Annotated in this window: 39 protein-coding genes and 2 pseudogenes (1 of these 41 running past the window's edge); 21 read left to right on the top strand and 20 right to left on the bottom strand. The window is 55.3% G+C overall.

Annotated elements, in window-relative coordinates; all coding sequences use genetic code 11:
- From pqqD to AB8B75_RS13090, 15 genes are all read left to right on the top strand, one after another.
- Positions 1–64 carry the final stretch of a pyrroloquinoline quinone biosynthesis peptide chaperone PqqD gene (gene pqqD / locus AB8B75_RS13160; protein ID WP_405362880.1) on the top strand. It extends 212 nt beyond the left edge of the window, so the window shows 64 of its 276 coding nt (coding positions 213–276); the start codon falls outside the window, past its left edge; it ends in the stop codon at positions 62–64.
- The gene (pqqE, locus tag AB8B75_RS13155) at positions 61–1,167 is read left to right on the top strand and encodes a pyrroloquinoline quinone biosynthesis protein PqqE (protein ID WP_405362878.1); all 1,107 of its coding nucleotides are present in this window, start codon (positions 61–63) and stop codon (positions 1,165–1,167) included. Before pqqD ends, pqqE begins: the two co-directional genes overlap by 4 nt.
- A gap of 372 nt (positions 1,168–1,539) precedes the next feature.
- Positions 1,540–1,902: a MarR family EPS-associated transcriptional regulator gene (locus tag AB8B75_RS13150; RefSeq protein ID WP_405362876.1), complete on the top strand. Its 363-nt coding sequence runs from the start codon at positions 1,540–1,542 to the stop codon at positions 1,900–1,902.
- A 171-nt stretch (positions 1,903–2,073) separates the two neighbouring features.
- Complete coding sequence (locus AB8B75_RS13145; protein ID WP_405362875.1) at positions 2,074–3,366, top strand: MATE family efflux transporter; 1,293 nt, start codon at positions 2,074–2,076, stop codon at positions 3,364–3,366.
- Positions 3,363–4,307: a sulfotransferase family protein gene (locus AB8B75_RS13140; protein WP_405362874.1), complete on the top strand. Its 945-nt coding sequence runs from the start codon at positions 3,363–3,365 to the stop codon at positions 4,305–4,307. Before AB8B75_RS13145 ends, AB8B75_RS13140 begins: the two co-directional genes overlap by 4 nt.
- Positions 4,308–4,513: 206 nt before the next feature.
- Positions 4,514–5,770: an O-antigen ligase family protein gene (locus AB8B75_RS13135; protein ID WP_405362873.1), complete on the top strand. Its 1,257-nt coding sequence runs from the start codon at positions 4,514–4,516 to the stop codon at positions 5,768–5,770.
- A complete protein-coding gene (locus AB8B75_RS13130) occupies positions 5,767–6,612 on the top strand; it encodes a glycosyltransferase family 2 protein (RefSeq protein ID WP_405362871.1) in 846 nt (281 codons plus the stop codon). The genes AB8B75_RS13135 and AB8B75_RS13130 overlap by 4 nt, the downstream gene beginning before the upstream one ends.
- A 101-nt stretch (positions 6,613–6,713) precedes the next feature.
- Entirely contained in the window at positions 6,714–7,901 is a 1,188-nt protein-coding gene (locus AB8B75_RS13125) for a glycosyltransferase (RefSeq protein ID WP_405362870.1), read from the top strand.
- Between the two features lie 60 nt (positions 7,902–7,961).
- Complete coding sequence (locus AB8B75_RS13120; RefSeq protein ID WP_405362868.1) at positions 7,962–9,146, top strand: polysaccharide pyruvyl transferase family protein; 1,185 nt, start codon at positions 7,962–7,964, stop codon at positions 9,144–9,146.
- Entirely contained in the window at positions 9,143–10,531 is a 1,389-nt protein-coding gene (locus AB8B75_RS13115) for a Coenzyme F420 hydrogenase/dehydrogenase, beta subunit C-terminal domain (protein ID WP_405362867.1), read from the top strand. The genes AB8B75_RS13120 and AB8B75_RS13115 overlap by 4 nt, the downstream gene beginning before the upstream one ends.
- On the top strand, positions 10,528–11,079 hold the full coding sequence (locus tag AB8B75_RS13110) for an acetyltransferase (protein WP_405362865.1): 552 nt from the start codon (positions 10,528–10,530) through the stop codon (positions 11,077–11,079). The genes AB8B75_RS13115 and AB8B75_RS13110 overlap by 4 nt, the downstream gene beginning before the upstream one ends.
- A 50-nt stretch (positions 11,080–11,129) precedes the next feature.
- Positions 11,130–12,044: a glycosyltransferase family 2 protein gene (locus AB8B75_RS13105; protein ID WP_405362863.1), complete on the top strand. Its 915-nt coding sequence runs from the start codon at positions 11,130–11,132 to the stop codon at positions 12,042–12,044.
- Positions 12,045–12,056: 12 nt separating this feature from the next.
- Positions 12,057–12,800 carry a glycosyltransferase family 2 protein gene (locus AB8B75_RS13100; protein WP_405362861.1) on the top strand — a complete coding sequence of 248 codons (744 nt, stop codon included), beginning with the start codon at positions 12,057–12,059 and terminating at the stop codon, positions 12,798–12,800.
- 15 nt (positions 12,801–12,815) lie between these two features.
- A complete protein-coding gene (gene gmd, locus AB8B75_RS13095; RefSeq protein WP_405362859.1) occupies positions 12,816–13,937 on the top strand; it encodes a GDP-mannose 4,6-dehydratase in 1,122 nt (373 codons plus the stop codon).
- 10 nt (positions 13,938–13,947) lie between these two features.
- The gene (locus tag AB8B75_RS13090) at positions 13,948–14,907 is read left to right on the top strand and encodes a GDP-L-fucose synthase family protein (RefSeq protein ID WP_405362857.1); all 960 of its coding nucleotides are present in this window, start codon (positions 13,948–13,950) and stop codon (positions 14,905–14,907) included.
- Positions 14,908–15,021: 114 nt separating this feature from the next.
- On the opposite strand, the gene AB8B75_RS13085 is transcribed toward AB8B75_RS13090, so the two are convergent.
- Positions 15,022–16,176 carry a polysaccharide biosynthesis/export family protein gene (locus tag AB8B75_RS13085; protein WP_405362855.1) on the bottom strand — a complete coding sequence of 385 codons (1,155 nt, stop codon included), beginning with the start codon at positions 16,174–16,176 and terminating at the stop codon, positions 15,022–15,024.
- A 365-nt stretch (positions 16,177–16,541) separates the two neighbouring features.
- Here AB8B75_RS13085 and AB8B75_RS13080 point away from each other — a divergent pair, with 365 nt between their 5' ends.
- Positions 16,542–17,246, top strand: a complete 705-nt coding sequence (locus tag AB8B75_RS13080) for a sugar transferase (RefSeq protein ID WP_405362854.1) — start codon at positions 16,542–16,544, stop codon at positions 17,244–17,246.
- 87 nt (positions 17,247–17,333) lie between these two features.
- Entirely contained in the window at positions 17,334–17,663 is a 330-nt protein-coding gene (locus tag AB8B75_RS13075; RefSeq protein WP_405362853.1) for a hypothetical protein, read from the top strand.
- Here AB8B75_RS13075 and AB8B75_RS13070 read toward each other — a convergent pair.
- From AB8B75_RS13070 to AB8B75_RS13020, 11 genes are all read right to left on the bottom strand, one after another.
- Positions 17,650–18,267 carry a hypothetical protein gene (locus AB8B75_RS13070; RefSeq protein ID WP_405362851.1) on the bottom strand — a complete coding sequence of 206 codons (618 nt, stop codon included), beginning with the start codon at positions 18,265–18,267 and terminating at the stop codon, positions 17,650–17,652. The two genes, AB8B75_RS13075 and AB8B75_RS13070, sit on opposite strands and share 14 nt — an antisense overlap.
- 4 nt (positions 18,268–18,271) lie before the next feature.
- Positions 18,272–18,895, bottom strand: coding sequence for a PEP-CTERM sorting domain-containing protein (locus AB8B75_RS13065; protein WP_405362849.1), 624 nt, complete (start codon positions 18,893–18,895; stop codon positions 18,272–18,274).
- A gap of 172 nt (positions 18,896–19,067) precedes the next feature.
- Positions 19,068–21,365 carry a GumC family protein gene (locus AB8B75_RS13060; RefSeq protein ID WP_405362848.1) on the bottom strand — a complete coding sequence of 766 codons (2,298 nt, stop codon included), beginning with the start codon at positions 21,363–21,365 and terminating at the stop codon, positions 19,068–19,070.
- A gap of 161 nt (positions 21,366–21,526) precedes the next feature.
- Positions 21,527–22,969 (bottom strand): O-antigen ligase family protein, encoded by a 1,443-nt coding sequence (locus AB8B75_RS13055; protein WP_405362846.1) that lies wholly within the window; start codon positions 22,967–22,969, stop codon positions 21,527–21,529.
- Positions 22,966–23,766 (bottom strand): metallophosphoesterase family protein, encoded by an 801-nt coding sequence (locus tag AB8B75_RS13050; RefSeq protein WP_405362844.1) that lies wholly within the window; start codon positions 23,764–23,766, stop codon positions 22,966–22,968. The genes AB8B75_RS13055 and AB8B75_RS13050 overlap by 4 nt, the downstream gene beginning before the upstream one ends.
- 189 nt (positions 23,767–23,955) lie before the next feature.
- Entirely contained in the window at positions 23,956–41,382 is a 17,427-nt protein-coding gene (locus AB8B75_RS13045) for a malectin domain-containing carbohydrate-binding protein (protein ID WP_405362842.1), read from the bottom strand.
- Between the two features lie 705 nt (positions 41,383–42,087).
- Positions 42,088–42,387: a hypothetical protein gene (locus tag AB8B75_RS13040; protein ID WP_405362840.1), complete on the bottom strand. Its 300-nt coding sequence runs from the start codon at positions 42,385–42,387 to the stop codon at positions 42,088–42,090.
- 385 nt (positions 42,388–42,772) lie between these two features.
- Positions 42,773–44,077, bottom strand: a complete 1,305-nt coding sequence (locus AB8B75_RS13035; RefSeq protein ID WP_405362838.1) for an HlyD family type I secretion periplasmic adaptor subunit — start codon at positions 44,075–44,077, stop codon at positions 42,773–42,775.
- Positions 44,074–45,804 (bottom strand): type I secretion system permease/ATPase, encoded by a 1,731-nt coding sequence (locus tag AB8B75_RS13030; protein WP_405362837.1) that lies wholly within the window; start codon positions 45,802–45,804, stop codon positions 44,074–44,076. The genes AB8B75_RS13035 and AB8B75_RS13030 overlap by 4 nt, the downstream gene beginning before the upstream one ends.
- A 377-nt stretch (positions 45,805–46,181) precedes the next feature.
- Positions 46,182–47,279 carry a ParB/RepB/Spo0J family partition protein gene (locus AB8B75_RS13025; protein WP_405362835.1) on the bottom strand — a complete coding sequence of 366 codons (1,098 nt, stop codon included), beginning with the start codon at positions 47,277–47,279 and terminating at the stop codon, positions 46,182–46,184.
- On the bottom strand, positions 47,266–48,651 hold the full coding sequence (locus AB8B75_RS13020) for an AAA family ATPase (protein WP_405362919.1): 1,386 nt from the start codon (positions 48,649–48,651) through the stop codon (positions 47,266–47,268). Before AB8B75_RS13020 ends, AB8B75_RS13025 begins: the two co-directional genes overlap by 14 nt.
- 478 nt (positions 48,652–49,129) lie before the next feature.
- Between AB8B75_RS13020 and AB8B75_RS13015 the strand changes: the two genes are divergently transcribed.
- Positions 49,130–50,308: a replication initiation protein gene (locus AB8B75_RS13015; RefSeq protein WP_405362833.1), complete on the top strand. Its 1,179-nt coding sequence runs from the start codon at positions 49,130–49,132 to the stop codon at positions 50,306–50,308.
- 53 nt (positions 50,309–50,361) lie between these two features.
- Here the strand turns inward: AB8B75_RS13015 and AB8B75_RS13010 are convergent, their stop codons facing one another.
- The gene (locus AB8B75_RS13010; protein WP_405362831.1) at positions 50,362–50,877 is read right to left on the bottom strand and encodes a transcription termination/antitermination protein NusG; all 516 of its coding nucleotides are present in this window, start codon (positions 50,875–50,877) and stop codon (positions 50,362–50,364) included.
- Between the two features lie 46 nt (positions 50,878–50,923).
- On the bottom strand, positions 50,924–52,021 hold the full coding sequence (locus AB8B75_RS13005; RefSeq protein WP_405362829.1) for a tyrosine-type recombinase/integrase: 1,098 nt from the start codon (positions 52,019–52,021) through the stop codon (positions 50,924–50,926).
- 124 nt (positions 52,022–52,145) lie between these two features.
- On the opposite strand from AB8B75_RS13005, the gene AB8B75_RS13000 reads away from it, so the two are divergent.
- Positions 52,146–52,454, top strand: a complete 309-nt coding sequence (locus tag AB8B75_RS13000) for a DUF1403 family protein (protein ID WP_405362828.1) — start codon at positions 52,146–52,148, stop codon at positions 52,452–52,454.
- Here the strand turns inward: AB8B75_RS13000 and AB8B75_RS12995 are convergent.
- Positions 52,452–52,526 (bottom strand): annotated as a pseudogene (locus AB8B75_RS12995) (MerR family DNA-binding transcriptional regulator); the annotation flags it as partial. The gene AB8B75_RS13000 and the pseudogene AB8B75_RS12995 overlap by 3 nt on opposite strands.
- A gap of 240 nt (positions 52,527–52,766) precedes the next feature.
- Between AB8B75_RS12995 and AB8B75_RS12990 the strand changes: the two are divergent.
- The gene (locus AB8B75_RS12990; protein ID WP_405362826.1) at positions 52,767–53,324 is read left to right on the top strand and encodes a ChbG/HpnK family deacetylase; all 558 of its coding nucleotides are present in this window, start codon (positions 52,767–52,769) and stop codon (positions 53,322–53,324) included.
- Here the strand turns inward: AB8B75_RS12990 and AB8B75_RS12985 are convergent.
- The 4 genes and pseudogenes from AB8B75_RS12985 to AB8B75_RS12970 all read right to left on the bottom strand — a co-directional run bounded on the left by AB8B75_RS12985 (position 53,268) and on the right by AB8B75_RS12970 (position 56,446).
- Complete coding sequence (locus AB8B75_RS12985) at positions 53,268–53,978, bottom strand: IS6 family transposase (RefSeq protein WP_405362825.1); 711 nt, start codon at positions 53,976–53,978, stop codon at positions 53,268–53,270. The two genes, AB8B75_RS12990 and AB8B75_RS12985, sit on opposite strands and share 57 nt — an antisense overlap.
- Before the next feature lie 55 nt (positions 53,979–54,033).
- Positions 54,034–54,348 (bottom strand): annotated as a pseudogene (locus AB8B75_RS12980) (MsnO8 family LLM class oxidoreductase); the annotation flags it as partial.
- A gap of 75 nt (positions 54,349–54,423) precedes the next feature.
- Positions 54,424–54,843, bottom strand: a complete 420-nt coding sequence (locus AB8B75_RS12975) for a DUF3010 family protein (RefSeq protein WP_405362824.1) — start codon at positions 54,841–54,843, stop codon at positions 54,424–54,426.
- A gap of 316 nt (positions 54,844–55,159) precedes the next feature.
- Complete coding sequence (locus AB8B75_RS12970; protein ID WP_405362822.1) at positions 55,160–56,446, bottom strand: ATP-binding protein; 1,287 nt, start codon at positions 56,444–56,446, stop codon at positions 55,160–55,162.
- A gap of 289 nt (positions 56,447–56,735) precedes the next feature.
- Between AB8B75_RS12970 and AB8B75_RS12965 the strand changes: the two genes are divergently transcribed.
- The gene (locus tag AB8B75_RS12965; RefSeq protein WP_405362821.1) at positions 56,736–57,449 is read left to right on the top strand and encodes an IS6 family transposase; all 714 of its coding nucleotides are present in this window, start codon (positions 56,736–56,738) and stop codon (positions 57,447–57,449) included.
- On the opposite strand, the gene AB8B75_RS12960 is transcribed toward AB8B75_RS12965, so the two are convergent.
- Positions 57,424–57,671, bottom strand: a 248-nt coding sequence (locus AB8B75_RS12960) for a hypothetical protein (protein ID WP_405362820.1), incomplete at its 5' end; no start/stop codon positions are given. The two genes, AB8B75_RS12965 and AB8B75_RS12960, sit on opposite strands and share 26 nt — an antisense overlap.

Below are 57,671 nucleotides of genomic sequence, written 5' to 3'. Positions count from 1 at the left end.
AAAAGACAGCGCCGGGTTTCTTGACGCATTGCGCAATCGCAGATTTCTGGACGTGCTTGCATGACGGCACCCCGCCCTATCGCCATGTTGGCGGAACTGACACACCGGTGTCCGCTGTCCTGCCCCTATTGCTCGAACCCTGTCGAAATGACACGACAGGATCAGGAATTGGACACCGACACATGGGCGCGCGTTTTTCGTGAATCAGCGGAGTTAGGTGTACTGCAACTACACTTATCCGGCGGCGAACCCGCATCGCGCCGCGACCTCGTTGATCTCGTTGTCGCCGCCCGTGAGGCCGGTCTCTATACCAACTTGATCACCTCCGGCATCGGATTGACAGAAAAACGTCTCGCCCAACTGGATGCGGCCGGGCTTGACCATGTGCAGTTATCGCTTCAAGGCACGAATCCGGAGATGGCCGACGAAATTGGCGGCTACAACGGCGGGTTCAAACGCAAATTGCAGGTGGCCGAATGGATCGGCGCTATTGGCTTCCCATTGACGCTTAACGCCGTCTTGCATCGGCGCAATCTGCACCAACTGCCGCGCGCCTTAGAAATGGCCGAAGAAATGGGCGCGCGCCGGATTGAGGTCGCTACGGTGCAATTTCACGGGTGGGCGCTCAAAAACCGCGATGCGCTCATGCCGACCCGCGAACAGGCCAAGGAAGCCACCAGGATCGTGGCGAAGGCGCGCACCGAACTCAAAGGGCGCCTGGTAATTGACTATGTTCCTGCGGACTACCACGAAGACTATCCCAAACGGTGCATGGGAGGGTGGGGTACATCAGGGCTAAATGTCATTCCCGATGGTCAGGTGCTGCCCTGTCATGCAGCACAATCCATCCCGCATTTGACGTTCGATCGGGTACAGGAAAGGTCGCTGAGCGACATCTGGTACAACGGCGACGCCTTTAATGCCTATCGCGGCACCGATTGGATGGCGGACCCCTGCAAAAGCTGCGAGCGTAAAACCATCGACTTTGGCGGATGCCGTTGCCAGGCCATGGCCATTGTCGGAGATGCAGCCGCGACCGATCCGGTTTGCATCAAATCTCCGCACCACGGCGCGCTTCAGGCGCAGGCAGATCAGCATGCCGCACAAGACGAAGCCTCTTTAACCTACCGCGTCTCCCCGGGTAAACTATCTGAACCGGCTCAATAAAGCCGCCAAGGTTGCCCAACCTACCAACGCCTACGCAAAGACACAGCCTTTGTCGCGGCCGACATTCAGGGCACGCGCGAACAGATGCTTGAATGAAAAGACCCATGACATAGACACGCTTCTTTCGAAGTCGCATATATCTTGGATTAGACAGCTTTGGGCTTATACAATCCGTCCCTTAAACCTCTGGCCGGTTTCGCAAAGCGCAACGAAGATTCCATTAAGTATAAAATAATTGTCAGGTTTCACACAAAGGTCGTTCTGATACTGTTCAATTTCGAACAATGCTTTTGATTCGACTTGTTTTATTAGACCTTTTGTCATGGCGCGTCGCAGGCGGTCCTCATGCGGTAGCTATGTTGAAACCTAGAAATGAAACAAGACCGTAACTGCGCACATGACGATGCGCGATTTAGAGTATTGCGCTTGCTCTGGAAGAACCCCGAAATCAGCCAGCGTATGCTCGCCAATGCAATCGGCATGAGTCTTGGGCGCACCCACTATATTCTGAGCGCTCTGATAGAAGCGGATCTGATCAGAACATGCGTGCCTGCTGCGACCAAAGACAAACGCAAATGCGCTTATGTGCTGACCCCAAAAGGCATCGCTGCAAAAAATTCGCTGACAACTCGATTTCTGGAACGTCGGCGCTTGGAGTATGACGCTCTCGAAGAGGAAATCAAAACCCTTGAAGCGGAACAAGAGACCCGTTCGGAGCATTCTCCGACATGCTGAAGCTCTGCGATCTGCCGACTGTAGGTATGTCCTGTTTTAAGGGCAATCAGATGGCCAACAGCGGACAGCCCGCTTTGGCAAATTTGGTAAGAACCGTGCTATTTACAACCCACAAGTTTACGCCAGTCTGTCGATATAAAACGACGCTCGCGGAACTGCTGCCGGGGTCGTATGACCAACTATAGTAGGTTTGCAACGGCCGTCGCGCTCAGGGGGTCCGCGATTTGCTGTTCGTTCCTGATCACCATACTGCTCGCGCGCGCATTGAACACCGCAGAGTACGGGTCCTACATCTTTGCTTTGTCCGTTCTCACCATTCTGGCGATCCCCATACAATCCGGGCTGCCAGAATTGATTGTGCGGGAAGCATCGGCTGCAGACGGCGCTAGCGACCACCGGCGGGTCAAAGGTCTTCTCATTCGGGCATTCCAATTCTCTTTGGTTTTACCTATCCTTATGATGACCATTTGGCTGCTGATTGTTTTTGCTTTTCCACAAGCCTTCGACGTTTTCCCGGAAACCAGTTTGATCAGCCTTGCAATTTTTGCTTTGCCTGCGCTTGCGCTGCTTGCAGTTATCGGGGCGGCACTGCGCGCCTTTCAGGTATACTTTGCCGGTCAAGTTCTAGGCCTTCTTCTGTCCCGCTTGCTCAACCTTGTTCTTCTGGTCGCGGTTGTGTCCCTGCCCTTCTTTGGAACGCTAACGGCCACCTCTGCCATAAGTGTCTACATTTTAGCAGCGGCGGGGACTTTGATTGTGGCGACATATGTTCTCTACAAACAAAAAGGTCGAAACTGGTTTGCCTTGAAGGCACGTTTTGAGACCCGCAAATGGGCAAAAGGGATCCTGCCGCTTTCCCTGATTGCGGGCCTGCAGATCATTGTCAGTAAAACTGATATCGTCATGTTGCGTGGTTTGCTGGGCCCTTCTGATGTTGCGATCTATCATGTCGCCAGCCAATTCGGAAACCTGGTGCTCATCGCCAAATCTGGTGTTCTGATGGTGGCTGGTCCGCGCATGGCGCGGCTCTATGCGGACGCCAACATGCCACGCATGCAAGTTGAACTGTCACAAGCTGCCCGCTTCGTATTTCTATCTGGATTGCCGATTGCTGTCGTGCTGATCCTGTTCGGTCGTCCACTGCTGAACTTTGCTTTCGGGCCGGAATTTTCAGATGCCTATACAACCATGGTCATTATCGCGGTGGGCTACCTCGCGCTTTCCCTTTTTGGCACGATCGATACTTTGCTGAAAATGACAAATCGGGAAAATGTCGTGTTGAAATCCATTGCCATTGCCATTGTGTTAAACATTGCATTGAACGCAATCTTGATACCGTCCTACGGGAACGCAGGAGCGGCTGTGGCCAGTGCGGTGTCAATGTTGGCATGGCGCTGCGTCGTTGTTTGGCAAGCCTACCGAAGCCTGGGTCTTGTATCTTTTGCCATAAGCCCCAAGCCATGACGGCCCCCTTGTTCCTTATGGGTTTGCCAAAAAGCGGCACCACACTTTTGCAACGGGTTCTCGCGAGCCATCCTAAGATCAGTTCCGCGTCGGAACCATGGTTGTTACTGCCCGCATTGCACGCCTTGAAAGGATCGGGGAGCGCCAGTGAATACGGCTCACGTAGCTGTTTTCAGGCGCTCAACCGCACCATTGACGCCCTGCCGAACAATCGATCCGACTATTACAAAGCCGTCGCCACCATGGCTCAATCCATCTATGATGATCTTTCTGAAACCGGAGCCGAGTACTTTCTGGACAAAACACCGCGCTATCATCTGATTGCCGATGCGCTCGTCGATACCTTCCCACAATCAAAATTCATTTTCATCTGGCGCAATCCGCTCAGCGTCATGGCTTCCACGATACTGCACAACAATGACAAGGCGCGCGGATTGCGGTTCGCTGAATTTGACCTCACCAGTGGTTATCAGAACCTGAGCCTGGCGCATAAGCGGCTCGGCAACCGCGCGCTTTGCCTCAACTATGAGGCTTTTGTCGCCGCGCCTGATCAAGAGCTTGCGAAAATTATGCGCTTTCTTGGGCTGAACCCGGACGCAGCGCAAACCGCCAATTTTTCCAAAGTGTTTTACCCGGGAGGCGACAAAAATGGCATCGATCGCACCGGTATAGACACATCATCTCTCGACCGTTGGAAGACGGTTCTGAACGCGCCTGCGCGACGCAGGTTGGCGCAACGGATTTTGGCAAAAATTGACTCCGAAACGCTCTCCCATTGTGGATACCGAAAAGCCGATCTTTCAGTCGAGTTGCGCGCCTTAAAAACGCGCCGATCTCCGGCTCTTTACGGCGAATTCGTTGAGTTGGCCATGGCAGAACTCTATGTTCGCTTGCAAGGACAAGCTGTACGATCCGGTGATCCATCGGCTTTGCTATACTAATGAAATGCGAAACTGTCCGGACGCGTTAAAGATAGAGTGGAAACACCTAACTTAGCACCCAAGAAGGTAGACGATTAATCAACTATGTTTGTCTTATATCCACGCAAATGGAACAAATTCTAACACATATGAGATCATCGTATAAAAATATCCCCAACCTTGATGGATTCAATCACACGAGTGTTTCAAGAAATTCCGGATACCGCGTGACCTCAGTCTTGCTGTTTCTCGTACTGGCCTCTTTGCCGCTTTCCAGCTTTTTCATACCTCTTGGACCGGCTGAACTGAACCCATCAGAGATATTGCTCACCCTGCTTTTTGTCACCATCATCGCTCGCTCGGTTCTGATCGCGGGCCCGATCCGGGTGCCGCGTAAATTGCGTTCACTGGCGTCTTGTGCGGCCGCTCTGGCCCTCGCCGCTATGGTTTCAGGCATCATGTCCGGAAACCTGACCACCGCAATCCGTCTTGGGGCCAGTGTCCTGTTTGCTCTGCTTACCGCGATAGCTTGTTACAGGTTCGGGCCAGCCTTATGGACGAAGCCGGTTTTGATCGGTGTTGCGCTTGCGATCAGTATAGCCTTTGGGCACTTGGTCGGCTGGGTTCCACTTATGGAATTTGAGCGTGTGTCCGGCGGGGTCGCCACGTCCGGCATCCTCCAAACGGGCTATACCGGTTTGGTACATGCGCGCGGCGAATACGGCATCCTGTTGCTGCTTGGAATGGCCAGCGCCATGATCGGATTGCGCGGGAAATGGCGGTGGCTGTTCGTGTTGGCCGTGTTGTTTGCTGGTTTGATCACAGTTTCCCGCAGTACGTGGATCGCTCTGGCAACCACGTCTCTTGTGATGGCCGTTTTGATTTGGTTACCCGGCAAAACACTCTCTGGCAGGTTAAAAGCCCTAGCGCTCTACTTAACGGCCATCGCGGTGTTTGTCGCACCTGCTGCCTATTTTGGCCTTTTTACCTGGCTTCAAGAAAGGTTCACCTTACTGGTTGGCCTGCGCGCATCTTCCTTCGACAATCGGATTGAACAGTTTTCTTACTTTTTTACGCATTCAGACGGCTACTTTTGGTTCGGCGGCGGCAACACGCAATTTCTCCAGACCTTTGGATATGCCATTCACAACACGCAAATGAGCGTTTTTCTGGCCTTTGGGATTTTACCCGCCTTATTTTATTGTGTGTTGTTTCTGGGGGCCATCTGGCAAACGCTGAAAATGGCGGCACGGTCTCGCGACACCCGCGCGCAACGGCAAGCCAGCGTTTTATTGGCAGTGATGTGCGGGTGTTTCATTGAGGCGAGCCTCTACCCCAAATCCAGTTCCATGATCATGTGGGCTCTGATTGGCATCGCATGGGGCCACACAGCATATCTCCGCCGAGGAACGCGCCAGCCTTACATGGCATCCGTGGTGGCACATGAGCAAATTCCAAGTTTACCGCAGAGGTCGTTCTCATGAAGGTATTTGCTGTCATCCCAGTACACAATCGTAAAAATACAACCTTGAAAATGCTGTCCTCGCTCGCTCAGATTTCGCGGCCGCAAGGCGTGGATCTATCCGTATGCGTGATCGATGATGGATCAACAGACGGTACATTCGAAGCGATAAAGAAAGCGCACCCGGAAATCGAGGTGCACCGCTCCGATGGCAATTTGTTCTGGAGTGGCGCAGTTCGGCTCGGCATCGACCATTTTCTTCAAACAGATGCTACGCATCTTTGGCTGCTCAACGATGATCTGACACTCGACCCGCACTGCCTGTCACATATGGTAAAAGCAGCGACTCAACATAGCAGCTGGGTGGTTTCCGCTACCGTGTTGGATCGGGACGACAAGCTTCTTTACGGTGGAATCTTCAAACTGCCGTTCTTCAGGTTCAGAAAAGCAACAGATGACGACTTTGAGAACGGTGTCTGCCATGCTGATACGGTCAACGGGAACTGTTTACTGATCAGCCGTGAAGCGCTTTTGCAGTTTCGCCTGCCAGCGCAAGGTCTTTACCGCCAGGAAGCCTTGGACATGTACATCGGGCTTGAAGCAACGCGTCTGGGTAAGCGGCCAATGATATTGCGAAATGCCACATGTAATGGCGAAGCAAACACTACTAAATTCTGGTTCTACGCAGCGACATCGCCAGTGGGCAATCGGTTGCGGGCATTAATGGGTCCAAAAGGATTACCCCCTAAGATGTACTGGGACTTCTGCAGGAAATTTGCCGGACCGCTCGCGCCATTCTACTTCGTTCGACCCTACGCACGTGTGCTTCTGACGCCAAAATCAAAACCGCGCGCCGTATCTTGAAAGCCCATCATGAAGTTTGCCGGATGTATGATAAAACCCTTTGAAACCTGGCCTGATCGTACGCAGACGAGAAACGAAGGTGGAGTGAGCGCCCCTTGCTGATGCAAAATTCACTGATTGATCCACAAACCATGAAGAAAACGGGTTTGAAAATTTCCCATGTGGTCAGTGGCATCGCGATGGAAGCTGCTGGGCCCTCTTACACTGTCCCTGCCATGGCATTGAGCCAGGGGCAAGCGGGCCATGACGTGACATTGCACTCGCTCGGCGCACCCGTCGCGCCCACCGACGCACCATGGCATGACCTGCGGTACGAGAGGGACAAGACAGCAATTCCCGCCTTGCAAAAGCTCGGCAAGTCTCGCGCTCTTCGGGCCGCACTTGAAGCGGGTGACAGTGATGTTCTGCACGCGCACGGCTTGTGGCAAATGCCCCTTATCTACGCTGCGCAAGCGGCTCAGCGCTCTGGTAAACCCTTGACTGTAGCTCCCCGTGGCATGCTTTCCCCCACGGCCATGCAGGTATCTCGCGGGCGAAAGAAACTCTTCGCTTTGGCCTGCCAAAACAAAGCGCTTGATCGTGTGTCGATGTTCCATGCAACCGCGATTTCAGAATATGAAGAGATTAGAAACCACGGCCTGGGCCAACCAGTCACCATCATTCCAAATGGCATTGATGTCCGCCCTGCCCGCACGCTGGATCGCAACCGACAAACCCGAACTGTGCTGTCTCTCGGGCGTCTGCATCCCCATAAGGGTCTGAACCTGCTGATCCGTGCTTGGGCGCAGATAGAAAAGGCCCACCCTGAGTGGCAACTTCAAGTGATTGGCCCGGATCAAGTCGGACATAAAGCAGAGCTGCAGAAACTGGCCTACGCATTAAATCTGAAAAGGGTCAAAGTATCAGAACCAGTCTTCGGATCACAGAAATGGGACACCTATGCGCAGGCCGATCTCTTCGTCTTGCCAAGCCGCAGCGAAAACTTTGCCGTTTCAGTTACAGAAGCGCTGGCCGCCTCGGTGCCTGTCATCAGCAGCAAAGGCGCTCCCTGGGCTGGGCTACAAACCCATGGCTGCGGTTGGTGGATCGATCTAGAGGTCTCCGAACTGGCAGCAGCCCTCAACAACGCCATGTATCTCGATGATGCAGCGCGAGAGAACATGGGCGCGCGCGGGCGTGCCTGGATGATGCGTGATTTTTCATGGCCCGCGATCGCAGGCGACATGATTGCATCCTATCGCTGGCTGCTGGAAGGCGGTCCTCCCCCGCCACAGGTCAGGCTGGACTAAAATGGCGCATCAAAACGTCAACACCTTGAAAACCCGCCGCGAGACACGCGCGAACACGCCATGAAAGTTGGGCTTTTCACATATCATTTCAGCGACAACTACGGCGCCTTGTATCAGGCCTATGCTTTGCGCAAGTGGTTCCAAGACCAGAATGTGACGGCGGATTTCATCAACTATCACCCGACTTATGTCGAAGAAGGTGGCCCCTTGGACCGACCATGGAACCCAGCCTTGTGGCGCAAAAACGCGACGATCCTCTATATGAAACAGTCCCATTTGGCGCGGCGATGGTTCGGCGATCACAGTCAAAAGGCGTCTTTTGATGCATTTCGACGTGATCAACTGGGGGTCAACGGTGCGCGGAGGCTGTCCGCCACCGAACTCCAAAAGGATGTCGCGGACTGTAAGCTTTTGGTCTGTGGTTCCGATCAGATTTGGAACCCTTCGATCCAGCGGGGACTTGACCCTGTTTACTTCCTGAGTATCGCCGGTACCGACCACGCCCGGAAAGTCGCCTATGCGCCCAGTTTCGGGCGCGCCTCAATCGAAGCAAAATACCATTCGCAACTCGCCCACATGTTGGGGGAGCTGGATGCAATCGCGGTTCGCGAAGACAGTGGGCTAGACATCATCCAAACCGCATGCGGGGGTGCAAATGGCGCCTTGGTGGTCCCGGACCCCACAATATTGCTTGGGCAGTTTGATGCATTACTTGCCGACACATTGACCCGCGATGACAGCACTTTCTGCTATGCGCTACGCACAGACGAGACTATTCGCGATGTCGCGGAAACAGTGCAATCTGAACTCGGCGGCCCGTTGATCTCCTCTCGTAACAGCCGGCAACGTTGGCGCGACATCGGCGAAGGCGCCGCTCCTGGGCCGGTTGAATGGTTGCAAATGTTAGCGCGGTCCAAAATGGTGATCAGCAATTCGTTTCATGGAATTGCTCTGAGTATCGTTCTGAACCGTCCTTTCATCGCCGTGGCCTTGCCCGGCAAGCGGGGAAGCCTGAACACAAGGGCGCAAAATCTGCTGAAGCTTTCCGGTCTCGAAGACAGAATGGTGCTCAGTAGCGACGCAGGTCAAGTCAGGCGGCTTGCTGCGACCCCGATAGACTGGGAACCCGTCAATACGCGCCTTGCTGCGGTCAGACAAACGGGTGCCGAGTTCCTGCAAAAGCAACTCGCCGCATGTAGTCTTGAAGCGGGTAAGCCCCCAGCAAGTCGGAGAACTTGCGCGTGAGCAATGGTTTGCGTGCGGTATTGGACAACGATCTGTGTGTCGGGTGCGGCGCGTGCGCCTTTGCAGTTGGCAGCGAAATGAAACTTGATGATTACGGTTTCTATAAGCCTCATTTTGACGAGGGTGTTGACGCGCTCGACAGCGAAGTCGAAAAAATCTGCCCGTTTCTGGCGCCTGAGCTAAACGAAGATGTGTTAGCGGACCGTTTTCTTCAACAAACACCGCACAGAGACGAACATCTGGGCAAACACATCGATGTCTTTGCCGCTCACGTTGAAGAGCAGGGCTTTCGAGAGTCTGGCAGTTCGGGTGGTATGGGATCGTGGATCGCGGTTGAACTACTGCGCCTGGGACTGGTGGATGGGGTCATTCATGCCGGTCCCGTTGCACGAGATCATGCCGAAGACCCATTCTTCAGGTACCAAATCAGCCGCACCGTTGATGAGGTGCGCAGTGCTGCCCATTCACACTACCATGTGGTGGAAATCTCGCAGGTTTTGGCGCAGGTAAAGCAGGTTCCTGGCAAATATCTGTTTGTCGGTGTCCCCTGCATGGTCAAAGCCATAAGGCGTGCGCAACTCGCCGACAAGGTGGTCGCCGAGCGTATTGTCTTTGCCATGGCCCTTGTGTGCGGACACCTCAAAAGCACGCATTGGGCTACCTCGCTGGGATGGGCAACAGGCATTGAACCGAAGGATATTGGCGCAATTACCTTTCGGGTCAAATCTCAAAACGTCCCGGCTAAGGCATACTTCTTTGGCATAGAAAACAAGCAAACGGGTGTCACTTCCGTACATGATTCCGCCCCGATTACCGGCGGCAAATTCAATCTCGGAGCCATGATGCCGGAGGCTTGCAATTACTGTGACGATGTCGTCGGAGAAACCGCAGACCTCACAATTGGCGATGCTTGGTTGCCTCGATATGCCTTTGATTGGCAAGGCAAAAATATGGTGGTGTCACGCAACGAAACTCTAAGTACAATAATTGATAACGCATCGGCGGAGGGCCGCATCAAGATCGACCCAATGACCGCAAAAGAAGCACGACAGGCGCAAGCAGGCGGGTTTAGGCAACGACGCGAAGGGCTGGCCTATCGCTTGCATCTGGCCGAGTCCCTTGGACTGTGGGTCCCAGTAAAACGCAACTTGCCAGACATAAGCCAACCCAACGCCTTGCGCGCGCGGATATACAAGTTACGAATGGATGCCTCCCAAAAATCGCGTCACTCTTTCCGTAACGCTTTGGATAAAAAAGACTTTTATATATATGATCGCGATATGAAAAGCACATTCAAACACCTGCGCCGCCTGGAGCTTTGTGTCGCTTTTTTCCGTGTTCTGACCATCAGGCTGCAAGCTTTGATGTCCGGCGTTCGGTCATGAATGACCAACCAAAACGCCTGTATGTTGACCACTTCGGAACACGTCACAAGGCCGCGCGCGCGATCTGGGTGTTGGCGCGGGTTACACTTTTCCGGACAACTCCGGGGCCACTTTTCAAAGGGTGGCGACGCTTTTTATTGCGCTGCTTTGGGGCCACCATCGGCCGCGGGTGCAGGGTCGATGCCAGTTGCCGCATCTGGTCACCCAAGAACCTTAAGATGGGTGATTTTTCCTGCCTTGCAGATGGCGTGGATTGTTACAACGTGGCGCCCATCACCATTGGCGATTACGCGACCGTCAGTCAGCGCAGTTTTCTTTGTTCTGCCAGCCACGAAACGCATACCCTCAAGCGCGGACTTATCTTTGCCCCCATCGCGATTGGAAAACAGGCCTGGGTTTGCGCCGAGGCGTATGTCGGGCCGGGTATTTGCATTGGCGACGGGGCAATCCTCGGAGCGCGCGCGGTCGCGACCCGCGACTTGGACAAGTGGAGTATCTATGCTGGCAATCCAGCCCGGCGGCTGTCTGCCCGAGAAATCGATCAATGATATGACAAGCGCCGGGGGAAACCGCCGTTGGGCAAAGACAAGTTGATCGCATGATGTTGACGGCCATCATTCTGACCAAAAACGAAGAACGCCATATTGCGCGCGCGCTGCGCTCGCTGACGGGCATAGCCGACCGCTGCATTATCGTGGATTGTGGATCGACGGACCAGACCGTAACGCTGGCAAAAACCGCTGGCGCTACGGTGCTTGAAAACCCTTGGGTCAACTATGCAACCCAGTTCAACTGGGCCTTGGATCAGCTGCCTGCCGACACGCAATGGGTGTTGCGACTGGATGCAGATGAGGTGGTCACACCGCGGCTGGCTTCGGAAATCAAAGCGTTTTTGACGGGGCCTCCGGTAGATAAAACAGGCGTTTATGTCTCTCGGCGTATGAAATTCCTGGGCCGCCCCATTCGGTGGGGGGGTGTTTTCCCCGTCCGTGTCTTGCGGATTTTCAGATATGGCCATGGTCGGTGCGAAAACAGATGGATGGATGAGCACCTCCTTGTTGAAGGTGAAACGATGGGGTTCGCCGGGGAAATCGTTGATGACAATCTCAATTCGCTGACGTGGTGGACCGATAAACACAATTCCTATGCGGCGCGTGAAGTCGTTGATTTGCTAAACCTTGAATACGGCTTCATGACCCATGAAACGATCGCCGATTTTGGCGGCGGTCAACAGGCCGGTCTCAAGCGTTGGCTTAAGGAAAAACTCTATGTGCGTCTTCCCGGCGGCCTGCGGGCCTTTGTCTATTTTTTCTATCGCTACTTCATCCGGTTGGGCTTTTTGGATGGCAAGGAAGGTACCGCTTTTCACGTTCTTCAGGGGTTTTGGTACAGATATCTCGTGGATCTCAAGCTTTTCGAAGTGAAAGCCTACATGAAAAAACATGATGCAGATGTTACCACCGCGATCCGAAATGTTCTGGGCATTAACCTCATGGATAATCGGTCTCAGTAAATTGATGTTGAGATGAAAATATCCATTATCACAGCCGTTTACAACCGTGCGGCCACCGTGGCCGAGGCCTTGGCCTCTGTTCAAGGTCAGTCCTGGCAGAATATCGAACATGTAATACAGGACGGCGGATCTACCGATGGCACGCTGGAAATCATCCACTCTGTGCGAAACCCCAGGATCAACCTTGTCAGCATGCCGGACGATGGCATCTATGATGCAATCAACCGTGGCATAGAGCGCGCGACCGGTGATGTGATTGGCCTGATGCATTCCGATGATGTCTTTGCCAATGACACCGTGGTGCAGCAGGTGGCGGAGACCTTCGAAGATCCGCAAGTCGATTGCGTCTACGGCGACCTGCAATATGTCGCGGCCCATGATGTCGATCGGGTCATTCGGCACTGGACTTCCGGACCTTACAAACGTGATCTTTTAAGGCATGGCTGGATGCCACCCCATCCAACGTTTTACATCCGCAGCGCAATGCTGGAGCGGCTTGGCAACTATGATACGTCCTTTCAGATCGCAGCGGATTATGACGCAATGCTGCGTTGGCTCTGGACGGGACATCTGCGGGCCGCCTATATCCCGCAGGTGATGGTCAAGATGCGCGTCGGCGGAGAAAGCAATCGGTCGCTGTCGCGCATCCTTCGAAAAAGTACGGAAGATTACCGAGCCTTACGCAACAACGGCGTCGGCGGTGTGCACGCCTTGATGCGCAAGAACATTCGTAAAATCAGTCAATTCAGGTTATGAAAAGCGAGTATTCGAATGAGTAAGACGGCACTTATCACCGGGATCACCGGCCAAGACGGTTCATACCTTGCGGAACTCCTGTTGGAAAAAGGCTACGATGTCCACGGCATCAAACGTCGTGCGTCCTCGTTCAATACCCAACGGATAGATCACATTTATCAAGACCCGCATGAAAGTAATCCGCAGCTGAAACTGCATTATGGCGACCTGACGGACAGCTCCAACATGACGCGCATTCTGGAACAGGTGCGACCCGATGAAGTGTATAACCTCGGGGCTCAATCGCATGTAGCGGTGAGTTTTGAAGCGCCAGAATACACGGCCGACGTGGATGCAACCGGCACCTTGCGTCTGCTAGAGGCCATCCGGTTTTTGGGTATGGAGCGCAGCACGCGGTTTTATCAGGCTTCCACCTCCGAGCTTTACGGGCTGGTGCAAGAGGTCCCGCAGACCGAGACCACGCCCTTCCATCCGCGCAGCCCCTATGCGGTGGCCAAGATGTATGCCTATTGGATCACGGTCAACTACCGCGAGGCTTACGGGATGTATGCCTGCAATGGCATTTTGTTCAATCACGAAAGTCCACGCCGCGGCGAGACCTTTGTTACCCGAAAAATCACACGTGGGCTGACCCATATTGCACAAGGATTGGAAGACTGTCTCTACATGGGTAACATCGACGCGTTGCGCGACTGGGGGCACGCCAAAGACTACGTGCGTATGCAGTGGATGATGCTGCAACAAGACACAGCAGAGGACTTCGTGATCGCGACCGGCAAACAGTATTCGGTGCGCGACTTCATCACATGGGCCGCTCAGGACCTTGGGATCACCTTGCGTTTCGAAGGGACCGGACTGGAAGAAAAAGGCATTGTCGATGCCATCGCCGGAGTCAAATCACCTGGTGTTAAAAAAGGCGATGTCATCGTCCGCATTGACGCAAGGTACTTTCGGCCCGCAGAGGTCGAAACTCTGCTGGGTGACCCGTCCAAAGCCAAAAACCTGCTGGGTTGGGAGCCTGAGATCACAGCGCGTGAGATGTGTGCGGAAATGGTGGACGAAGACCTCAAGTCCGCAAAAAGGGTTGCGCTGCTAAAAGAACACGGTCTCGATCTGCCCGTTTCTTTGGAAAGCTGAGGATCATATCATGAGCACTTACGTTGCAGGACATCGGGGCATGGTGGGCAGCGCCATCCTGCGAAAACTGCAGGTACAGGGTGTTGAGACACTGACGCGCACCCATGCAGAACTCGATCTCACCCAGCAGGCCGCCGTGCGGAGTTTCATGCAAATTGAAAAACCCGACACTGTTATCCTGGCTGCGGCCAAGGTTGGTGGTATCCACGCCAATAACACATACCCTGCCGAATTTATCTACGAAAACATCATGATAGAATCGAATGTCATCCATCAGGCCTTCGAGGCTGGCGTTCAGAACCTGCTGTTTTTAGGGTCATCCTGCATTTATCCAAAGTTGGCCGACCAACCGATGCGGGAGGATGCACTGCTGACGGGACCTCTGGAATCTACGAATGAGCCCTATGCGATCGCTAAGATTGCAGGGATCAAGCTTTGTGAAAGCTACAATCGTCAGTATGGGGTTGATTACCGCTCGGTGATGCCAACCAACCTGTACGGGCCCGGGGATAATTTTCATCCGGAAAACAGCCACGTTCTGCCTGCATTGATCCGCCGATTTCACCAAGCGACTCAATCAGGCGCAAATACTGTATCTGTCTGGGGTTCCGGCACACCGCGGCGGGAGTTCCTTCATGTAGACGATATGGCAGATGCAACTTTGTTCGTCATGGAGCTCGACAAAGCAACCTACGACCGAGAAACAGATCCAATGATGAGCCATATCAATGTGGGCTCCGGCACCGACGTATCGATCCATGACTTGGCTGAAACAATTGCGCGCACCACCGGTTTCCAGGGCGACATTGTATTTGACGCGACCAAGCCGGACGGGACCCCGCGCAAACTGATGGATGTAAGCCGCCTTTCGCGCATGGGGTGGCAGGCGACAATTGATCTTGAGGATGGCATCCAAGAAACTTATGCTTGGTTTCTGGATCAAAGCGAGCGCGCGCTCCGGCAATCATAATAACGACTTCAGTGAAATAATTGATCTTATAGCATCGCCGCCAAGTCAGAAAACGCCCCAAAACCAAAACCCGGTTTTGGGGCGTTTTCTTTTTTAAATCGGGCAGTTCAACAATTAGTTTGACGTACCGATCGTTGCATCCCTGACATATTCCGCTGGCGTTGGTGTGAAGTTCGTCAAGACCCCAAACACTGCCGAGATTTCCTCGTTCACACTGTCGGATATATAGATCAGGTCATTTCTTCCCATTTTGAATTCTTTAGCAGCGAACAAGGCTTGCGGCTTCGATAGATCGATATTGAATATCGCCGGCACTGGGCCGGACCCAAAAACAGTGACATCAATACCCAGATCTGCTGCGGCGGCAGACGATATCTCACGGTATACAAATACGCCCTTTTTGTCGGCGCGACGGTTGAGAAGCCCGCCCGCACGGCTGAGTGCTTCCGCGAGACTGATAACGGGCTGGTCGTATGTAATTGTATTGTTCACACCACCGGCGCCTAAAACGGTCAAACGGCGGTTTGGAGGCTCAACCGAAATGACATCTCCCGCACGCATATGAATGTTCAGACTTGGGTTTTCGTACACCCGATTCAATGTGGCTCGGCCTGTAACACCTTGGCGGCTCAACGAAATTTCCAAATCTTCGGAACGACCATCAGGGCCGCCCGCTTCAGCCAACACTTCAACCAAGAACATGTTGTTCTGGTTAAGCGAAAATGTGCCCGGGTTGACAACAGCACCCAAGATGGAGACCCGCGCGCTTCGACGTTCGGAAATGCGCACGATCACCGAAGGATCAACAAGAACCTCTCCGAGACGGCTTTCTAGCAATTGTTCAAAGTCTTGCGCAGTTTGGCCTTGGGCACTGACGCGACCAAGCGGCGGCACACTGATCATGCCATCCGACCCGACCTCTTGAGAAGGCAATGTAGTTGTGGAAATCGGCGACAAGGTCGAATTTGTCAGATCGATGAAGCCACTTTCGCTGGTCGATACAATCGAGACTTCCAAAATATCGCTGGGGCCAATCACTACGGGAGCAGATCCGGTGTCCGGGATGAAACTTGCGGATTGCGAGCGATCAAGCCAGTCAGATGACGCCTTTGCAGAACGCGAACTAATCGCAACCACGGCAAAGGGTATATCCTGTTCGCTCTCAGCAATAACGGCTTGCTCGTCGGTAAAAATACTTTCTGTGCGGGGGCCACTTCCAGCGCACCCAAACAAGAGGGCCGTGGCCATTAGTCCGGCTATATATCGCATTGAAACCACTCGCTCGAATATTTTTGACCACATGAACACATCATCAGGGTTCAAGGCAATTACGACAGATTTGCTTTATCCCGCTTGTGGGATGCGTGCCACAGATCGAAGGCAACCTGACGCGTGAGAATCAGGTAGTGCACCTCAAACTGCAGAGGATGATGCGTATTTTTTGCACAGCGTGGTTAACATTTTCTTGCCATGGTTGAAGGGAAAATACCCTGTGGTTGTTTTTACCCATACATAACAGAATTATGAGCAAAAATAATAAGTTATCGTTTTTCCGCGACACGCTCCATGCTAACTTTGAAAAGTTATTGATGAACGGTAATCGAGTGTTTTCTTAGTTGGATGGTTCCTTTGCAATGCGACGATATTTTAACATCGACCACTACACAGAGTTTTGCTCCGGCAGCCCTGTTCTGTGCCCAAGCACCTATCAAATTGAGGATTTGCTGACAAAGGACGTCCCCAATTGGTCTTTCAAATACCGTGCCTTCAGATTCGTTCTGGACTTGGTGTGCGCTGTTTCAGCGCTACCGCTGATCGCATTAATGGCGATGGTCTTGTGGGTGGTGAACCCGTTTCTGAACCCAGGACCCGTATTTTTCAGGCAATTCCGCGTTGGTCAGTTTGGACAGCCTTTCCGCATGTGGAAATTCCGTACGATGATGCCCTCAGAAATTGAAAGCCGCGACCCAAACGTGGCGCTTGAAGAAGAACGGATTACGATTTTGGGGGGTATGCTGCGGAGATCCCGTCTGGATGAGATCCCCAACCTCATAAATGTCCTGCGCGGTGAAATGAGCGTGGTTGGGCCACGGCCTGACGCGGCAAGCCATGTTGAATACTACTCTGGTAAAATTCACGGGTATTCTGAGCGCCATCGCGTCAAACCGGGAATAACCGGCTTGGCTCAGGTCGAACAAGGATATGTAGAAGACGAGACTGCGACGAAAGTAAAAACCAAATACGACAATCTCTACGTGGAACGCAGTTGTGGACGCATGGATTTATACATCCTCTACCGCACAATTGGTGTTGTCACGAGCGGGATCGGGGCAAAGTAACGCCACGATCAATAGAACGACTACGGAATTGAATTTGAACCAATCTTTGAGCTATAACTTTGAAGCCAAGGCCAACGGAGTTGAACGATGAATAGAGTAAGAACGAGCTTAATGGCAGCAGCTTTGTTGACGATGGCATCTGTGCCTGCGTCAGCCATGGCAAATGAAGAATTGGTGGCGTCTCTGAATATGCGCATTGATGAAATTTCAGTACAGATTTCTGACCTTCAAACACTCATCGACGCCGGTGGTCCCGCGCGCCAACTGGCGGTCTTTAGAAGTCAGCAGCAGTCTTTGAACGTCCGTCGTGGACAACTCGTGGCGTTACTTCGCGTCATTCCAAGCGTCCCCGTGGAAAACGAGCAGCTTCAGGAAGACATCGTCACCTTTCAGGATGAAGACGTCAGTCCGACCTGATGCCAGCCAACTCTTTTAGGTAAGGTGCCGCGTCGGTATAAAATTCAAATGTTTCATGATCGAAGCGGCGCAGCGTGGAAAAATCACGCTTTACGGCTTGGATATCCTGTTCCGACAAACGAATGTTCGCCAGTTCAGGTGTGGTGACTATGCTGACGAGATTGACCCGGGTGGCAGCCAATACTCTGTTGTAAGGTGCCAATTCCCACGAGTTCCTGAGTGATGTCAAAGCAATCTCATCGGCACCCAGACGGGCATGCCCCCAGGCAAGCGATGCCCAGGCGTGAGCGTTGCCTGGGTCAGAGTCGATAGATTCCTCCAAAGCATCTACTGCAGCCCGCGCGCGCTTCTCAGCCATCTCAATTGTGGCAATCTCATCGCCGGCTTCAGTTTCCGAAGAAACCAGCGCATCTGCTGCCAGAAAACCATAGCCCCGTTGAAACGCATAAGTCGCCTTGTCGTACATTGCGGAATTTGTCGCGACCCGCCAATCGCCGAAAATGGTTGGTTTGCGCAAATCGGCGTCAAACGCCGGCACATTGGAGAGTGTCAAAAAAATAGACGCCCCTGACAGGATCAGGAGCGCCCCGTAAAAAACCCGCATCCGGTCAGGACTTTTTGTTTCTTCTGCGCAATGCAACAACTGCAAAAGCGCCAGTTAACAGCAATGGCAAGGAACCGGGTACTGGCACAGGAGTGGGTAGATCGTCCAGTGGTTCAATGCTGCTGATTTCCAGGTTAATGCCGACCGCAGCACCAAACTCATCAAAGCGCATGAATTCACCGCCGAACGAGAACAGGTCAGGCGCGATGCCGATGATGTTGGGATCAGCCAGCGATGCGCTTGCGTCCGAGGTGGCCAGAAAGAACCCTGCCTCTTCAAGCTCAGTTCCCGTTGCTTCATCCGCGATTGCAAAAGCGAAAAGAAATTCCGGTTGGCTCCAAGTCTGCGACACGCCTCCAAGCGTGAGGCTAAGGTCAAAAGACGTTGGGTTTAAATTCAACCCATCAAAAAAAACGAACGAGAAGAAGACATCGTCGGTATCGTAGGACAAGCTCAATGTGCCGGCCGGGTTGTCCGGGTCTACAAAATTAGTTTCTTGCAGACCTGTAGACGCATTGAAGTTCGACGTCACGAAGGCGTCAAGAGTGAACGAAACCGGAGCAGCAATCGCCGCGCCTGCCATTGTAATCGCAGTCGCCGTGACCGCTAGAAAACGTTTAACCATCATATCAATAACCCAACTTTTTTCCGACTGCGCTCAATTGCGCTTAAACAAAACTATCGTTGAAAATACACGGAAATTTCTGGTCGATCCAGTAAAAATTGGGTTTATCGGGGCATTTCAACTTACGGTAAGCAAGCCCTCCGGTACACAACTCCAATTAGAGAAATAATAGCCTCTAACTGCCGTAATAGTCCTTATATTGGCCTTTGTAGTAACTGTAGCCTTCGTAAGAATAACGACTCGCTTTGTCTTCGTTGATCATTGTCATCACAACGCCGGCAATAGGGGCATCAATGGACTTCAACTCCTTCAACCCTTCCATCACCGCACCGCGCGGCGTGGAGTCCCACCGAACGGCGTAGACTACCGCATCCACCAGCTTTGAAATGATGCGTGCATCGGTCACGACCAACGTTGGTGGCGTATCGAGAATGACAAGGTCGTAAATCTTCGACAGCTCTTGGATGAGATCCTGAAACTTCTTGGAGGACAAAGCATCGGCGGCATTGATCTTGCTGGCACGCTGACTACTGCGCGTCATGAGAACATGCAGCCCTGTGTCAGGATCCTTGAAGATCGCCTCATTGACAGGGCTCGTACCTTCCAGAACAGAAATGAGCCCTGGCTTCCCGTCTGCGGCATTCAAAAGACGGGCAAGCACAGGCAAGCGTAAATCGCAGTCCACGATGATGGCCGATTTTCCCATCTGGCGGCTGGTCATTGCAACCAGCATCGACGATGTGGATTTTCCTTCGCGTGGGATCGACGACGTGAACATCACTACCTTTGGGGTCTTGTCGATGTTGGAAAACAGGATGCTTGTGCGCAGATTGCGGATGGATTCCGCCAATGAAGAAGACGGCTTTTCGCGCAGATGTTTGATGATGTCGCTGCGTTTTGTCCGGTTGCCGAGGGCCGGTAGAACGCCAAGGACATTCTCCCCGCTCAAGTCTTCCAATTGGTTTGGTGTGCGGAATGTGTTGTTCAGCCTGTCGAGCAGAAACACGATTCCGATCCCGACGATTCCGCCCAAGATCGTCGCAAGCATCAGAACGCGGGTCTTGGCCTGACCTTCTGGCAACAAAGGCTGTTCTGCCGGTGACAGCACGCGCGCATCCGCTTCCTGCAGGTCTTCCTGCTCAGATGTTTCCTGTAAACGCCCCAGAAAATTCTCATAAAGCACGCGACTGGCTTCTGCCTCACGATCCAATTGCCGCAATTGCACCTCATTGCGCGACTGCTGCAGCGCTTTTTGCTCAAGCCGGCGAACCTCACTCTCCAGTGATGTCTCTTGCGCCTGAGCGCCACGCAGATCAAGTTCAGCTGCCGAAACGATGCGACGTGCCTCATCACTGATGTTACGCTCTACCTCAGAAATCTGCTGCATCAGGCGTACAAGAGCGGGGTGACCTTCACGTACCGAGCTTTCCAGAACAACTTTCTGACCCAGCAGCTCATTTCGTTCTTCCCGATAGGTCTGTATCAAATTGGACGCGCGGAACTCGGATATCGCACCCAGGTCCCGGTTTTCTTCCACGGCGGATGTCAACCGATTATAAAGCGATGCAAGACGGGAAGCCTCCGCCCGAAAGCTTGCCAGAGACCCGTTGAGTGCTTCAAGCTGTTGACGGGTAACTGCCAGCGTTTGCCCAGTTTCATCAGACAACTCGACACGCGCCGCTTCAACCTTGTCTTCGGCCAACTGGACCCGTTCCTGCAATTCGTCAACGCGGGCGCTTAACCAGGAGGTCGCTGCACGCGTGGCCTCCAGCTTGGCCTCGAGCTGATCCACGATGTATTGCTCAGCGATGGTATTCACGACGCGGGCTGCCGTGCGCGGGTGATCCGATACAAAAGATATTTCAATCACGCGACTGCGGCCAACAGGGGTCAGTTCAATCCCTTCGAGCACGTTGTTGATGACTTGCAAGCGTTCTTGCCGTGCCAACTCCGATGCTTCCGGCGTGGGCGGCGGCGGCGCGATCAACCCGACGTTCATGGCGAAATCGGTCAACTCCGGCGGCATCGCCACACTCAAGCCAATGCGTTCCAGAATCGTCGGCTCATGGACACGCAAACTGGGATTGAACTCCGGATCCTCATCCAGCGCCAATTCCTCGATCACCCTTTCGATGAGCTTGGTCGATCGCAAAACTTCGATCTGATCTTCGAGTTTGCTGGCATCAAACTGCTGATCAACCAGAACTTCCTGAATATTCACCACATTGGTTTGCTGAATGTCGAACATCACTTTGGCAGAGGCGCGATAGGTCGGTTCCATCTGCGACACAACCAACACCCCAAGCACAATCGCGATCAGTGTGGTGATCATCACGATCCACTTGCCACGCCAGAGCGTGGTGAATAGCGTGCGCAGATCGATCCGATCATCGTCGTCACTTGCTGCAATGCCTGGTGCTTGCATCATGGTCACCGGATAGGACGCGGCTTGATCCGTTTTATTCAATTTCACAAACCGTCCTTTCAGACTTTGCGCTGCACTGGAGTATCACAGACGTTAAACAGGACACGAACTCTCACAAAACTGCCTTGAATGGCATACCATGCTGCTGGCTAATCTCATAATGAATCGACTGCGTTATAGGGTTGATTGTCTTATGTTTTCGCTAATTTTCAATCGTCGGATTCACTACCCGCAGGTCCTTGGGGCAGTTTTTCCCGACTTCGAGAACCTGCATTCTCGCTTTCAAAACTCAGACGCGCCGATGGGGTGTCTGTCCGCATCTTACGGTCCATCGCCTCACGGCCAAAACTCTGTGCAAACCCAAGAGCAAGGATCACGGAAAAAAGGCCCGCCGTCGCTGGCATCTGCAAACTGAAGTCAAAGACAGAATGAAAGGCCGCCGTGGCAACGCACCCCAGGGCAAAACAAGCGAAAACCCGGTTGCTTCGGCGTTCGACCGAACCCCGCCAGATGCGCCAGATCAGCAGCCCCTGCCCCAGAAAAAAAACCAACGCCGCGGGAATACCAAGACCGAATGCCACTTCCAGGTAGGTGCTATGCGCCCGCACCCATTCACCCACTGCGCCCTCGAGCGGAATATAGGGTCGGAAGGCCTCGTGAAACGCACCAAGACCGTGCCCCAAAAAAGGCCGATCCAGGATGCCTTCGATCATTCCGGGATAGACAACAAACCGCCCGCCGGATGCATCCGTCGCCAGAAGACGTTCCATCAAACCCGTCGCGCTGGTGGCACCAATGAAAATCAACACCGCACCGATCAGCCCCAACATGACCGGATCCCAACGGGTTTTGCCGCCGCGCCACGCCACGAGAAAAACCGCAAGGCCCGCAAGTGCCGCACCGCCCCCCGCCCGCGATTGGGTCAGCGACAATGCACCAAGGCAGAGCAAAACCCCCAGGCCAAATATCCAACCACCGCCGAAAAACGCCTCCAAGCGCGAACGAAGGCCTGTGTTGCTGTTTTCGGTCACAAAAAGATAGGCGGCAATATTGGCCAGCACCCCGAAGGCCGCGTAAGTGGCATAGCTGTTACGATTGACAAAACTGGCCTGCACCACGCCGCGCTGCGCCCAATCATCCAGAATGACATTGCTGCCAGTCAGAAAAGCGTAAAGGCCATAAGCCGCCAAGGCACTGGAAAACAGTGCGATGATCTTGAGCACAAGACCCGCGCGCGTTGAGCTGGTGCAGGTCCAGACCATCATCACGAAAATACAGGCATAGCACAAAAGCCGCATGACCGCATGACGCCCCTGCCCCGGATCCGCCGAAATCGCTGGCGCCACTTCCGGCACCAGATCCCAAACCGGATGCGCCAAACCAGTCAACACGCCCGGAGTGGACTGCACCCACCCCCAAAGCACGGCCGACACAAACAGAACCCCCGGCAAAAACGCCTCTCGCAGCGCCAAGGGCAGCGGATTTGCAAAGATCACAGCGACCTGAAGCGCAAAGGCAAAAAGGACAAAAAGGCTCAGAAAGGACCACGACACCGGCCGGTTCGCCCCGAGCGCAAGCGCAAACAGCAAGACAATCACCAACACGAACATCCCGATAACACCCTGAAGCCCGGTCAGCCGCTGCCGTCTCACGACAAAAGATCCAGCACATCCACTTGCAGAAATTGCGCGCCCTCATCCAGGCGGACCGCAGTCAAACGGCCGGAATAACAAGCCCCGGTATCCACGCAAATCCGTTCCGGGCGCACAACGGGCTCATATTCCGCAAAATGGCCATGAATCAACCGACGCCCGGGCATGCCGGACTTTTGACCTGACGGCCGACGACCCCACAACAAGGCCATATCAGGTTGTGCAGTCAGTACGAGTGTCGGATCAAGGCTGGCATGGGCGCAGATCACATCGCCCGAGACAATATAGCGTTTAAGCGATTTCAAAAACGGCAGATGGATGCTGGCTTTTTCCTGCAGTTTTTCGCGTATGTCGCACAGTTCCGTCTCATCCGGCTCCCGTGATACCGGATCCAACCCGTAACTCAGCACCGTTTGACGCCCACCCCAGCCCAGCCAAGCGGAACCTGCCACGGGATCTTCCAGAAAGGCCAGCATTGCGGCCTCATGGTTGCCCATCAGAAATTCACAGGCCTGCGCGGATTCGTCTTTGAGCGTGCTCAGCGTGTCAAGAACCTCTGCTGAATGATCGCCCCGATCCACATAGTCGCCCAAAAAGACAAACCGTGGGCGCCGTTCATCGCTTGCTGCTTCGGCGTCCTCGATGATTTTGTCCAACATGGCGACCAAAAGATCATTTCGCCCATGGATATCACCAACGACATAAAGACGCTCTGTCGGAGCCACGCCAACCGAAGCTTCCAACTGCTGCTTCGCAGTTGGTTTAAAAAACCACTGAAACACTTTTCCAACTACCACACTTGCTCCAACGACTTGGTATATCAATTAGCGGCGGTGACCTATCAAAACCATACAAATAAGTTAAAATTCCAAACTACACGAAAGACAGTCTTCTTTTACTGGGCGTTGACGCCTTCAAATCGGACGCCCTGCAAAGCAAAAGGGGCGCCATCAGACGCCCCTTTCGTTCTCTTTTTCAATAACTGGTCAAATCAGAAGGTCTTCGAAGACAATGATCAGTTCTGGTGCAGCGCCATCCGAGTCGAAGGAATGGGCGGCGCGTTCGCCATTTCCAGTGACGCGGAAAGCAAGTGCCCCATCTTCCACACCATCTGGCCCGACCACAGCTTCGATCAGGCTGGAAATGTCGCCCGTCCGATAGATGCCGTCGTCAACCCAATCCTGTGTGGGCACCCAATCGAAGTCTTCGGTCAGGTAAGATCTGGAATCTGGTTTGGAACCGTTGGAATAGGTTACCGCAGATTCCGTGTTTTCGATCTCGATCGTGAAGACCGCTGGCCCATAGATGCTGTCGTTGCCATCACTGCCATTGGATTGGAACTGGAAGTATGCCTCTGAGATCACCCTATCTTCAGGAATGTCGATATTGGTGAAACGCATGCCAACCGACTGCTGGGTAAGTCCATTGACACCGAACTCCAGATCACCGCTACCCGCACCGCCAATACCTTCCCAGTCATCCGAAGAGGCGTTGATAGACGAAGAAATCTGATCCACGCCGCCCCCCGGATTGTCGGTTGCGAAGCTCGAATTGGAGGCGGTAACGGCTGGTGCCGAACCTTTGTAGAAGTCGAAGAAGTCGATCGCATAGCCACCTGAGCGGCCCGCAATCGCAAGCGTGTGGAAGCCAGCCGTCAACTCGAACTGAGCAGAAAAGTTGGCTTCTTCCTCCAGGACACTATCGATTACTGCCCCGTTACCCCAGCCGCCTGTGCCGACCCCAAAGACCTTCACAAACCCTGCGTTGGAAACCGAATTGGTGTCGTTCACCTGCAGCGCTTCGGCATCATCATCGATCCGGAACCAGATATCGTTGGCCTGATCGCTTGCAATTGCCGGATCGTCGTCACGTGAACCTCGTGCCCGGAAGGTATAGACCCCCTCATCCCCTTCTGGAATGAAGATTTCATATTCGATGATACCCTGTGCCGGGTTGGTGCCGGCAACATCGCCTTCTTTCCAGATATAGTAGCCGGTTCCTTGTGGATTTGGCTGGTTTCCATCTCCATCCGGACCTGTCGCATACGTCCAGAACGACCCTGGGTTTGTGCCGCCGGTGCCGTTTGGATCTTCGACCTGGATCTTGAACCGGGCGTTGTTGGTGCCCGAGCCAATGATCTCGAAGAACCCATCGCCGGGAACAACAGGATCACCAGTTACCGGTCCGCCGGAGTTGGTCAGGTAGATCGGCGCGGTGACATCACTGATCGGCAAGTCGTTGTTCGACGTGTCGATCACGCTGGCGACGAACCCGAGCTGGGCCACATCGTCACCCGCGAAGGTGCCGTCCCCCTGATTGTTGGCGACTGGATCATCATAGTCAAAGAGCCCAGTTGCGTCGAAGGTGCCATCCGCACCGATGACCACGTCCACGGACTGGCTGTCGAAGTTGTTGTTCGCTTGGAAGTCGTAGCGATCAAGACGGTCTTCAACCAGTTGGGCAACTCCGCTGGCGTTATTCTCCACCGGGTTAAAGCCCTTGGTCATGGTAATCCGCACGGTATCTCCGACATCACCTGTGACGATGATGGTCGGCTGCGTGACCCCGTAGGTTCCGGTCCCGCCAGCGGCCACGCCATTGATCTCGAGCGTTGGCGTTGTGGCTTTTGTAAGACCCTGATCCGCCAGAGCTTGCGAACCGGAGGCGCTGCCGTCGCTGCCGAGCTGACCAGAAGCGGTCGTCCCGTCATCGAAGAGCACGGTGAAGCGCGAGCCGATCAACTCGTGACCGGATACACCACCCACGTCCCAGCCATCAACGGCACCCGTGTCCACGGAGGTCTTTGTCAGACCTGCGATAGAGTTGGGGTCCATGTCGCCGGAGAAGCCAACCGTTTCACCATTGTCGAAGTCGGTGAATTTGACGATTGCGCCTTTGAAGCCACCGTTGGACGCCTGACCGGTACCGGTCGTGTTCGCCAGCGGATCCTGACCGGGCAGGAAGTAGCCGCCCTCGCCACCGCCGATGTAGGCTCCGGTGCCACCTGCGGAATTCACCGCCCAGGCCTTGGCCACGTTGTCGCCACCGGCCCCATCCGGGTCAAAGACCACATCCTGATAGAGCGCATCCGACACATCGATAAACACCGCGGAAATCTTCTTGCCACCCGTGTTGGTGACCTGGAAGGAATTCGCCCCGAAGTTTGAAGCGTCGATACCGCTCGCGCCCACCATGATGTCGAGCACAGCCGATCCGGTGACCCCATCCGCATAGTCCGCGTTAGTGACCAGATCGGATTCGCCGGCAAAGACTTCGGCTGCATTGGTGCCATCGTTGCCAATCGGATCGCCTTCCACCGGGCCACCTTCGTTGACGAGGTAGATCGGCTTGGTGACCGGGCTTACGGCCAGATTACTCTGCGACGGATCAACGACGGAGGCGACGAACCCGATCTCGGCTACATCGTCACCTGTGAAGGTGCCGCTATAGGCCAAATTGTCGTCGTAGTCGAAGAGACCCGTTGCATCGAAGGTACCATCAGTACCGATCACCACATCAACCGACTGGGCGTCGAAGGCGTTGGAGGATTTGAAGTCATAGCGCTCCAGGCGATCCTCAACCAACGTGTCGATGCCAGCTGTGCTATTGCCGACCGGGTCGAAGCCCTTGGTCATGGTAATACGGACCGTTGAACCCGGATCCCCGGTGACCAGAATGGTCGGCTGTGTGCCGCCATAGGTCCCCAGATCACCTGCCCCGAAGCCGTTGACTGTCAGTGTCGGCGCGTCAGAGGCAAAGCCCGCTTCCGTCGCCAGACCTTGCGAGCCCGCCGCACTGCCATCGCTGGCAAGCTGACCCGTGGCCGTGCTGCCGTCATCGAAGAGCACCGTGAAGGTTGATCCGATGATCTCGTGGCCGGAGATACCGCCCACGTCCCAGCCATTGGTGGCATTGGTGTCCACGCCATTGGTGCTGCCCTTGTCGAGCCCCGCGATGGAGTTGGGGTCCATGTCACCAGAGAAGCCGACTGTCTCGCCGTTCTGGAAATCGGTGAACTTGATGATCGCACCTTTGTAACCGCCGTTGGACGCCTGGCCCGTGCCGGTTGTATTGGCCAGCGGATCCACACCGGCGATAAAGTACCCGCCGTCACCACCGCTGATGCTGGCACCCGTCTGCGCGCCACCAGAGTTAATGCCCCAGGGCTTGACCGAGTCGTCGCCGCCGGCCCCGTCAGGGTCAAAGACACTGTCAGGGTAAAGCGCCGTGCTGACGTCAATGAACACCGCAGCAATCTGCTTGTCGCCCGTGTTGGTCAACTCAAAGGAGTTCGAGCCGAAGTTCGAGCTCTGGATGTTGTTGTTTCCAGTCATGACCTCGAGAACGGCAGCGCCTACTTCATTGGTGCCGTAGGAGTTGCCGGTGAAGATATCGGTCTCTCCTTCGAACACGGCCAGCGCATTCGATGGATCAACCGACCCCCCGTCCGTCGCCGTGACCTTGAAGCTGTCCAGCTGTGCTGTGAACGGTGCACTTGACGGTGCATGGGCATGTGTGAAGCCCGTTCCGACACCGACTGCTTCGTCCGCAAGAGCGGCCGCCATGGCACCAGTTATCGCCAACGACCCAAAGCTGACACCGGTGGCGCCCGCAATCGGATCGCCGTTGGTGTCAAGGAAGGTCGCGGTTGCCGTTATGGTCGCCGCAGTTGCGCTGGTGGAATTCACGATCAGCGAGACGTCCACCGCACTGAAACCAGCGGTTGTCAGGCCTGCCGGAAGCGGTTGGTTGCCCCCTGTTGCCTTGGTTTCCACATCGTCGGTCCGTGACGAGAATTCAACCGCGTTGCCGAAGACGAACTTCACGAAGTCCGCACTGTCGACCCCGACATGGACCCCAATCTGGTCAAAGCTGACCGCGGGCGTGGTCTCGAACGGGTTGATCACCCGTGCTTCGACCGTGAAGTCCGCGTTCTTGACGCCCAGCTGGAAGTCATCCTCGGGGTCGTTGGAAGTACCAGTGTCACCGGTGCTTGCCGTGGTTGAAAGCAAACCGTTCGCCACGGTTGTCACGCCGGTGTCCTCATCGAAGGCCGCCAACGCAGCGCTGCCCGCCGTTCCACCCTGCAGCAGACCGGTAAACCCGTTCTGATATGGCGTTCCGTTGACGTCGAAGGTCAGGTCAATGCTCTCGCCATCGGCGATCAGCGTACCGTTGTCCGCGTCATAGGCAAAGCTGTCTGCGGAGTTGATGAGACCATCTCCATCGACATCGTCATCGAGCGCATTGACCGTGCCGTCCGTATCAAGATCTTGCGACGGCGCCACGGGGCCAAAGGTATTGTCGGCCACGTCGACCAGAAGCGGCAGAGTTGCCTGCACCACTTCCGTTCCGTCCGTAGCTTCGATTACCACATCGAAGGAGCCGATTTCGGTTGGCGTTCCTTCCAGGTTACCGTCTACATCGATCCCCGTCACACCAGCAGGTGCACCGCTGACCAGCGTGTAGGTGAGCGTGTCAGCCACGTCCTCATCAGAGAACAGACCCGCAACCGATACTGCCAGAGGCGCATCGATGATCGCCGAGGCCGCAACAGGTGCCGGATCCGCGACAGGAGCGTCGTTCTCATCCGTCACTGTCACATCGACAGCAACCGATACGGTGTTGGTACCATCGCTGACATTCACATCGAGCTCATAGTTGTTGTCGACATCTGCATCACCCGGTGTTTCGAAGTTGGGCGCTGCAATGAAGCTGACGACCCCGGTGACGGGATCAACCGTGAACAAGGCTTCGTCCGCACCGGTTCCTGCAAGGGTGTAGGTGATAGCTGCGTTTTCAGGGTCAGTTGCGACCACTGTGGCCACAGCATCGGCGATGTTCTCACCTGTCGTTGCAGAGACCTGAGCCTCCGTGACCGGTGCTTCATCAGTATCCGCGACCGTGATCACCAGAGACTGCTGCGCGGCCACATCACCGTCAGAAGCTTCAACGATGACGTCATAGACGTTGTCACCATTCGCATCCAGAGGCGTTTCGAAGTCAGGCGCCGCAAGGAAGGAAACCTCGCCGGTGACCGGATCGATGTCAAAGAGACCGGCGTCATCGCCACCCGCGATGGTGTAGGTGACCTCCGATCCTTCCAGATCGGTTGCATCTACATCCGCTGCCAGCAGCGTGCCTTCGTCGATTGTGGCTTCAGCAGGCGTGGTGATGGTGGGCGGTGTGTTGTCGATCGGTTCCAGGAGAACCGCATCGATCCGCAGCACTTCGCGTCCGGGGTTGCCCGGTCCAGGCTGCGATTCCGCGACACCTTCGATGATCAGCTGTGCGCCGGCCGGAATATTGACCGTGTTGAACACCGCTGCGTTGATGTTCCCTGCCTGGGTGGTACCGCCCTGACCTGGCAGGTCGGTGCGATCCATTGTGTAGGAGCCGATGACCGTCGGTTCAGAACCGTCGCCCAGATCAAGCTTCAGAGTGAAGGCAGATATACCATCGTTCTCGTCAAAGTGGATCACCGAGATGTCATAGAAACCCGGAACCACACCCGCAGCGTCAAGCTTGGTCGAGATCGACCCTTCGCCGTTCACACCGAGACGGATGAGCTGATTGCCCGAAGCTGTGCCAACAAAGCTGGTGAAGAAACCTTCCACGTCGACTTCTGGGTCGGTGAAGGCGGTAAAGTCTTCCGCCTCGATCAGCACCGTCTCGCGTGGCGGACCACTGGCGATGTCCATGGTGAAGGTCGTCGACGCAGAGAGCGTGTCGGGATCGTCGACCGGGCCATCGCTGGCAATGATCGTGATTTCGAAATCACCACTTTCCAGCGGCACGCCTGAAATGGCGCCCGTATCAGGATCAATGTCAACGCCCTCTGGCAGACCTTCTGCAGAGTAAACCAGAACAGTGCCTGCATCGATGTCCGTAAACAGTCCATCAGGCAGCGCCAAGAGGATCTGGTTGTTCACGATCACTCCGACGTCGGCATAGACCCCTGTGACTTCTGGTGCGTCATTGGTGTTTTCAACCGTCAGCTGCAACGTGCCTGTGACACTGTTGCCCTCTGGGTCCGTCGCCGTAACACCAACTGTGTATTCACCCACATCGTCATTGGTAGGCTCACCTATCAGAACACCATCTGCAGCGATATTGCCTGCCTCCAGCTGCAGGAACGCAGGTGGATTTGTGATGGTGAAGACCAGATCCTCGAAAGGCGTGTCCGTATCAAAGAACGGCAGGTCAATCTCAAAGGGTGTGTCTTCGACAACCACCTGATCCGGGATCGCGTCGCCAAAGATCTGCGGCGCGTCGGTTTCTTCACCGGACGTACCCAGCTCTTCGACCAATTTGACATTGGCGAATTGCGCTATGGAAGTGCCGTTCACATCATCATCGTTGATCAGAGCCAGCGTTGAGAAAGACCGACCTGCAAATTCCGCGAGCGAAATCTCGTAGGACACTGTCTCACCGACCGTATCGTATTGATCTTTGTAGTCCTGGATAGAGTGCTGTGAGAAGTTCTGGCTGCCAAACAACTGGAACGTCACATCGTCGTTTCCGCGGTAGGCATTGTTGTTCTCAAGAGCGATCGCAACAATCTCACCCGACCCGTTCAGGATCGTCATGTCGAAGCGCAGAACCGTATCCTCGGTGACGGTGTAGTCGCCTTCGGTCAGGGCTGTCTTCTTCCAGACGTTGCCATCCAGCGTCAGGCTCTTGCCATCAGGCGACACTTCAAAACCGGTGCCGGGCTTGCTGTCCTGATCATCATAGGACTCGATCGCATTTGCGCTGAAATCGATGTCCGTGACAACGTCGCCACCGCCCGGAGACAGCACTTCGATGTCCACTTTGGCCACCGATGTCGCACCGGAAGGATCGGCAATGGTGTACTCAAAGCTGGCTGTCCCGGCAAAGTCTGGAATGGCCTCAAAAGTGATCAAGCCATTTTCCAATGTGACCGTACCATTTCTGGCAGCGCTCACAGCGGTCACGGTCAGCTCATCACCATCCGCATCCGTATCGTTCGCCAGCAATTCGGCTGTCGTGATCACCAAAGCGTCGTCCGATTCCATCCGCAGGTCGTCTTCTGCGGCGAGAGGTGGGGTATTATTGGCCACCGTCGAGGTAACGATCCGGATGTCAGAGAACGTGGTGGTTGCTGTCTGGGGTTCTGCGTCCTGGTCATTGACCAGCACCAGTTTGGAGAAGCTCATGCCAATCAAACCGTCCAGCGGGATTTTGAAAAGGACGTCCTCGCCCGGCACAACACCGGATGTTGGATTGTAGGTATTGTAATCCTGGTTGAAGAACCCAGTTGTCGCTGTACCACCAAGCTGGAAGATCGCGGTGCCTTCGTTCTTGAAGTTGTTGTCATTGTCAAAACCAATGCCCAACAGTTCCGGAATTTCCGACGAATTCACCGTGACCCAAAGCTCCATGCCCTCGGTGACAACAAAATCCTCCGGCAGCGCGTTCTCATCCAGAACAACAGGCCCTTCAATCGGGGCACCGTCTGCGATCAGACTGTCAATGGCCACGGATTTCCAGGCGTTCCCCGCAAGGGTGATCTCCTGGGTCTCCTCATCAACAACGATCGTACCTGTTCTGTCTTCCTGAGAATAAGAGGCTGTATCCGCATTGGTCACCTCAAGTTCGTTGAACAGCAGGGATCCATCATTGCTGATGGTGATGTTGACAACCTGCGTCGTCACACCACCAAAGTCATCTTCGATCTGGTACTCGAAACTGGCAGGTCCCTCATAACCGGCACTCGGCGTGAAGCTCACAATGCCGCTTTCCTCATCGAAGCTGACAACGCCGTTGACACCACTGTCGGCCACAAGGCTGAAAGTCAGGTCATCGCCGTCCGCATCCGTGTCATTCGACAGCAATCCGGCCCGGGTGAAGGCAACCACCTGATCCGGCGCGCTGGCTGTATCGTCGTTGCCAGCAACAGGGGCCTGGTTGTCTTCATCGATGTCACCGTCCTGGTCGTTGTCCTTGCCATCGTTGATTTCAGGCGCATCCGGATAGATCGTGTCATCCGTATCATCCAAGTCATCACCCAGATCGGAGAGGACATAGTCACCAGGCGCACCCGGTGCGACATAATCCGTAACCTGATCGGCAGAGGTTCCAACCCCGTCGCCATCGGCATCTGCATACCAGATGAACGGTCCGGGAATATCGGTCACGGTGAGTTCAAAAGTCGTGGAGACCGGCGGATTCGTCCCGTCGTCCGCAGACACTTTGACAGTGATTGTCCCGTCGCCATCCGCCGGTGTTCCGGAGAACGCACCAGTTTCCGGATCAAAACTCAGCCATGCTGGCAGCGGGCTGTCATCGTCCAGCGTCGCCGACAGCGTCAGGTTGGCAACACCATTGTCGTCTTTGAAAACGTCCAGAGGCAGGACAAAATCGATTGCGGTGTTTTCCGTCGCAACCTGCGGCAGAATACCCGCGTCCACTTCCGGCGCGTTGTCCGGCGCAGTGATCTCGAGATAATCCCATTGACCGGTGAAACCGTTGGCACCGGGTGCGCCACCTGCTGCCTCGGTAATCGAAATACCGTAGGCAAGGCCGCCTGTGCCCCCCGTGATGGGGTTGTTGCCTTCAATGGCATCTGCCAGAGATCCGGTGATTTGTTTCTCCGCCGTGGCAATTGTCTGCAATTCATTGCCATCAACGTCCAGAAGCGTGACATAGCCGATGATTGTCGGCAGCCCCTCGAAGGCCACTGATGTGCTCGATTTGGTCACGTCAAAGCGGAAGATGATGTCGGATGCAGCCTCTGTGGCACCACCGTAGTCAACGGCTGTAAGCACATTGGGGCCGGACGCACTGCCCTGCGAAGCGATCTCGATGTTCACCTGAGTATTTCGAACACCATAAACCAGTTTGATGAAGTCGTCCGTGCCACCGGCCCCGATGTGAAGGCCCAGCGAAGCAAACTGGAAACCGTTTGTGCCGCTTGTGATGGTCGGCCAAGGGTTCACCACCTTTGTCTCGATGGAGAATTCCTGGACGCCAGAGACATCTACCCCCGTGACGTAATTGTCCTTCACCCGATTGTTGATTGCCGTTCCGGTGCCATTGGTGTCGTCATCCGACGCAGTGACATTGAGCAGACCATCTTGGACAAAGCTCGTGGCTTCCGTGGTCCGGTCGCCGTATGGATCTGTTTCAGAGGACCCTGGAGAAGCGGCACCCTGCGTATTGACGAAAATACCAGTCAAGCCGGTTTCTGGCGCAAACACGTCTGCGGTGTCGGTATCAAAGTCAAGGCGGAAGGTGCCACCGACGGTGAGCACATTGCCCAATCCATTGTCTTCGTCATATGCAAACGGATCGACTGGGTTGAGAATACCGTCGCCGTCGATGTCAGCCGGGTCGAAGGCTTCGTCATCATCGATGGTCACGGTCGCCGCCGCATTGCCCAAGCTGACGGATTCGCCGCCGTCTGCCACAACGTCCGTGATGGCAACGGTGAAATCCTTGACCTCGGTTGCCTGGTCTAAGTTGTTGATCAGCGTGACTGACAGGTCTGCCGTCGTCTCACCGGCCAGAATGGTCACAGTGTTGGTTGCAGGCACCTCATAGTCGACGCCGGCAACACCTGTGCCATCGGCCACCGCAAAGGTAATGGTCATGGCTGAAGTCGTGTCGCCCTCACGGGTGAATGTCACCAGAGCCGCGCCGGAGTCCTCGTCCGCTGACACGTCGGCCACCGAAATGGTCACATCGGTTGGATCCACCACCGTCACCGCCTCGTAAAGTGCAAAGGCGTTGATCTTGGCGTTGTCCGCAAACGCCGAGAAACTCATGTTCAGGATGCCATCGACACCGATGGTCACTGGTACATCCACGTCATAAGCCTGATCGACTTCCAAACCGGGGACGTCAAAGAGGTCAAGATTAGTGACGACTTCGTTACCATTGATCGTGACGCTGAAGATGCGTTTGTTGTCGGTGAAATTCACGTCGAACAATTCAGCCAGTTTAAGCGTCATGATGTACTCACCGGGTGCAAGCCCGTCGGTGGTGTATGTCATCGCGTTGGTAGCGCCACCCCAGCGTTCGTTGATGTACAAAGCATCATCCGCGTTGGTGGCCCCATCACGGTTGTAATCTCCACCTGCCAGTGCCGTATTCCCGCCATTGGCACCTGGACCATCTGTGTATTTGTTGGAGTTCGTCCAGGCGGTATCATCGCTGTCTGCGGCGTAAGTTACGCCGTCTGTGGTTGTCACTTCAGGGCCGTTCACGTTCAGCGCAAAGACTGCCGCACCCTTGCCCGTTCCGCTTCCAATGTCATCTTCGATCACGTTGCCGTCTCCTGTAGCCGCGGACGCAATCGCCACGGTGTTGGTGCCAACGGAGTCAACCGCCGAAGTTAAGGTGACGGTCACCGGATCGGCGCCGTCGTCCACATTATCGTTGTCCACCAGTACCGTGAGCGCTCCCACGCCTGCGGCAAAGGTGATGTCCTGTGTCAGCCCACTGTCGGTGGCCGTGTCATACGTCACGGTCAACGTGCCATCGAAGCTGTCGCTGGCGGTCACGTCGAACGCCAGAACCGTGACACCGAAGTCGCCGTTTTCGACCACATCGCCTGCATCGGCGATCGACAGGGTCACATCGGCCGGACGGTCCGCAAGGACAAAGTCCAGCTCGACCGTGGTCGGCAGATCAGCACCTTGATTGAGCCACAAGGTGTACGTGCCTGCCTCCAGCGGCAGATCGAAGGCGGGAAGGGAAAAGCCTTCCTGAATAACACCGCCCTCCGCCATCAGCGCCAGCAGGTCGTTGCCGAGTACGCCGTCGCCGTAAACCAGCGCGCCTTTGAGCGACGCCAGACCCGCACCCGTCACAGGATCCACGGTCACAGCCGGGCCCTCTTGCAAAGCCATGAAGCCTTGCACGTCGCCCGGGTCCTCGTTGTCATAGCTATTCAGGGTGATGGCGTTCAGCACCTGCCCTTCGGGAACCTCGAAAGTGATGTAATCGCGGTCACGACCGCCTACGTCGCCGACTTGCTGGGCCGTCACGAGATTGCTACCATTCTCGAACGCACCGATATCGGTCGGTGCAAGCCCGTCGTCGGAGAAGTCTCCGTAAACGACGCCACCCGCCGCATCCGGGCCCTCAACGATCTCCACTTGTGGCGATGTAAGCGACAGGGAATCCCAACTCGCTTCAAAGCTCGTGATTGTTCCCGGAGAAACCGTGTTGTCCGAAGACGTCACGCCGAAATGTGTCGCTTCGGTTGTCGAGGTGAGATTGGCCAGAACCGCTGCTGGCATTCCCACAGGTGGCGTCGTAAAGAACCCATCCGTCGCCTCCGGACGGGTGCCGCCGATGATCGCACCGGACGCGTCATAGAGCGTAACCCACTGGCTAACCGTACCGGCACTCTTGTTGATCTCCAGCGACATTTCGACTGAGGCGACATCAAAGAGATCCTTGCCAGCTTCGATCATCTGGGCAATCGTCGCCTGCTGATTGACACCACCAGTGCCTTTCGACCACATCTGGATACCGGTGGCATCCGGGGCGGTCGTGCCCGCGGCGACACCGCCCCAGACCAGCTTGACCATCTGACCGGTCAACTGCGTACCAGTACCAAACACGATACCCTGCTGGGCATAGTTCGGCACGGCGCTGCCGGTCACACCCTGTGCTGTCAGCATCTCTTGCGTGAACGGGTTGTCGAAACGCGTGGTCAGGAAAAGCTCGTTCAACGAAGCATCACTGACGTCAACAATCTTGGTGAAATCGTTGATGCTGCCGTCGTCCGTTCCATCGTTGATGTCGCCTTCGGCAGTTTGCACCACCAGCTTGCCACCCGTAACTTCGGATGTGGCTTCATCAATCGTGGCACCCAGGCCCAAGGCGTCATCAAACCCGCCTACGGCAAGTGCTTCACCCGTTACGCCTTCGAAATCAAGGCTGAATAAAGCACCGCCTGCTGGGATCGCAACCGACTGGTCGTTTGCGGCAATGGTAACTGTCGCGCTGCCGCTAGACGCAGAAATCACTGCGTCCGTGGCCGCATTCGTCACGCCAGTGATGGCGACGTTAAAGCTCTCCGCGAGCTCCTCGTCTTCATCATCCACAATCGGCACAGTTACGGTAGCTGTTGTGTCACCCGCAAGAATGACAGCGGTCAAAGGCGCGGCAACACCAAAGTCCTCAGCACCGGCTGTGTCGGGCGTTAGCGAGAATTCCACGGTGACGGCTTCGGTCAGATCGCCGATCCGCGTGAAGGTGATCGTTGCATCCTCGCCTTCTGCCGTGGCCACATCGGCCACCGAGATGGTGGGCGGCAGATCGGACGGTACGGCATCGTAGACCACGATGGCGCTGTATCCCGCCTGGCCCGCACCACCATTGGCGGGTGTGCTGTCCACGGTGATCTCGATGATGCCATCTGTGACGGCAACGTTGTGACTGAACGAAGATGGCTTGTCCGCGCCACCCCCTTCAGCGAAGGCATCGTAGTTGTCTTCGACAAGTTCGCCGTTGATGTAGAAGTCGCCAACCCGTGTGCCGGGTGCCGATTGGAAAAGCTCTGCGAAGTGCAGTTCAACGACATAGGTGCCATTGGCGAAACCGCCATAAGTCGCAGTCCAGACGTTGGTATTGCTGTCGCGGTAGGTGTGCAATGCAGATCCGTCGAGATCGACGCCGCCGGAGTTGCTGCCTGTGGGTCCAGACTCTCCGTCGACGTTCGCGTTCAACTGCGCGTTGGTCTTGGGGCTTGTGTAATAGGCCGCATCGTCCGCTTCGAAGGCAATCGGGTTTCCGGCCGCATCGGTTATCAGCGTGTCAGCGGCAATTGCACCGGCGTAGCGGTTGTTGTCGACGCCGCCTTCAACCAGATCCGTACCGAGGTCAGCTGCAGCAGTGGTGTCGGTTGTGCCTACGTTAATCGCACGCACAACCGTTCCGGGCACCAGGGCCGCCAGGTTTGGCTCCAGGATAAAGGCCGCGCTGGCCGCATCGGTGGAGTTGCCTGCCGCGTCACCAAAGGCGTCTGCTGCAATGCTGACCTGACCTTCGCCGGTGGGCCAGGCGTTGCTGCCGGTGGGCGGCTGCAACTCATAGGTCAGCGTCGCGATCGTGCCATTCTGCGAAAGGACCACCTCGGGGTCGCCCACGGCAGAGGGAACAATCCCTGAAAAAGTCAGATCCGCACCTGTGAGACCGACAAAGTCAGCCTCTTCGAAACCGGCATTGTCTTGCAAGGTGACAACGACATCACGCGCGCCATCTTGAACGCTTGGCGGGTTTTCAACAACAATGCTGATGATCTCCGGCGCTGTTTCATCGGCTGGCGGTTCGAAGTTGCCACCAATAGCCCAAACCACCAGACCGGAGAGCTTCGCCTGATCCACGATCTTGATGAAGTCGAGGTTCAATTGACCATCTGTGACGGTCACCTGGAAGGTTTTCAGAACCTCGGTAGCTGCCGCGCCTGCATCATCGATGATGTCATAGTTCGACAGGACCTCGTCGCCCTCGATCTCCAAATTGAAGGTTCGCTTGTCATTGGGATCATTTGTGTTCTGCACGCCGTGGAAGATCTCGGCAAAGTAGAGGTCCACCAGATATTCGCCATTCGGCACATCGATGTTGTAGCTCCACGTCGCGAAGTTGCCCGAGCGCTCATATGCGTGGATCGGGTCAAGATCCGTATCAGGGAAATCCGTCGACTGCGCCGTTGCGTTGGTATAGTCGTTGTAGGTTGTGCCGGTGTTGAAGCCCACTTTAGGCGCGGTTGGCAGATCGGACACGAAGTCCACGACCTGGTCGCGCACAGTGAGGCCCAACGCGTCGGGGCCACCGGAGTTGATCGCAATGACCGGCGTCAGGGGCGCCTTGGCTACAAGACGGACTCCCCCTCCCTCGATGTCTTCAAAGACGAAGGTGCTGTCGCCATCGGCTGGGTCGAAATCGGTAAACTCAGGTCCGTCCAGAGTGAATTCAACAACGTCATTGATTTTGACGATCGCGGAACCCGCCTCATATGTGACCGTCAGATCGTCAACAGAGACACCATTGATGATGATCTCGTCGTCAGTGCTGAAGTCAGTGATAGTATCGCCATCCAGTTGATCGAGCGATCCTTGGATACTATCGGCACCTTCACCGGTGGTAATGGTGTTCGCACCCGAACCAACCTTGATCACGTTATCGCTGTCGTTGGTGGTCAATACATAGTCCACATCGGAGCCCGAGCCGTCGAAGTTCTCGACCGTGTCGTCCAGGGCGAGTGTTATGTCCGCACCGTCGTAAATGACGGTATCAAGACCCGCAGTACCCGCTTGAGCAACCTCTGCGGCGGTGCTCGCTTCGATCTCGTTGCCGAAGGCTTCGATTCTGAGCTCGTTGAAGTCAATTGTCTCCAAACCATTGCCTGTTGAGGTCTCGGCGAGGAAGCCAATGGCCGCGCCGGAGGTCGCCTCCGCCGCGCCAGTCCCGATGGTGTGATCACCCGTCAGCACATCCCGTAGCACGCCCTCAGGCAGCACGAAGCCGCCGAGATCCAGCGCGGTGAAATCCGCCGCGCCTTCGAGCCGGTAGTCAACACCTACCGTGAACCCTTCGGCCTTGTTGATGGTCAGGCGCAGATCGAGCACGCTGATGTCGGAGCTGGACAATCCGGGCAAAGCGATCTGCTCGAGGACGGTGTAGTTTGTGTCATTGATCTCGAATCCAACCTCAATGCCGGGAACCAGGCCTCCGCCGACATCCACCGCGCCGAACACAACGCGCAGGAAGTTTTCCTGTGTCCCGTCGCCAAAGATCATGCCCGTCAGTTGGCCAGCGGCCACACCGCCTTCGGCAGGGATCCAGTTTTTGATATTCATCGTGGCGACGATGCGGTCGGTATCGGCCGACGGCAAAATGCCGGTATGCAGCACATCGCGCGCCGTGTTGGCATCGCCAACGACGGTGCCTGCGATTACGTTCTTGATCTGCAGGATCGGTGCATTGCCGCCGGGCAGCACGTTTTCACCGATGTTGTAAAGCCCGTCGAATTGCTGGTCGTCGGGGAAATTCTCAGCCGCCGTCTGCGCGTCGCGGTTGGGCGTGTCCCCATCAAGTGCCGCGCCGAGCAACCCGGTACCGTTAAGCGAGATCGTGAAATTTGTGTTCTGCGGGTTGAAGTCGAGCACGATGCTTTCACCAGGGCTGATGGCGTAGCCGTTGTCATCGCTGAACTCGAAGGGGTCGGTGACATAATCGACACCGTCGAGGTCGCGGTCGGTCGGGTTGACGATTTCGGCTCCCGCCAGCGGCACGGCGCCGTTATCGGGTTGGAATATCTCGATCGATGGAGCGCCAACGCCATTGTATACGGCTGTCCAGATCGAGCCTTGGAACGGCTGGCTCAACCCGCGTTCGAGGTAGTCATCGCCGACCGTGCTGATCCCCAGCGGGCCGCCGCTCGCGGCAACGACCGTGCGGTCGGCCGCGACGGCAAAACCGCTTCCCGAGACCGTGCTCGACATTGTACCGTCTGCGTTGCGGCCCATCACGATGATGTTGCCGCCGCCAAGCTGCGTTGCGAGGATCGCGCCCGACATCTTGATGTCGCCCTCGTCGAGGATGGTCGAAGTGTATTCCGCAAGCCCGTTGATTGACCCGCCGCCGGAATCAAGCGCGCCGTCGGTTTTGCCTCCCTCCAGGTAGTCGCCCTCGACCTCGTTCCGATAGGCGACGATCTCGGCGATGTCGGCCGGAATCCCGGCAGTTCCCTGCAGCGTTCCGCCAGAAGGAGGAGTCCCGCCCGCGGCAACTGCTTCGCCTGAGCCGTCAGCAAAGGAATAGATGTCATAAAGCACGCCTGGTTCGACTGCGAGCACCTTCTTGGTCAGGTCGCCAGACCGCGCGCCAAAAAGAGAGTTCGCAGGGTCAGCGTCTTCGCCATCAGTGAGATCAGGATCGACATAGTCATCGCCAACTGTGATCGTGCCGTCACCATCCGGATTAGGGACGATGTTCGGGAAATCCGCATCGTTGAGCTCAACCGCCGCCAACCAGGCGACAACCTGGTCATAATCGGTGCCGGTCAATGGATCGTTGTCGCCATCTTCGTTGTAGGTGTCGAAAGCCGACACCAGCAGATATGCATTGTCGGTGCCCGCATCTGGCGAGAACAGCAGCCCCGCCTTCGCGCCCTCGGCGCGCGTCGGGTTCGGGTGGCCGCCGTAGACATAGGTATTTCCATCTGGCCCTACGAAGGTCGTAACAGCTCCATTGCCGCCGACCGAGAGACTCCCCCCGTTCAGATCGTCGGAGCGCGTCACCTCATGGAAGTTATCCTGGTTCGACGGATTCCAATTCTCCAGGTTGATGTCGTCATTTGTGTTGCCCTCGCCGTTATTGAGGTTCGTGGATATGTAACCGGCCTCCTGCGCGTTGTCGGTCGTGCCGCCATTGTCACCCGCCTCGCCGATCGGTCGGCCACCCCAGTTGTTGTTGGCACCGTTGTCGTAGGTCCAGACGCGACCGTCATCGGTCACCTCCACGTCATAGGCATTGCGGTAACCGGGTGAGTAGATCGAGACCGGCCCGTCATCCAGCAGCTTGGCACTGTTGCGCCCGTCGTTGCCGCCGAAGGGATCGTTGGCGTCGTCATCGCCAACATCAGTGCGCGCGGGATCATTCAGGGTCGGAATGTCATACACATAGGCGCGACCGTCATCATCAAGTACCGGCATGCCCTTCAGCATGGTCAGGTCAACCTCGAGGATCGCCGCGGACAGCGGCTGCTCCTGCTGGCCCGCGAAATTGTTGGACGGCGCACCCGTGTTGGCGTTGCCGCCGTTCGCGACAATCATCCGCTCGGAGAGTAATGTGACACCGTCGGGAGCAAACTCTTGGATCACCTCGAGCCCGTTTGTGGCATGGTTCTCTTCGGACCGTGGCAAGCCGCGCACGATGTCAATGGCTGTCCAGCTATCCGGACCCGTCTGCGTCATCATCGTGATGACGCCGGAATTAGTGTCTATGCCGGCGTCGTTGCCGCTGCCGCCGGCACCGATGCGATTGTCGGACGAGGTCACGTACATCGTTACCATCGGCGTGCCATCAGGCAGGGTCATCAGGTTGCCGGCGTCATCATATTGTTGTGTGACGTCAATCCCGGTGACCTGGCGGTTCACGCTGTTATTCTCGATCCCGTCGTCATCGTGGTTCTGGACGGCACCCTTGATCAGTTCCACCGTTGTCGACTCGGTCACGAAGAACTGCGCAGTGTCGTCGTCATCAGCAAGGTTACTGTCGCCAAAAGCAACGGTCAGAACCTTTACGTCGCCATCAACTTCCGTGATGTAGAGCCGTCCATCTGGTCCCCAAACCAATGCGGTCGGCTGAGAGAGAGAAACCTCTCCATTCAGATCAAGTGTGCTTGCGGAAAAATTATTTGTTACGGCCACGGTCGGTCCTCCAGATAAAAAACCTTGAGCCCGCGCGCATAATTTCACGCAAATTGCGTGTTCCGAAAACTAGCTCTTTATACAATCTGTGGTTGTTTTTTGCCTTCAACCATCAGGTATTACCAGTTACCGAACATGCGCACAAGCAAGTCAAAACATTCAAATTCTGAATGATGAGACCCGCTTGCTTACGTTCAGGCAAGCAGAAAATCGCCGATTTTAATCGATTTTGCGAGTTTCTGATTGATCTCCCCCAAGGGTAGAAAAAACCTCCCTCATGAATATATATTGGATCAAATTGATCCTCCTGAGGTAGTATTTCACACTCATTCGCGGCGCCACGTTAAGGTTAAAATTTGTGCATGTTTCAGATTTAAAAGCATTTTTCAATTTTAACGCGAGTAATCGAGTCACTATTGTGAGCGATTCACCAATTGGCGTTACCCAAACTGCCTGAGTTATGGAGACGGCGGAGCACCGACCTCGCACGTCGAATTTCAGGCTCAGGTTGCAAGATTTAGCCGTACTAAACGTGAATAAACCCCAGCTTAATATACATCGCGACTATGGGGTTTGATTTACAAATACTTAAACAACCTTAAGATGTATCTATTTCCAATTCGCTATCGGAAAATTTGTGAAAACGCTGAATTTGTCGCACAGAAGCAATGTTGCAGCGCTCCGCAAAAAACCCTTGCCACCAGTTCAATAAAGGAGATCAAAATCCGCGCACGGATGTCCCGCGCCACGGTAGGCAAGCCATGCCACGTATCCTTTGCACGATACTGCCCACCGGCTGCCATTTGGACCCGCCATACGGCCACCAGTCATCTCCCTGCGAACCCGCGCTGTGGGCGCACTGGCGTCAAGCAGGGACCGCTCAAAACCGACAACACCGTATGGAGCCTGCCCTTTAGCGCGACCAATCGATATTGACCATGGCAGTTCGCCAGCCACGACATGACGGATGGGCACGTCATCAATTGCGACAACACCTTGGCGCATGGATCTGTCACGAGTGCGATTGACGTTTGGCAGCAGATGTCGCGACGCAAAAATCTCATGCGTCAAAACATGTTCACCGCAAAAAACTGCAGGCGATCCGAAAATGAAAAATCCGGGAGAATCCGGCGAAGCCGCATGCGCGCCCTGGAAAGCCGTTGGCGACGATTATGCGAGATGTGTGTGCTCGAACAACTCCCAAGACACACACCGGCCCGCGTAGTGGCTCGGTGCCCGCTTCTGGTAGCTGTGTGACCCATCCCCGCGCTGCCTTGAACGCATGTGCAGCGCTCCAGAAGCGTTCCCGCAGGCGTTAGCACGCAGTTACCGCCCAACAATCAAAGGCCGCACCCGGATCAAAACAACTGATACCGGGTCGCGCCGCAGATCAGCCGCGCATCGAACGGGTGAAGTAATCCGTCAGTGGTTTGGTCAGGTAATCCAAAGGCGTGCGTTCATTCGTCTTGATGAACACTTCAACGGGCATACCTGGGATCAAGGTATTGTCGCCCAGCTTTTCCAGCTCGCCCTCATTGGGCAATACCTCGACGCTGTAGTAGATCTGTCCGGTCACCTGATCTGTGATGGCATCCGCAGAGAAATCCACTACCGAGCCAATGAGCTCAGGCGTTGTCCGGCTTTCAAAGGCGGTAAAGCGCAACCCGGCTTCCTGACCACGATAAATCTGGTCCACATTCGTCGGGTCGATCCGCGCCTCGATCACCATCGGCTGATCCTGCGGCACCACATACATCATCGGCGCACCGGCCTGTACAACCGATTGCAGCGCAAAAACCTCGCTACCGTAAATCACGCCGCTGACCGGTGAGGTCACGCTGAGACGCGACAGTCGTTCATCCAGACCCAGCAACCGTTCCGTCAGCTCGATCTCGCGGAAATCGAGATCCCGCAAGGTCGTGATCGCCTCTTCCCGCTGCGTGGTCTTGAGCTTGATCACTTCGATATTGACCTCGGCCACACTGCCGCGCAGCTGCGCAGATGAGGCTTTCAGGCCACCGATCTCGCCCAACAAGCGGGCTTCTTCGCGGCGCAGGGTCGATACCCGTGTCGCCTGCGTCAACCCCCGGTCCAAAAGACTGATCTGATCACTCAACTCTTGCGCAATGAGCACCTGCTGCGTTTTCAACGCTTCCAGCTGTGCCGCGATCCCCTCGATCTCAAACTCGTACTGACTGCGTCGCTCGGCAAGCTGTTCGGTTTCGCGCTCCATGGAGACCCGACGCGCCTCGAAAAGCCGGGTCTGGCCGCGGATCGCGTCCTGAACATCTTCCGCTTCCTGCGCCATCAGCCAGTCGGGGAATACAACCTCATCCGTATCGTCGCGCTCTGCCTCTAGCCGTGCTTTGCGCGCAGCAATGTCGTGTAGCTGCCCGCGCACAATCGCGAGCTCGGAGTTCAGCAATGTCGCGTCGAACTGCACCAGCGTACCGCCGGCTTCGACCAAATCGCCATTGCGCGCCATGATCGCGCCCACAACGCCGCCATCGGGATGCTGAATGACCTGACGCTTGGTTTCGACCTCAAGCCGACCCGATGAAATCACCGCCCCTGCCAGCTGCGTGCTGACGCTCCAGTAGCCCAGACCTCCAACCAAAACGACCAGGGCCACACCGCCCACGATCATTGGAAACCGGGCACGCCATGGCGGCGGCGGCGGGGCTGCCATCATCATGATGCCGCTCCCACGGGTTTAAGCACCCGCTTGATTGATTCCGCATTTTTCAGCTGCTTGCGCAGCACTTCATCGCGCGGTCCTGCATCCACGATCATACCCTTATCCATCACAATCAACTCATCACATTCGGAAATCGCCATCGGCCGGTGCGTCATGATGATCACCGATTTTCCGTCGGCCTTGAGGTCTCGTACCGCCTGATTGAGGGCATTCGACCCATCCACATCCAGCGCCGAGTTCGGCTCGTCCAGAACCAGCAACACAGGCGTGCCAAAAACCGCGCGCGCCAGCGCGACCCTCTGACGCTGACCGCCAGACAACTGGTTCTCATTGCCTTCGACATAGGTGTTGTACCCGTCAGGCAGCTGAATAATCATCTCATGCGCATTGGCCTTTTTCGCCGCTTCAACGACGCGCTCGTCATCCGGCTGCACCGCCATGCGCGCAATGTTCTCCGCAATGGTGCCCGGCAACAGCGTCACCTGTTGCGGCAAATAGCCGATGTAGCCGCCCAGGCGGTCCGGGTCATAGTGCTTCAGCTCGACACCACCCAGACGCACCTCGCCCGCAGCAGGCGTCCACAGCCCCATGATCGCCTTGGCCAGCGTCGATTTGCCCGAGCCACTTTTGCCGATCAGACCAACCGCAGAGCCCGGCTTGACCTGCAACGACACATTGCGCAGCGTCGGCACTTGGCTGCCCGGTGGGATCAACGTCACATTGCGCACCAGAAGGCTGGACTCCGGCTCCGGCAAGTTCACATAGCGGCCCGGCTGCGGCTGTTCAGACAAAAGCTTGCCGAGCGATATCCAGGCCATGCGCGCGCGCTGGATCAGGGGCCACTGGCCCAGCGATTGCTCGATCGGTGCCAGTGCCCGACCCAACAGGATCGAGCCTGCAATCATCGCACCAGCGGTCAATTCGCCCTTCAACACCAGATAGGCGCCCACCGCCAACATCGCCGATTGCAGGAACAGGCGGAAGGATTTGGTAACCGCCGTGAAACTGCCGGTCCAGTCGTTAGATGAAATCTTTTCCTGCAAGGCCTCATTGCGGCGCTTCAGCCAGCGCTCGGTCACGGCACCGCGCATGCCTTGTGCTTGCACAACCTCATGAGCGATCTGCGCCTGATCCGCAAAGACCTGCGCCCCGTTGGAGGCCGCCTGTGCCCGCGCCACCTTCCGGTGCGTCAACACCTGGTTCACAATAGCGAGAATGGTCAGCACCAAAGCCCCCGCAACGGCCAGCCAGCCCAGCATCGGATGGAAAATGAAAATGGCAGCAATAAAAATCGGCGACCAGGGCATGTCCATCAACGCCAGAAAAACCGGCGAACTGAACACGGTCTGGATCGCTTCAACATCCCGCAACCCGGTAATCTCGGAAGGGCGCCGCTTGCCGGCCAGATTGAGCGTCGCACTAAAGACCCGGCCGTCCAGCAAGGCTTGGAACCGGGCGCCAAACCGCGCCATGATCCGACCTCGAGCATAATCCAGCATGGCCATCAGCCCATAGAGGAAGCCCACCAGCACAAAGAGCGCCACCAGCGTTTCTTCCGAGCCGGAGCCCAGCACCCGGTCATAGACCTGCAACATGAACAAGGGACCGGTCAGCATCAGCAGGTTCACGAAAATACTGAACAAAAAGCTGACGGATATGAACGACGACCCGGCATTCCGGGCTTTGGTCAATTCGCTGACCTGAGAGTTTTCGACACCTGACACGGATCTACCTCTTATTGCTGAGCTCTTGAGCTTGCATAAACAATGGCAAACTCTACCAAACTCTGAACACGACGAAAATGCAAAAAGCGCCACACCAAAGCAAGCCAACGCGCCTATTAGGTTGGAAGATGCTTAATAAACCTCTTGCCTGGGTTGAAAAATGCGCTTTTGCCGGGTCCTGTACCCGAATTAAACTACTTCCGATAGGTTTTTTGCTACGGCATCAGCGGTAAATCTCCCCTTCGCGCATTTTTCCGCCGATGCGGAGAACCGCGTTCCAGAGACCACAGGCCGTAGGTCAAAAGATCCGTAGAAAAAAATTTTTAATTTAAAAACAATACGTTATTTAGGTTTTTTCGTTTGCGCAAGAGGTCGAATCATCCCTTCTCAAACAAGTAGCGCAAATGCTCCATCGCGCGTTCCACCAAAGCGCCATCAACCCCCCTGCCCTTCAGGCGGATCACGTACCCTTGAGCATCTGTGCCATATTGGAGCGTGACGCCACTGGACAAATGCAGCGTGTCCTGACCGGCCCAGCCAATCTGCGGCGCTTGTTTCTTTGGGCGCCCCCCCTTCTTTTCCACAGCACCGGTAATTTCAAAGGCATCTATCACCGAGGCCATACAGGCCCATTCCGCTTCCGCGGATGCAGGTTGCACTTTGGCCAAAGCATCCCGCAGATCCGCCTCTGCGCCGTTTCTCAACGCGGCTGACAAACGCAGACCGTCGCGCTCCTTTAGGCTTTCAGGGAACTCGAGCAGATCGCCCAACTCTTCGAAGATGAGAGAGAAGGATCGGATTTTCGAGCGCTTGGCTTTGCTCGCCACACTGAACAAACTGGAGACAGCCTTCTCCGTGCTCGGGAAAGCCCCCTGCTGTGCTGCGACAACCGCGATGCGACCGCGCTCATAGTGAGACAGCGAAGCGCGCACCTCGTTTTCCTCAACCATCGCTGCAAAGCCACCGCCAAGCGCTTCAGGGTCCCGCACCAGCGATTTGATGGTCTTGTACTTCTCAGCACCCGTCAGGCCGAAGAGTTCCCGGATGGCCCAGAGCCTCCGATACCCCGAGAGCAAACCAAATGGTTGTTCCGGGTCGTCCCGGCGAAACACCTCAATCGGGAGCCGTAGCCCATGCGCCGCGATCGAGGCCTTCAGTTCGGACATGTCATTGGGGTCGATCACAGTCCGGTCACGCACCATCGCGTCGGCCAGAATGTCGTCCAAAGGGATGTTTTCGATCAAACGCCCCTGCCCTTTCGCATCCTCCAGTGCTGTGGCATCCGCTTCCTGTTGCGCCTGCTTTGCACGCGTTTCGGCGTCCAGCACCGGCTGGGCCTGCGCGGCCTCTGCAGAAACCTGTGAAATTGGCGCTAACGCAGGGTTCGGCGTGTTAAGGGTTTCGCGGCGAAACTCATCTTCGATGCGGGTCAGGTCATCCGCGCTAGGTGCTGCAATCTTTCTACGTTTTGCCATTTTTCATCTCCTGCTCGTCACGCCACCAGGCCCCTAAAATGAGCTCCTTCACTTCTGCCCAAGTCCTGTCAAACGTTTCTCTTCCGCGAACATAAGTATCCCTGTTAAAGTCTCGATAATCCGCCTCGTAGATCCCGTTGACCTGCTCGCCAGCCTGCCCGACCATCGCCGTTACATCCTGACGGAATGTGGTCATCAGGTCGCCAAAATAGGCTTGAATCACATTGGCCAGGTCGGTTTGTTGTGCTGCATCGAAACGTGTGACCAAAATGCGTACTGCATCCCATTCGAACTTGACGTCATCAAGGCCCAGCTTGCGCCGCTGCGTGTTTTCACCTTCCTCAATGCTGGCGAAAGTCGAGTAGAGCATATCAAAAAATCGCCCCGTGGAATCAAACTCCAGGAAAGAAGCCCCGAGCGGAACTATCAGAATATCGGCCGCCGCCAAAGCATTAATGGTGAGATAGCCAAGTGCAGGTGGCGTATCAAGAAATATCAAATCGTATTCCGATAATATGCCATCGTCCTCAAGCCCATTGGTTAATGCATCCCAGAGGGGCCAGGTCCTGCTCTGCATGCGCCAAACCGGCACCTGAAACTCGGCCCAATATAGATTAAGCTGTGCTCCGATGAGGTCGATGTTAGGCCAGTGCGTCTTTTGGATGAGGTTTCGCGGCGAAACCTTCAACGCCTCTGTAAGCGTCTCATCCAGGGCAGCAGGAGGGTCGCCACGCGCGACTCGAACCTCATTTTCCCGCTCCTGATGCTTGGCGAAATCACGGGCTAAAATGGGGAAGGCCGTCTCCCATTCATCCTGAACCTGCCCGCCCATGATGCTGGTCAGGGATCCTTGACTATCAAGATCAATCACCAGGACTTTATACCCATCCAGGGCAGCAGACATGGCAAGATGCGCGCAGGTGGATGTCTTGCCAACGCCACCCTTGAAGTTGGCCACGGCCAAGACTTTTGCGTCCAATCCTTCTGGTCGATAGGGTCGGTATTCGCGATGGGCCGCGCCCTCCGTCGCAAAATGTTCACGCAACCGAATGATCTCTTCCAATGCAAACCACTTGGAGTTACCCTCGCCTGTCCCTTGAGGCAATTCAGGATGCGCTTTCAGAACCCTCCGGAAGTGAGCGGGAGCCACGGGGATAAGATAGCGGCAAACTTCCCAGGTTGAAAATTTGCGCAAACGCTTCTGGCCATCCGGCGCATGACCGCCTTTTGCAAGCTCTTCCCGACCTTTCGCCGCGAAAGCTGCGGCTTTCGCGAATCGCGCTGTATGGATAGGATCGACGAGACGCTCTGCTGCCTTTGCTGGATCTATTCCCATATAAGGGGGCAAGGGAGGTTTTTCATTTGAAGTCATATAAAACTGCCGATGTAATTGTTTTTCTATGCCGTACTCAAAACTATCACACATGACCTGCAGAATGTGAATCACTATAATGAATTTTAGCTGAAAGAACGACCAGAGTACTTTATAGAATTTATCTAGTTTAAGGACTTTGAGCTCAATTTTACAAATAAAATCTGGTTGTTAGATGGATTCGGGTGTGCGTATACAGGACAAAAGGCACCCAAATACAGGACAATGGGTGCCGTTAAACGGGAACAAAGGTACCGATTCGCGGTTTCCAGTCTCGAATGTCCCATATAGAGCCTAATACTGTCGAGGAGATCGAACAGCCATCCTGTAACTGGGTCCCTTAGGGCGGCTAAGGCTTAGAAGCCCTCGGATCAGCCGTTGTTGTAAAAGTATCCGGAAACGGATTGAACGCGGGTGCTTTTCAGTTTAATATTGTCCACAAGAGCTCTTAGAAGCTCGCCTCAAAAGGCACAGAGCAATGGATGATATTCCGCGAGAGAAACTGACGGGCGCTTTGCGACGCGGCGCTGTCAAAAAGCATGTGGCCGCGATTCATGTATCGGGCAAGCTGTCGCTGTTGCAGCGCAAGCTCAGCAATGTCTTGTTGCTAAACGCCTATGACACCCTGACCCAGGCTCCATCGTTTCAGATGGACGCACGGACGCTGTGCTTGATGGTGGGATATAACTCCAACGATTTCGCCACGCTCAAACAATCACTGCGCGGCTTGGCGGAAACCGTTGCTGAATGGGACATGCTCGATGACAAGGGCCAGCAGGAATGGGGTGTCTCCAGCCTGCTCAGCTACGCCAAGCTCAAGGCAGGCGTGTGTGAATATGCCTATTCCCCGGCACTGGCCGAAAAGCTGGCTGATCCGAAGGTTTTTGCCCTGATCAACCTCAACATCCAGCGACGGTTTACCAGTGGCCATGCGCTGGCGCTCTATGAAAACTGCTATCGGTTTCACCGGACAGGCAGCACCGGCTGGTGGTCGCTGGACACATTCCGCCGGCTGATGGGGGTGGACGACAGCGGCTACTATGAAATCTACAAGCATTTGAACGCCAAGATAATCAAACCGGCGGTCGCGGAAGTGAACCGCACCAGCAACATCGTGATAACGCCCGAGACCCGCAAGCGGGGCAGGGCGGTCACGGATATCCGCTTCAGCATAAAACCTAATCCGCAATTGGCGATATTGGATTTGGATGATGGCGCGGGTCAGCGCCGGGCGCCGGTCTACGATCGTCTGCGCGCGATGGGGGTCAGTGACCGTCTTGCACGCCAGTGGATGACCGAACACGGTGAAGTTCAGATCGCGGGCAAACTTGATTATGTCGGGGCGCAATCGGACGTGAAAAGCCCGGCGCGCTACCTGGCAGCGGCCTTGCGGGATGACTACCGACCGGCTGAAAAAGAGGATCGACCCCCTGCGCCGGTGAGCGCACGAGCGGCAAGGTTGGGCCGGGTGCAGGAGCTTGTGGCCGCACGCACACCGACCCAGAGGGATGCGGATAAACGGCTGATCCTGAGCAGCATCACGGATGCCGGCGCGCGTTTGGATTTTGAGCGTCACGGGTGGATGTCGGCACTCAATGCGCAGGCGGTGATTGCCTTTTGGGAAGACATTTATCCCGGTGCGTTTGACGGTCTTTAGGCTTTGGTCCGTGACTGGTCACGGTGGCGGTCCGGCACGAAAGGGCAGGGGGGTCAGTCGGTTGGGCGAAGGTTTTTTGCGGACTCAAGTATCCGCGTTTGCCGTCCCATCACATCGAGTAACAACCAGACCCGCTGATCTGGATCAACGGTTTCGACCTGCGCGATAAAATCGACAAATGGCCCGGATTCCACGCGCACTTTATCCCCTTTTTCAAGAGGAACAGTCGGATTTGTATCGCCAGTTTCATCATAGCGCTCCTGCAGCGCGGTCATGACATCTTGTGGCACAGTTGCGGGTTGGGTGCCGAAACTGACGAGTTTGGTGATGCCCTGCGTGGCGTTCACCGATTGCCAGGGCGGCGTGCCCGTGGTCCAGCCGACAAAGATATACCCGGGAAAAAGCGGTTTCGATTGCGTTTTGAATTGGCCGGCGCGGCGCATTGTTTGAACAAAGATCGGCAAAAAGACATTGAAACCCTGACGCTCCAGATTGCGGCGCGCAATCTGATGTGAATTTGGTTTCAGCTGGGCGAGACCCCAAGTACCCGATAAGGCAATCTGTGTCATCTGTTTGTGAAGCTTGTTTTGGAAGAAAAACCATTTGAAGTCAAAGCTATAACCCCGCAGCTTTGGTCATGTTCACGCGAAATCTGTCACGTCTCCGCTGGTAGCGTCGTGTCATTTCCGCGGAGGCGTGGCCGAGGTGTTTTTGCACGTAGCGTTCGTCGACTTGGGCGGAACTGGCGAGACCCGCGCGCAGAGAATGGCCAGAAAACAGGGCCAGTCGCTCTGCATCCGGCAGATCGTCACGGACCCCGGCGTCCAGCACGGTGCGTTTGACAAGCCGCGCGACGTGTTTGTCCGAGAGCCTTGCACCGGTCGCCTTGCGATCGTCCCGCGTGACCCGTTGGAACACAGGGCCAAAGTCGATCTTGGCGAAGTGCATCCATTGCTCGATCGCGTACACGGGGCAGGATTGATCAGACGACCCGCGGCCGATTTCGATCTCGCGCCAGCCGGTTTTGGTATTGAGCGTGAGCAGGGCCCCTTCGGCGAAGGTTTCGACCCAGCCGCCGGAATCGGGCGTGTCGTCTTTGTGCACATCCAGGCTCACAATCTCGGAGCGGCGCAATCCCCCCGCGTAGCCGATCAGCAAGATGGCACGATCGCGCAGGTCGCACAGCCCAAAGCTCAGGGTTGCGACCATATTCAGGATGTCTTCGGCGAAAATAGCCTCCTTTTGGACCGGCGGGCGGGCGTGTTTGCGTTTGATCCCGGCGAAAACCGTTGCGATATGGCGGTTTTTACGGTCCAGCGAGAAGCCGCGTTGTGTGTAATGCCAGCCTATGCCCGAGAGGCGGCGTTCGATTGTGCTGACCGAAAGGGCAGGGGCGCCATTCGTTGGTTTGGCAAGGTCCGCTAGATAGAGGCCGATCAATTCCGGTGAGGGGGGCAGGGGGTCGGTTCCCTTCAGGCGGCACCAGCGTGCAAAATGCGCCCAGTCCTTGGCATAGGCCTTTAGCGTGTTGTCCGAGGCGGCTTGATTTGCGTAATCTCGAGCTGTCTCGACCAGATGATCGAGAGCTCCGGATCCCGCCACATGGGCGGGGAGAGCCAGTGCATCATCGGAAGACGTCTGGCTGGAGTCATGCTTTGCTGATGCACTGTCATGAAGCGCAGTCGTGCGTTCTCTTCTGGGAAAATCGGGCATTTTTTGACGATACTTTAATTAGTCCGATAATGCAAACTTATTGGACATATATATGCGTGGCAGAGCGGGGCGGTTTGTGCGCTATATTTTGGACGAAAGCGCCGCCATGGGATAGTCTTGTGGCATGGACTATCAGTCTGCAGCCATCTCGAACGGCTTGACCAACCTATCGCAATTGCCGGATTGGGTCACCTCGAGCCGTGCGGAAACCCTTGAAACTGTGGCCTTTCGGTCATGGGTAGCGCTGACGGTTCTCGATCAGCTGGTCAGTGATCCCAGGCATGGCGTGCCGGTGAAACTGCTCGCCAACCGGCTGGCGCTGAGCGCCGCCACCGCGACGTCGAAACTGGAAGGGCGATTGGCGCGGGAGGCGGATATCCGTATTGGAGAAATGTCGCTTCCCGTCAGCGTTACGCCTGATCTTCGGGCATAGGCCGGATTTCTCATAGAACCGTATCGTGGAAACGCTTAGACCTGTGCGTTCGGCGACCTCTGAAATCTTCATGCTTTGCTGTCCCTTCCGACCAACGTCATACCGACCTCAAGCAGCTTTAGGTCAAGGAAAATCATAGGGTTCGCCTTGAGTTCTTTTTGCACTCCGGTAAGCCTTGAGGGGTTGTCTAAAAGGTGTCAGGAACCTGCCTATTGAACTATGAGATCAGCCAACTATTCCTAGGCAAATATTTCATTGTAAGACAGTGTGACTCCGCCGGGACAACGCCTGAACAGTGTCGAGGTCAACGTTATGAAAAGTAGTACCAGATTGCTTATCAGAGCTGATGATGCTGGCTCAAGTTGGTCTTCAAATATCGGCTGCTTGCAGGCCTGTACACATGGCATCGCGCGAAGTGTAGAGGTTATGATGCCTTGCCCCTGGTCTACGCACGCCGCTTCTCTTTTCAACCTACATCCCGAAATCGATATCGGCATTCACCTAACTCTGACAAGCGAGTGGGATGCTGTGAAATGGCGGCCACTGACGCCAGCCCCGAGTCTGACTGATGAGCAAGGCAATTTTCTACCTTTGGTACTGCCGCGCGAAGGGGATATTCGGCTCCCCTTGGCAAATACTGCGTGGTCGATTGATGAAATCACCAACGAGTTCAGAGCGCAGATTTCTCTTGGCTGTGCAATGTTCGAAAATGCATCCCATGTCAGCACACATATGCTGCGGCATTTTAAGGACTTTGATCGGGACTGTTGCGTTAATTGTGATAGCCCGGAATCTATCAAACTAGGACGCGTTTCAGGCAGCAACTTGAAAAAGCTGATGCATGAATTCGATCTCTCCTCGGACGCCTAGTTTTTTGTTGTGAATGTGGCCTCGCTTGATTGTTCTGACCGTTTCCATCCCTGCTAACGTCGCCTTCGCAGATCGTAATGTTCGGAAAGTTTGGCGGTAACCAAGCAACCTTTTCAAAGCAGCGTGGTCACTCTCAATGCGGTTGTTCAGATACTTGCGATCAATCTGCGTTATGGAGTCGAAATGTGGATCATAGGCGTGATTGATCTCGCGGATCACTTTGCGATACGTGGGTGCTTTGTCCGTACATATGGATACGGGTCGATGCAAACGCACTCGTTCAATAGCTTTCTTCAGGAAGGCTTTGGCCGCTCTAGCGTCTCGTCGCGCTGTCAGTCGAAAGTCCACCAGCTGGCCATTTGCGTCAATTGCCCGCCAAAGGTACCGCCATTTTCCTCCTACTCGGATGTAAGTTTCATCGACGTGCCAATCTAGGCTGCTGCGTCTCAGGTGCTTCTCAGTTCGCTTGGCCAATTCAGGACCGAATTTTTGTACCCATCGGTAGACAGTAGATCGATCCACATCCAGCCCACGCTCTGCAAGCAGGTCAACAACATCCTGATAGGACAACGGATATCGCAGATACATCCGCACGGCGCAGAGGATCACTGCAGCTGGAAACCGATGACGCTTGAACGGGTACTTACTTGGCATGAGATGGCTCCTTCACAAAAAGCATCGCAGAAATTTAACCGTTAACGCAACAGTCCCCAAGATCAATACGTTCCGGATAGAGCGTGGCAAGCGTGCCAAATTGCTCAGCAATGACCAAAGGCGCATGGTTTGGGAGCATGACACCGCCAGCTCCAACGCGGATGGTTTTTGTGGCAGCCGCGACCGCCCCAATCACAACCGCCGTCGCGGCACTGGCGATACCCGGCATATTGTGGTGCTCGGCCAGCCAATAGCGATGATAGCCGCTCGCATCCGCATGGCGCGCCAGATCAATCGTATTGCTCAGGGCATCAGCAGCTGTTCCACCTTCTGGGATGGGCGCGAGGTCAAGCAGAGAGAAATGGTGCACTTTGGATTCCTTGTGTTCTATGTGCCTACATAGGTTTGGTCGTGCCGGTTTTCACCATCTTCACTAAACTGGAAGTCATCCCTTCATCAAAGCATGAGCGCCAGAAAGAAAGGCGTTCTTCAAATAGACAGGCAGCTTCTCCGGATATTTCTCAAGGTCTTTCTTGGCAAAGTGAGCGAGCGCCACCGGACTGACGAACCTGGTGTGACATCCCTCGACGAGTTGAATCAGAGTTTCAATTTTGAAGGATACCGCTCCTCCTGCCATACGGCCCTTCTTAGCGCGGGTTTTAATCACAAAGGTATCGATTTCGTGTTCTCGGGAAAACGCCTGAAGATCCGCTAAGAATGATCTTAGATCGGCCTCAGATGTGTCATCCTCGAGTTCTATGCGAGTGGTCTTCAGGCGAAGCATTTCCAAGTTGCTTTCATCATTTAGGTAGACCACAGCAAGCCGAACCTCTTTTGCCGATATCTCACATCCGCAGATTTTCATGTGTTACTCCCTCATGTGACAACTTGTCGTTACCATATTGCTGACCTGAAAACCCAAACCTTCGCTGCAGGGTGAAAGAACACCTTAGCCCTCTGCCAAGCTGAAGATACACCGACAAATATCCTGTATAGTAACGATAACAGGAAGTTATCCTGACCTTCACCATGAACCATAAGCTCTAATGCGACTCTGGACCAGAATTGGCGAAATCCAACCTGAACATCGGTGTCGCAACAAACCCCTTACCCTGCGGCTCTCGGCCCGAGTCACGATGAGGAAAGACCAAGGCAGGGCTTATGAAACTTGATATGCCAACCTAGGCATTGATGTCGCTCCAAAGGGCGCTCACCGGGAGAGCAAAATTCCTGTCGCCAAAGGTGAGTTTTTCTTGACCCAAGTAAAACACGATCCCAGTACACGTCCTGCTGCCTCCAGGCCCGTTTTTTGAGAACCATTTGAGATGTTTGAAGTCATCACCGCTGACCGATGCAGAGGCCTTGACCTCGACACAGACCAGATGACTGCCGCCGTCGATCAGGATGTCAATCTCCCGCTGGTCCGCACTGCGCCAGTGGTAGAGCCGATAGTCAGCGGCCTGCATTGGGACAGCACGCTGGATCTCGTTCAATACGAAGCTCTCAAGCAGACCGCCGAGGGCTTGCGGATTGTTATCGATGGTAAAGGTATCTTCAGTGAAACGGCGCAAGGCACAGGCTATGCCGGAATCTGCGAAGTGATATTTTGGATTCTTGATTTCTCGCTTGCCCTCACCCGATGTCCAGGCACCCAGCTTGGTGAGCATTGATAACCGTATCAGGATATCCAGATATTGTTCGACCGTAGCGCGCTGCAGCTTGGTCAGTTTGGCAAGTTCGGACGCGTTGATTTCTTGAGCCGACCGTGCCGCCATTTGGTCTATCAGGATACGCAGGGCATCTGGCTTTCGAACCGGCGTGATATCTGCCACATCGCGCTCAACGACCGCGTTGATGTAATCCCGATACTGCCGTTGACGGGATCTGACGGGCAGCGTTCTGGTTTCAGGAAAACCACCTTCCAAAATGAGATCAATGTAGCCGCTGCGGCTGACCAGCTCTGGATCGGCCACTTGTCCTAGCTTCGGGTCATTTTGCATCGCCCAATCCATTAGGCGGCTGACAGGTGCTCTTTTGACTTCCGCAACTGACAAGGGCCAGAGCTTAAGTGTGCGCATCCTGCCCGCAAGCGAGTCAGCTACGTCAGTGGTCGTAAATACGTTGGAGGATCCGGTAAGTACAAATTGCCCTTTGCGCCGATTGGTATCGACCACCCTCTTAATTGCCAGAGCCAGCTTTTTAGACCGCTGAGCCTCATCGATGATAAGCGGTGCGTGGTCCAGGTCTTCCATTAGACTGGTGAGCTGCCCTTCTGGGTCCGCTTCAATGGCGGCCAAGACTGCAGCGTCATCCAAAGTGATAAAACGGCCATTGCCAAACAAGTCTCTTACAAGTGTCGTCTTACCAACCTGCCTCGGGCCGATGAGGTTAACCACACGCGCTGATACGATCGCGTCTTCAAGCTCTGGAATGAGATGTCTTGGCAGATAGTCTTCTGTATCACTCATGGATCGGTGCTTCCCTTTCGTGCTTTGCAGAACGCATCCCGTATGAGAGGTCTGGCTCCTTACCACTGGTCGCTTATTAGAGAACCCACCATTTGTCCATTAGAACCTCCACCATTTGCTCATTAGGAGTCTCACCATTTGCACACTACATGGACTTCTGTATGTCAACCTGCCAAGCTGGCATCCTTTAACTCGTCGCGATCGGGCAAATCGCGGAGGCTTTCCATCCCGAAGGCCACCAAGGGCCTCGTCAAGTTGCGGTACATCTCAAGAGCCGGTACTTGGGCGCATGACCAAACCCAAGCAATCTGGTGCCTTTTCAGGCCACCGTTTTCCACCTGAAATCATCGGATACGCCGTCTGGGCCTATCACCGAGTTCCCATGAGTGTGCGCGATGCTGAGGACCTGTTAGCCGCACGCGGTGTTGTGGTCAGCTACGAGACGATCCGCGCTTGGGTTGCGAAATTTGGGTCGCAATATGCCAAGGCGATCCGCCAGGAGCGCCCCAAAGTGGCGGACAAATGGCACTTGGACGAAGTCGTCCTCCCGATAAACGGTAAGAAGTATTGGCTGTGGCGCGCTGTTGATAGCAAGGGCGATGTGCTGGACATCCTCGTCCAGTCTCGGCGCAACAATCAAGCCGCCACTCAGTTTTTTCGCAAGCTCTTTAAGGCGTTTGGCCAGCCACGAGTTGTTGTCACGGACAAACTCAGAAGCTACAGGGCCGCCCTAAAGCAGCTTGCTCCGGGAATAGAGCACCGCAGCCATAAGGGTCTCAACAACAGATCCGAAGGGTCGCACCGTCCCACCCGACGACGAGAAAAGATCATGGGGAGGTTCAAATTACCGCGACAAGCCCAGCGATTTCTTTCCGTTCATGATCAGGTCCAAACAATCTTCCGTCCGCGCCGCCGTACACTTTCAGCCGCTGCCTATCTCCAAACCAGAGCCGATGCCCACTGGATTTGGGACGACATCACGCGTGAGTTGAAAGCCGTCTAAGGTCTAGCGCCCCGGCTTTCGCTGCCAGGAGCGCCGATAACTTGACGATGCCGACCCGGAATTGTTCAAGGCATTGCTGACGGTTCTGTCGCAAAGTTTTCGAAACATGGGCGTTCTTGTCGAGTTGTGTTAGCCGCAGGCCTTTGTATTTGAGAGCAGGTATCAGACGATGACGATTGACTTCAAAGGCAGCCAGTATCCGAAAAGCGTGATCCTCTACGC

It is taken from the genome of Roseobacter sp., from assembly GCF_045106495.1.
GTDB lineage: Bacteria > Pseudomonadota > Alphaproteobacteria > Rhodobacterales > Rhodobacteraceae > Roseobacter.
This window is presented reverse-complemented; position numbering and strand designations above follow the sequence as displayed.

Excerpts from the sequence above, each read along its gene's own strand:
- pqqE (WP_405362878.1), top strand. The coding sequence starts at position 61 with ATGACGGCACCCCGCCCTATCGCCATGTTGGCGGAACTGACACACCGG.
- AB8B75_RS13150 (WP_405362876.1), top strand. The coding sequence starts at position 1,540 with ATGAAACAAGACCGTAACTGCGCACATGACGATGCGCGATTTAGAGTA.
- AB8B75_RS13145 (WP_405362875.1), top strand. The coding sequence starts at position 2,074 with ATGACCAACTATAGTAGGTTTGCAACGGCCGTCGCGCTCAGGGGGTCC.
- AB8B75_RS13140 (WP_405362874.1), top strand. The coding sequence starts at position 3,363 with ATGACGGCCCCCTTGTTCCTTATGGGTTTGCCAAAAAGCGGCACCACA.
- AB8B75_RS13130 (WP_405362871.1), top strand. The coding sequence starts at position 5,767 with ATGAAGGTATTTGCTGTCATCCCAGTACACAATCGTAAAAATACAACC.
- AB8B75_RS13125 (WP_405362870.1), top strand. The coding sequence starts at position 6,714 with ATGCAAAATTCACTGATTGATCCACAAACCATGAAGAAAACGGGTTTG.
- AB8B75_RS13120 (WP_405362868.1), top strand. The coding sequence starts at position 7,962 with ATGAAAGTTGGGCTTTTCACATATCATTTCAGCGACAACTACGGCGCC.
- AB8B75_RS13110 (WP_405362865.1), top strand. The coding sequence starts at position 10,528 with ATGAATGACCAACCAAAACGCCTGTATGTTGACCACTTCGGAACACGT.
- AB8B75_RS13105 (WP_405362863.1), top strand. The coding sequence starts at position 11,130 with ATGATGTTGACGGCCATCATTCTGACCAAAAACGAAGAACGCCATATT.
- AB8B75_RS13100 (WP_405362861.1), top strand. The coding sequence starts at position 12,057 with ATGAAAATATCCATTATCACAGCCGTTTACAACCGTGCGGCCACCGTG.
- gmd (WP_405362859.1), top strand. The coding sequence starts at position 12,816 with ATGAGTAAGACGGCACTTATCACCGGGATCACCGGCCAAGACGGTTCA.
- AB8B75_RS13090 (WP_405362857.1), top strand. The coding sequence starts at position 13,948 with ATGAGCACTTACGTTGCAGGACATCGGGGCATGGTGGGCAGCGCCATC.
- AB8B75_RS13085 (WP_405362855.1), bottom strand. The coding sequence starts at position 16,176 with ATGCGATATATAGCCGGACTAATGGCCACGGCCCTCTTGTTTGGGTGC.
- AB8B75_RS13080 (WP_405362854.1), top strand. The coding sequence starts at position 16,542 with ATGCGACGATATTTTAACATCGACCACTACACAGAGTTTTGCTCCGGC.
- AB8B75_RS13075 (WP_405362853.1), top strand. The coding sequence starts at position 17,334 with ATGAATAGAGTAAGAACGAGCTTAATGGCAGCAGCTTTGTTGACGATG.
- AB8B75_RS13070 (WP_405362851.1), bottom strand. The coding sequence starts at position 18,267 with ATGCGGGTTTTTTACGGGGCGCTCCTGATCCTGTCAGGGGCGTCTATT.
- AB8B75_RS13065 (WP_405362849.1), bottom strand. The coding sequence starts at position 18,895 with ATGATGGTTAAACGTTTTCTAGCGGTCACGGCGACTGCGATTACAATG.
- AB8B75_RS13040 (WP_405362840.1), bottom strand. The coding sequence starts at position 42,387 with ATGCGCCAAGGTGTTGTCGCAATTGATGACGTGCCCATCCGTCATGTC.
- AB8B75_RS13035 (WP_405362838.1), bottom strand. The coding sequence starts at position 44,077 with ATGATGATGGCAGCCCCGCCGCCGCCGCCATGGCGTGCCCGGTTTCCA.
- AB8B75_RS13025 (WP_405362835.1), bottom strand. The coding sequence starts at position 47,279 with ATGGCAAAACGTAGAAAGATTGCAGCACCTAGCGCGGATGACCTGACC.
- AB8B75_RS13020 (WP_405362919.1), bottom strand. The coding sequence starts at position 48,651 with ATGACTTCAAATGAAAAACCTCCCTTGCCCCCTTATATGGGAATAGAT.
- AB8B75_RS13015 (WP_405362833.1), top strand. The coding sequence starts at position 49,130 with ATGGATGATATTCCGCGAGAGAAACTGACGGGCGCTTTGCGACGCGGC.
- AB8B75_RS13010 (WP_405362831.1), bottom strand. The coding sequence starts at position 50,877 with ATGACACAGATTGCCTTATCGGGTACTTGGGGTCTCGCCCAGCTGAAA.
- AB8B75_RS13005 (WP_405362829.1), bottom strand. The coding sequence starts at position 52,021 with ATGCCCGATTTTCCCAGAAGAGAACGCACGACTGCGCTTCATGACAGT.
- AB8B75_RS13000 (WP_405362828.1), top strand. The coding sequence starts at position 52,146 with ATGGACTATCAGTCTGCAGCCATCTCGAACGGCTTGACCAACCTATCG.
- AB8B75_RS12990 (WP_405362826.1), top strand. The coding sequence starts at position 52,767 with ATGAAAAGTAGTACCAGATTGCTTATCAGAGCTGATGATGCTGGCTCA.
- AB8B75_RS12985 (WP_405362825.1), bottom strand. The coding sequence starts at position 53,978 with ATGCCAAGTAAGTACCCGTTCAAGCGTCATCGGTTTCCAGCTGCAGTG.
- AB8B75_RS12975 (WP_405362824.1), bottom strand. The coding sequence starts at position 54,843 with ATGAAAATCTGCGGATGTGAGATATCGGCAAAAGAGGTTCGGCTTGCT.
- AB8B75_RS12970 (WP_405362822.1), bottom strand. The coding sequence starts at position 56,446 with ATGAGTGATACAGAAGACTATCTGCCAAGACATCTCATTCCAGAGCTT.
- AB8B75_RS12965 (WP_405362821.1), top strand. The coding sequence starts at position 56,736 with ATGACCAAACCCAAGCAATCTGGTGCCTTTTCAGGCCACCGTTTTCCA.